General features: G+C 47.1%; 50 protein-coding genes and 1 pseudogene (2 of these 51 running past the window's edge). 12 read left to right on the plus strand and 39 right to left on the minus strand.

The features are described 5' to 3' along the window. A protein-coding gene (locus ACQ76X_RS07305) for a nitrate reductase subunit alpha (protein WP_438492622.1) crosses the window boundary here: on the minus strand, positions 1–2,476 show its 5' portion. Its footprint begins 1,199 nt before the window's first position; the window shows 2,476 of its 3,675 coding nt (coding positions 1–2,476); the start codon lies at positions 2,474–2,476; the stop codon falls past the left edge of the window. A 317-nt stretch (positions 2,477–2,793) separates the two neighbouring features. On the opposite strand from ACQ76X_RS07305, the gene ACQ76X_RS07310 reads away from it, so the two are divergent. After that, positions 2,794–3,213: a hypothetical protein gene (locus ACQ76X_RS07310; RefSeq protein ID WP_438492624.1), complete on the plus strand. Its 420-nt coding sequence runs from the start codon at positions 2,794–2,796 to the stop codon at positions 3,211–3,213. Between the two features lie 16 nt (positions 3,214–3,229). Here the strand turns inward: ACQ76X_RS07310 and ACQ76X_RS07315 are convergent. Then, positions 3,230–3,655: pseudogene (locus tag ACQ76X_RS07315) on the minus strand (RrF2 family transcriptional regulator); the annotation flags it as partial. A gap of 151 nt (positions 3,656–3,806) precedes the next feature. On the opposite strand from ACQ76X_RS07315, the gene hmpA reads away from it, so the two are divergent. Together hmpA and ACQ76X_RS07325 are read left to right on the plus strand one after the other, a co-directional pair. Next, positions 3,807–4,988 (plus strand): NO-inducible flavohemoprotein, encoded by a 1,182-nt coding sequence (gene hmpA, locus ACQ76X_RS07320; RefSeq protein ID WP_438492864.1) that lies wholly within the window; start codon positions 3,807–3,809, stop codon positions 4,986–4,988. Positions 4,989–5,085: 97 nt separating this feature from the next. After that, on the plus strand, positions 5,086–5,625 hold the full coding sequence (locus ACQ76X_RS07325; RefSeq protein WP_438492626.1) for a flavin reductase family protein: 540 nt from the start codon (positions 5,086–5,088) through the stop codon (positions 5,623–5,625). A gap of 87 nt (positions 5,626–5,712) precedes the next feature. On the opposite strand, the gene ACQ76X_RS07330 is transcribed toward ACQ76X_RS07325, so the two are convergent. Beyond that, on the minus strand, positions 5,713–6,093 hold the full coding sequence (locus ACQ76X_RS07330) for a DUF488 domain-containing protein (RefSeq protein ID WP_438492627.1): 381 nt from the start codon (positions 6,091–6,093) through the stop codon (positions 5,713–5,715). 495 nt (positions 6,094–6,588) lie between these two features. Between ACQ76X_RS07330 and fabV the strand changes: the two genes are divergently transcribed. Then, positions 6,589–7,782: an enoyl-ACP reductase FabV gene (fabV, locus tag ACQ76X_RS07335; protein WP_438492629.1), complete on the plus strand. Its 1,194-nt coding sequence runs from the start codon at positions 6,589–6,591 to the stop codon at positions 7,780–7,782. 263 nt (positions 7,783–8,045) lie between these two features. Here the strand turns inward: fabV and ACQ76X_RS07340 are convergent, their stop codons facing one another. Beyond that, positions 8,046–8,531 (minus strand): GNAT family N-acetyltransferase, encoded by a 486-nt coding sequence (locus ACQ76X_RS07340; protein WP_438492630.1) that lies wholly within the window; start codon positions 8,529–8,531, stop codon positions 8,046–8,048. 302 nt (positions 8,532–8,833) lie between these two features. Between ACQ76X_RS07340 and ACQ76X_RS07345 the strand changes: the two genes are divergently transcribed. Together ACQ76X_RS07345 and ACQ76X_RS07350 are read left to right on the plus strand one after the other, a co-directional pair. After that, positions 8,834–9,277 carry a MarR family winged helix-turn-helix transcriptional regulator gene (locus ACQ76X_RS07345; RefSeq protein WP_438492632.1) on the plus strand — a complete coding sequence of 148 codons (444 nt, stop codon included), beginning with the start codon at positions 8,834–8,836 and terminating at the stop codon, positions 9,275–9,277. 92 nt (positions 9,278–9,369) lie between these two features. After that, complete coding sequence (locus ACQ76X_RS07350; RefSeq protein ID WP_438492634.1) at positions 9,370–10,593, plus strand: epoxide hydrolase family protein; 1,224 nt, start codon at positions 9,370–9,372, stop codon at positions 10,591–10,593. On the opposite strand, the gene ACQ76X_RS07355 is transcribed toward ACQ76X_RS07350, so the two are convergent. The 10 genes from ACQ76X_RS07355 to ACQ76X_RS07400 are packed head-to-tail and all read right to left on the minus strand — an operon-like array spanning position 10,590 to position 18,732. Further along, positions 10,590–11,549: an NAD(P)H-dependent flavin oxidoreductase gene (locus ACQ76X_RS07355; protein ID WP_438492636.1), complete on the minus strand. Its 960-nt coding sequence runs from the start codon at positions 11,547–11,549 to the stop codon at positions 10,590–10,592. The two genes, ACQ76X_RS07350 and ACQ76X_RS07355, sit on opposite strands and share 4 nt — an antisense overlap. A 22-nt stretch (positions 11,550–11,571) precedes the next feature. Beyond that, positions 11,572–12,375 (minus strand): energy-coupling factor transporter transmembrane component T family protein, encoded by an 804-nt coding sequence (locus ACQ76X_RS07360; protein WP_438492637.1) that lies wholly within the window; start codon positions 12,373–12,375, stop codon positions 11,572–11,574. Further along, on the minus strand, positions 12,376–13,224 hold the full coding sequence (locus ACQ76X_RS07365; RefSeq protein WP_438492639.1) for an ATP-binding cassette domain-containing protein: 849 nt from the start codon (positions 13,222–13,224) through the stop codon (positions 12,376–12,378). Then, positions 13,209–14,009, minus strand: coding sequence for an energy-coupling factor transporter ATPase (locus ACQ76X_RS07370; RefSeq protein ID WP_438492640.1), 801 nt, complete (start codon positions 14,007–14,009; stop codon positions 13,209–13,211). The genes ACQ76X_RS07365 and ACQ76X_RS07370 overlap by 16 nt, the downstream gene beginning before the upstream one ends. Continuing rightward, positions 14,010–14,831, minus strand: coding sequence for an SDR family NAD(P)-dependent oxidoreductase (locus tag ACQ76X_RS07375; RefSeq protein ID WP_438492642.1), 822 nt, complete (start codon positions 14,829–14,831; stop codon positions 14,010–14,012). Next, positions 14,828–15,181, minus strand: coding sequence for a MaoC family dehydratase (locus ACQ76X_RS07380; RefSeq protein ID WP_438492644.1), 354 nt, complete (start codon positions 15,179–15,181; stop codon positions 14,828–14,830). The genes ACQ76X_RS07375 and ACQ76X_RS07380 overlap by 4 nt, the downstream gene beginning before the upstream one ends. Further along, positions 15,174–15,548: an FAS1-like dehydratase domain-containing protein gene (locus ACQ76X_RS07385; RefSeq protein ID WP_438492646.1), complete on the minus strand. Its 375-nt coding sequence runs from the start codon at positions 15,546–15,548 to the stop codon at positions 15,174–15,176. Before ACQ76X_RS07385 ends, ACQ76X_RS07380 begins: the two co-directional genes overlap by 8 nt. Then, positions 15,545–16,696: a thiolase family protein gene (locus tag ACQ76X_RS07390; RefSeq protein WP_438492648.1), complete on the minus strand. Its 1,152-nt coding sequence runs from the start codon at positions 16,694–16,696 to the stop codon at positions 15,545–15,547. The genes ACQ76X_RS07385 and ACQ76X_RS07390 overlap by 4 nt, the downstream gene beginning before the upstream one ends. After that, complete coding sequence (locus tag ACQ76X_RS07395) at positions 16,693–18,183, minus strand: AMP-binding protein (protein WP_438492649.1); 1,491 nt, start codon at positions 18,181–18,183, stop codon at positions 16,693–16,695. Before ACQ76X_RS07395 ends, ACQ76X_RS07390 begins: the two co-directional genes overlap by 4 nt. A gap of 6 nt (positions 18,184–18,189) precedes the next feature. Continuing rightward, positions 18,190–18,732 carry a biotin transporter BioY gene (locus tag ACQ76X_RS07400; protein WP_438492651.1) on the minus strand — a complete coding sequence of 181 codons (543 nt, stop codon included), beginning with the start codon at positions 18,730–18,732 and terminating at the stop codon, positions 18,190–18,192. A gap of 273 nt (positions 18,733–19,005) precedes the next feature. Here ACQ76X_RS07400 and ACQ76X_RS07405 point away from each other — a divergent pair, with 273 nt between their 5' ends. Both ACQ76X_RS07405 and ACQ76X_RS07410 read left to right on the plus strand, forming a co-directional pair. Beyond that, complete coding sequence (locus ACQ76X_RS07405; RefSeq protein WP_438492653.1) at positions 19,006–19,398, plus strand: MerR family transcriptional regulator; 393 nt, start codon at positions 19,006–19,008, stop codon at positions 19,396–19,398. Positions 19,399–19,481: 83 nt separating this feature from the next. Further along, on the plus strand, positions 19,482–20,420 hold the full coding sequence (locus ACQ76X_RS07410; protein WP_438492654.1) for an aldo/keto reductase: 939 nt from the start codon (positions 19,482–19,484) through the stop codon (positions 20,418–20,420). Between the two features lie 231 nt (positions 20,421–20,651). Here the strand turns inward: ACQ76X_RS07410 and ACQ76X_RS07415 are convergent, their stop codons facing one another. The 12 genes from ACQ76X_RS07415 to ACQ76X_RS07470 all read right to left on the minus strand — a co-directional run bounded on the left by ACQ76X_RS07415 (position 20,652) and on the right by ACQ76X_RS07470 (position 35,428). Beyond that, positions 20,652–20,747 (minus strand): ATP-binding cassette domain-containing protein, encoded by a 96-nt coding sequence (locus ACQ76X_RS07415; protein WP_438492656.1) that lies wholly within the window; start codon positions 20,745–20,747, stop codon positions 20,652–20,654. Between the two features lie 61 nt (positions 20,748–20,808). Beyond that, positions 20,809–23,190: a polyprenyl synthetase family protein gene (locus tag ACQ76X_RS07420; protein WP_438492658.1), complete on the minus strand. Its 2,382-nt coding sequence runs from the start codon at positions 23,188–23,190 to the stop codon at positions 20,809–20,811. A gap of 177 nt (positions 23,191–23,367) precedes the next feature. Beyond that, positions 23,368–24,846 carry an Lsa family ABC-F type ribosomal protection protein gene (locus tag ACQ76X_RS07425; RefSeq protein WP_438492659.1) on the minus strand — a complete coding sequence of 493 codons (1,479 nt, stop codon included), beginning with the start codon at positions 24,844–24,846 and terminating at the stop codon, positions 23,368–23,370. A 313-nt stretch (positions 24,847–25,159) separates the two neighbouring features. Further along, positions 25,160–26,497, minus strand: a complete 1,338-nt coding sequence (locus ACQ76X_RS07430) for a voltage-gated chloride channel family protein (protein WP_438492866.1) — start codon at positions 26,495–26,497, stop codon at positions 25,160–25,162. A 39-nt stretch (positions 26,498–26,536) separates the two neighbouring features. Beyond that, positions 26,537–27,403, minus strand: coding sequence for a DegV family protein (locus ACQ76X_RS07435; protein ID WP_438492661.1), 867 nt, complete (start codon positions 27,401–27,403; stop codon positions 26,537–26,539). 26 nt (positions 27,404–27,429) lie between these two features. Continuing rightward, positions 27,430–28,008, minus strand: a complete 579-nt coding sequence (locus ACQ76X_RS07440) for a TetR/AcrR family transcriptional regulator (protein WP_438492663.1) — start codon at positions 28,006–28,008, stop codon at positions 27,430–27,432. A 146-nt stretch (positions 28,009–28,154) separates the two neighbouring features. Then, complete coding sequence (locus tag ACQ76X_RS07445; protein ID WP_438492665.1) at positions 28,155–30,461, minus strand: histidine kinase; 2,307 nt, start codon at positions 30,459–30,461, stop codon at positions 28,155–28,157. Positions 30,462–30,531: 70 nt separating this feature from the next. Continuing rightward, positions 30,532–31,152, minus strand: coding sequence for a potassium-transporting ATPase subunit KdpC (gene kdpC, locus ACQ76X_RS07450; RefSeq protein WP_438492666.1), 621 nt, complete (start codon positions 31,150–31,152; stop codon positions 30,532–30,534). 38 nt (positions 31,153–31,190) lie between these two features. After that, complete coding sequence (kdpB, locus tag ACQ76X_RS07455) at positions 31,191–33,224, minus strand: potassium-transporting ATPase subunit KdpB (RefSeq protein ID WP_438492668.1); 2,034 nt, start codon at positions 33,222–33,224, stop codon at positions 31,191–31,193. Positions 33,225–33,243: 19 nt separating this feature from the next. After that, positions 33,244–34,920: a potassium-transporting ATPase subunit KdpA gene (gene kdpA / locus ACQ76X_RS07460; protein ID WP_438492670.1), complete on the minus strand. Its 1,677-nt coding sequence runs from the start codon at positions 34,918–34,920 to the stop codon at positions 33,244–33,246. Between the two features lie 71 nt (positions 34,921–34,991). Then, positions 34,992–35,069: a K(+)-transporting ATPase subunit F gene (gene kdpF, locus ACQ76X_RS07465; protein ID WP_081966187.1), complete on the minus strand. Its 78-nt coding sequence runs from the start codon at positions 35,067–35,069 to the stop codon at positions 34,992–34,994. Positions 35,070–35,299: 230 nt separating this feature from the next. Then, positions 35,300–35,428, minus strand: a complete 129-nt coding sequence (locus ACQ76X_RS07470) for a hypothetical protein (protein ID WP_269322560.1) — start codon at positions 35,426–35,428, stop codon at positions 35,300–35,302. 443 nt (positions 35,429–35,871) lie between these two features. Between ACQ76X_RS07470 and ACQ76X_RS07475 the strand changes: the two genes are divergently transcribed. Then, complete coding sequence (locus tag ACQ76X_RS07475; RefSeq protein ID WP_438492672.1) at positions 35,872–36,639, plus strand: hypothetical protein; 768 nt, start codon at positions 35,872–35,874, stop codon at positions 36,637–36,639. 729 nt (positions 36,640–37,368) lie between these two features. Here the strand turns inward: ACQ76X_RS07475 and ACQ76X_RS07480 are convergent. From ACQ76X_RS07480 to ACQ76X_RS07510, 7 genes are all read right to left on the minus strand, one after another. After that, positions 37,369–37,992 (minus strand): hypothetical protein, encoded by a 624-nt coding sequence (locus tag ACQ76X_RS07480; protein WP_438492674.1) that lies wholly within the window; start codon positions 37,990–37,992, stop codon positions 37,369–37,371. 754 nt (positions 37,993–38,746) lie between these two features. Beyond that, entirely contained in the window at positions 38,747–39,457 is a 711-nt protein-coding gene (locus ACQ76X_RS07485; RefSeq protein ID WP_438492676.1) for a response regulator, read from the minus strand. Continuing rightward, complete coding sequence (locus ACQ76X_RS07490; protein WP_438492678.1) at positions 39,450–42,149, minus strand: DUF4118 domain-containing protein; 2,700 nt, start codon at positions 42,147–42,149, stop codon at positions 39,450–39,452. Before ACQ76X_RS07490 ends, ACQ76X_RS07485 begins: the two co-directional genes overlap by 8 nt. 98 nt (positions 42,150–42,247) lie before the next feature. Further along, positions 42,248–42,820, minus strand: a complete 573-nt coding sequence (locus tag ACQ76X_RS07495) for a 5' nucleotidase, NT5C type (RefSeq protein WP_438492680.1) — start codon at positions 42,818–42,820, stop codon at positions 42,248–42,250. Positions 42,821–42,999: 179 nt separating this feature from the next. Then, the gene (locus tag ACQ76X_RS07500; RefSeq protein ID WP_438492681.1) at positions 43,000–43,992 is read right to left on the minus strand and encodes an alpha/beta fold hydrolase; all 993 of its coding nucleotides are present in this window, start codon (positions 43,990–43,992) and stop codon (positions 43,000–43,002) included. A gap of 151 nt (positions 43,993–44,143) precedes the next feature. Then, positions 44,144–45,586 (minus strand): hypothetical protein, encoded by a 1,443-nt coding sequence (locus ACQ76X_RS07505; RefSeq protein ID WP_438492683.1) that lies wholly within the window; start codon positions 45,584–45,586, stop codon positions 44,144–44,146. Positions 45,587–45,607: 21 nt separating this feature from the next. Further along, the gene (locus tag ACQ76X_RS07510) at positions 45,608–46,117 is read right to left on the minus strand and encodes a sigma-70 family RNA polymerase sigma factor (RefSeq protein ID WP_256718035.1); all 510 of its coding nucleotides are present in this window, start codon (positions 46,115–46,117) and stop codon (positions 45,608–45,610) included. A gap of 223 nt (positions 46,118–46,340) precedes the next feature. Here ACQ76X_RS07510 and ACQ76X_RS07515 point away from each other — a divergent pair, with 223 nt between their 5' ends. Next, on the plus strand, positions 46,341–46,526 hold the full coding sequence (locus ACQ76X_RS07515) for a hypothetical protein (RefSeq protein WP_076109391.1): 186 nt from the start codon (positions 46,341–46,343) through the stop codon (positions 46,524–46,526). A gap of 49 nt (positions 46,527–46,575) precedes the next feature. Here ACQ76X_RS07515 and ACQ76X_RS07520 read toward each other — a convergent pair whose 3' ends face one another. After that, entirely contained in the window at positions 46,576–47,166 is a 591-nt protein-coding gene (locus ACQ76X_RS07520) for a TetR/AcrR family transcriptional regulator (RefSeq protein ID WP_438492685.1), read from the minus strand. A gap of 206 nt (positions 47,167–47,372) precedes the next feature. On the opposite strand from ACQ76X_RS07520, the gene ACQ76X_RS07525 reads away from it, so the two are divergent. Beyond that, a complete protein-coding gene (locus ACQ76X_RS07525; protein WP_438492687.1) occupies positions 47,373–48,578 on the plus strand; it encodes an MFS transporter in 1,206 nt (401 codons plus the stop codon). Between the two features lie 196 nt (positions 48,579–48,774). After that, positions 48,775–49,578, plus strand: a complete 804-nt coding sequence (locus ACQ76X_RS07530) for a polysaccharide deacetylase family protein (RefSeq protein ID WP_438492689.1) — start codon at positions 48,775–48,777, stop codon at positions 49,576–49,578. Positions 49,579–49,635: 57 nt separating this feature from the next. On the opposite strand, the gene ACQ76X_RS07535 is transcribed toward ACQ76X_RS07530, so the two are convergent. The 5 genes from ACQ76X_RS07535 to ACQ76X_RS07555 all read right to left on the minus strand — a co-directional run. Continuing rightward, on the minus strand, positions 49,636–50,229 hold the full coding sequence (locus ACQ76X_RS07535) for a TetR/AcrR family transcriptional regulator (protein WP_438492691.1): 594 nt from the start codon (positions 50,227–50,229) through the stop codon (positions 49,636–49,638). 43 nt (positions 50,230–50,272) lie between these two features. Further along, the gene (locus ACQ76X_RS07540; RefSeq protein WP_438492693.1) at positions 50,273–51,043 is read right to left on the minus strand and encodes a flavodoxin family protein; all 771 of its coding nucleotides are present in this window, start codon (positions 51,041–51,043) and stop codon (positions 50,273–50,275) included. Between the two features lie 185 nt (positions 51,044–51,228). Beyond that, a complete protein-coding gene (locus tag ACQ76X_RS07545; protein WP_438492695.1) occupies positions 51,229–54,681 on the minus strand; it encodes a discoidin domain-containing protein in 3,453 nt (1,150 codons plus the stop codon). Positions 54,682–54,846: 165 nt separating this feature from the next. Next, complete coding sequence (locus tag ACQ76X_RS07550; RefSeq protein WP_438492697.1) at positions 54,847–55,524, minus strand: DUF6273 domain-containing protein; 678 nt, start codon at positions 55,522–55,524, stop codon at positions 54,847–54,849. A 278-nt stretch (positions 55,525–55,802) separates the two neighbouring features. Next, positions 55,803–57,671, minus strand: partial view of a family 78 glycoside hydrolase catalytic domain gene (locus ACQ76X_RS07555; RefSeq protein WP_438492698.1) — the 3' portion only. 804 nt of this gene lie beyond the right edge of the window; only the last 1,869 of its 2,673 coding nucleotides appear in the window; the start codon falls outside the window, past its right edge — the gene reads right to left on this strand; it ends in the stop codon at positions 55,803–55,805.

The raw sequence follows: 57,671 nt of genomic DNA on the forward strand, positions 1-57,671 counted from the left end.
GTGATTTCGCCATTTCGGAGAAAACCTCCGCAAGCTGGCGGTAAATATCCCAGTCCGAACGCGATTCCCAGAGCGGGTTCACAGCCGGATTGAACGGGTGAACAAAGGGATGCATGTCTGTTGATGACAGATCTGTTTTCTCATACCAGGTGGCCGCAGGCAAAACAATGTCCGCATACAGCGGCGTTGTGGTCATCCGGAAATCCAGGGCAACCATCAGATCCAGCTTGCCTTCCACATCTTCCCGCCAGATGATTTCCTCCGGCTTCTGCTCTTCATTCGGCTCGGCGAGCAGCCCGTCGGAAGCTCCCAGCAAATGCTTCATGAAATACTCCTGCCCCTTCGCAGAGCTTGAGATCAGGTTCGAGCGCCAGATAAACAGTGAACGCGGGAAGTTCTCGGGAGCGCCCGGATCCTCCACCGCAAAACGCGTTTTACGCGATTTGATCTCTTCCAGAGTGTGGCTAATGATTTCGGCATTGGACTTCTTGCCTTGCTGCGCAGCTTCTTCCGCGAACAGTAGGCTGTTCTTATTGAACTGCGGAAAGGATGGCAGCCAGCCGAGACGTGCAGCCAGCACGTTATAGTCAGCCGGATGCTGATAGGCTACCTCTCCGCCAGTCGGCGACTTCAGCGAATCCGTGCCGCTCTCCTCATAACGCCATTGCTCTGTTGCAAAGTAGAAAAACGATGTGGCATTTTGCTGACGGGACGCACCCTGCCAGTCTTTGGCAAAGGCAATAGTTGACCATCCTTCAATCGGACGGCATTTCTCTTGACCGACATAATGCGCCCAGCCCCCGCCATTGACACCTTGTGAAGCGGTGAGCATCACCAGATTCAAGATGGAACGGTAGATGGTGTCACTGTTGAACCAGTGATTGATCCCAGCCCCCATGATAATCATCGAACGTCCGCCCGTATCAATCGCGTTCTGGGCAAATTCACGGGCGATTTGAACGACAACACTTGATTTCACACTCGTGATTTTCTCCTGCCAGGCAGGCGTGTAAAGAGAGGATTCATCATTGTAGTCCTTGGCGTTCAACAGGCTGGCTGTACGAGCGATGCCGTACTGGCTCATCATCAAATCATAAACAGTGGCAACAACCCGTTCTGTACCGTCTGCCATCTGTATTGTTTTGACCGGGATCATCCGTCTGAACGTACCGTTACCGGCATTATCGAAGTAAGGGAATACAATTTCTGCCCACTGTTCTCCATGACCTTCAATACTCAGCGCCGGCTCCACTTTGCTTCCATCTTCACGTTCAAGAATCAGGTTCCATTGCTTGCCTTCTTCCCAGCGCTGGCCCATGGTCCCATTGGGAACGATGAACTCACTGGCCGACTCGTCAAAGATGACTGGTTTCCAGTCTGAATGCTGCGATGTCTCACCGAGGTCGCTCGCCCGGAGGAACCGTCCGCCTTTCAAGGCATCTTCATGTGTGTCCAGCAAAATCAGAAAAGGCATGTCTGTGTATTGCTTGGCATAATTCAGGAACATCGGTTCCTGGCGCTCATTGTAGAACTCATTCAGAATTACATGCGTCATAGCCTGGGCGAGCGCGGCATCCGTCCCGGGATTTGGAGCCAGCCAGTTGTCGGCAAATTTGACGTTTTCCGCTAGGTCCGGCGCCACCGATACTACCTTGGTTCCCTTATACCGCACTTCCGTCATGAAGTGTGCATCCGGTGTCCGGGTAAGCGGCACATTGGAACCCCACATCATTAAATAGCCAGCGTTGTACCAGTCGGAGGATTCCGGCACATCCGTCTGTTCGCCCCAAATTTGCGGAGATGCCGGAGGAAGATCGGCGTACCAGTCATAGAAGCTCAGCATTTGACCGCCCAGGAGCGAGATGAAGCGCGCACCCGAAGCGTAGCTGACCATCGACATGGCCGGAATAGGTGTGAAGCCGGCAATCCGGTCGGGACCGTATTTTCTAATGGTATAAATCAGTTGTGCCGAAATGAGGTGCAGTACATCGTTCCATCCCACTCGGATATGGCCGCCTTTGCCACGGGCCTTCTTGTAAAGTTCAGCCTTTGCGGGATCTTCTACAATGCTGGCCCATGCGTCGACGTAATTGTCATGCTCGGACAGCGCCGTCTGCCATAGACGCCACAGCTTCCCTCTAACATAGGGATACTTCACGCGCAGAGGACTGTATTCGTACCACGAAAATGTAGCTCCACGGGGACAGCCACGCGGTTCGAATTCCGGCATATCCGGCCCGCAGGAAGGATAATCAATCTGCTGGTTCTCCCAGGTAATAATTCCGTTCTTCACAAATACCTTCCAGCTGCAGGAACCTGTACAATTGACTCCGTGAGTGGTGCGGACTACTTTATCATGAGACCAGCGCTGGCGGTACATATTCTCCCAATCCCGGTTTTTCTCCTCAAGAATGGACCAGTTCCCGGAATAGCTTTCAATTGGCTTGAAAAAGTTGAGACCATATTTTTTCTTCATCGATTACGAACACTCCTTTGCAGAATGAAGGACAGGGTTGCGTAAAAATATACATTCATTCAATTAATCTCATTATGGATCCCCCTGGCGATACTTCCCATTAGGGAATCGCCTATTGAGCCGCGGGAATTCCCTTGATCTGAATAAAAAGCAAAAAAAGCCTTCCTCGCTGAGAGAAAAGCTGTGCGGTGTACTAGATAATAAAGGATATTGGCTCCTATTAGGGAGTTCCCTGTTTGTGATCCGGGGAATTCCTTAGCGGGAATTTCACTGCTTTCTGGTGTGCTATACTGAAAAAAAACGAGAGGATGAGCCACATGACAGGTCCTTCATTGCGCCAGTTGCACGCCCATCATGCCATTCATCAAGGCGGGCTGTCCGGTGCTATAGCTAAAACTGAAGAAGTGGAAGAGCTTCTGGAAGCAAAAGAATTCGAGGTGGCGCGCCAAGCGGCCGATCATTTGATTGAGTACTGGGAGACGCGAATCATTAGCCACGCCGATGCGGAGGAAGACGGATTCTATCAGGAAGTAGCCGACAAGAATCCTCACTTGCAAGACGCAGTTAAGCAGCTGATACGTGATCATGAACTGCTGCGAATCATAGTAAAAGATGTGAAAGCAATGCTTGCTGAAGACGGACTCACTCCTGAGGTGATTCATCGGTTCCATGCCTTGTTGGTTGTGAACTCCATTCATAGCCGGGATGAGGAACGGCTGTTGTTAGCGGAGGCGTGACCTTCTCCTGCTGTTGAAGAATAGCACGCAAGTCATCTTTGTTGATTAATAAATCCTGCAGCGTATATTCATTTAGCACCTGCAGATAGGCTTGAAGTGCTCTGGCAAGCGCTCCTTTAAGTCCACAAACCGGGGAGATCGGACAGCTGCCGCCTGAAGGATTGAAGCAATCGACAAGATAGAAGTCGTCTTCCATCCGGCGTACGACCTCCCCAATGTTTATCTCTTCAGGTGTCCGGGCAAGCCGTATACCTCCCCCCCGCCCTCTTACAGTTTCAATATATCCCGCCTTTCCTAATTCGTGTGAGACCTTCATCAAATGATTTTTGGAGATATGATAAGCGTTCGATATATCTTGTATGGTTGAAAGCTCACTTCGCTGCTTTGATCCAAGATAGAGGAGGATTCGCAAAGAATAATCTGTGTACAAAGTAAGTCTCATATTTCCCTCCATTTGTAGGTATAGTAAGTGATATTTATTACAAATAATATCATATATATTGTCCATTTTGTTAAAGTGGTATTTTAAATATATCTTTTAACTTAAAATGAGTATATATTAAATTTGTAACAATTGAGAGGAGCTGATCGTTATCTTATCACAGGAAACCCGGGATATTGTCAAATCCACAGCACCCGTATTGGCCGAACATGGCACAACCATTACATCAGTGTTTTACCGGAATTTGTTCGAAGCCCATCCAGAACTTCTTAATGTATTTAACCATGCCAACCAGGCGCAAGGCCGCCAGCAGGCTGCACTCGCCAATGCGGTATACGCAGCAGCCGTCCACATTGACAACCTTGAGAATATTCTGCCTGCGGTTGTCCAGATTGCACACAAGCATGTCAGTCTTGGCATTAAACCGGAGCATTACCCGATTGTCGGCGAATTTTTACTGAAAGCCATCAAGGAAGTGCTGGGTGATGCCGCCACCGATGAAATTCTCAAAGCATGGGAAGAAGCATACGGCGTCATCGCAGGTGCTTTTATCGGCGTTGAAGACAGCATGTATAAAGAAGCGCGTGAACAGGAAAATGGCTGGAATTTCTTCAAACCGTTCACTGTAGTGCGTAAAGTACAAGAAAGCACCAACATTACATCGTTCTATCTTAAACCGGCAGACGGTTCCAATGTACCGGATTATAAGCCAGGACAGTATATCTCTGTGCGTGTCTTAATACCTGGCGAGAAGTATACCATGATCCGCCAGTACAGCCTTTCGCAAGCGCCAAAAGCGGATGAATTCCGCATTTCCGTGAAACGCGAAGCCGATAATGATCCGAATGGCGTCGTCTCGCTTTATCTTCATGAGCAGGTTGCAGAAGGAGATACCGTCGAAGTAAGCGCCCCGGCGGGTGAGTTTTTGCTGGATGCCACCAAAACAACGCCTGTGGCCTTTATCTCTGGTGGTGTGGGCATCACGCCGATGATAAGCATGTTCGAAACCGTTGCGGCAGCAACGCCGGACCGGCCGACTGTATTCCTGCATTCTGCGCGGAATGAAGCATTGGCCGCTTTCCGTAAAGATGTCGAGAAACATGCATCTGCTATGAGCAATGTTAAGACCAAAACCTTCTATTCCGGTGGTCCGGACGGAGTAATTACAGGCGAAGTCCTAAAGACATATGTAGACATTACAGGTGATGCCTATGTTTGCGGTCCGGTACCTTTTATGGAAGCGATGATTCGTGAACTGCATGCGCTCGGAATGAAAGAAGAACAAATTCATTATGAATTTTTCGGCCCCGCCCTGCAATTGGACAACAACTAGGCATGTGAGTGAGATCACTCAGGCTCTTTCCCCTCTGCGATATGCTTTCTGTAATGGAACTGCCACTTAGTGGTAAGTTTGAATTCAGGAGGATTGCATGATGGATAAAGTAGCTGTCAATTATGAGAAAATGTATTACGGATTTCCGGTCATTCTAGTGAGCTTCTACGATGTCAACGGACTTCCAAACGTGACCACGATTTCTTCCTCGTACACACTGAAGGATATGGTGGTCCTTGGTTTTAGCAGTAAGGGATATGCCATCAATCAAATCAAAGAAGTCCATGATTTTGTAATTAATGTGCCGGATCGTTCTATGATGGACGCAATCAGCTATTGCGGAGCGAATTCTGGCCATGAGCTGAGCAAATTTGACAACTTAAATTTAACGCATGTTAAATCGCAATCCGTCAATGCTCCTATGATCCGGGAATGCCCTATCGCCATTGAATGCACGTTGACAGATGTAATCGAACGAGACCAGTTCAAGGGCATTATCAATATACTGGCTCAGATCAAGGGCAGATACGTTGCACAGGAATACCTGAACGATGATGGAGGTTTACAATCCTCAGAATTTGATAATGTTGTCTATATCGGGGACGGCCGGAAAAAGAGCTTCAGATATTTGCAGTAGGCCGCTCCATTGTTCATGTACAATAGAAATGAATACACATAGGCCGCCTCCCGGATCTTAGTCGATCCGGGGGCGGCCTGTACTCTTTTATCGGGAAATAAGCCATTCAAGCAGGACGTTCGCATGATTGTGAACGGGATCTTTTGCTCCATAGACCAAAGTAACCTCATGTCCCAGCACCAGTTCATCAATCTTCGCAGCAAGTCTGCCACGCTCCGGGTCTTCCTCCAGCTCCTTGATATAGCTGCTTGTGAATCCCGCAAACCGCCCTGGCTCATGGCCGAACCATTTTCGCAGCTCCGGGCTGGGGGCAATCTCCTTCATCCATTCGTCAATTGCGGCTTCTTGTTTGGAAATGCCACGGGGCCACAGCCTGTCTACCAGTATCCGGTACCCATCCTCTGGCTTAGCTTCTTCATAAATCCGCTTTAGCCTGAGATGAATATTTTGTTTTTTATACAGCAGCATGATTAACGCGCCTCCTTTCTTATGCACATAGCTGTTGCTTCTTAAGTCTTTGTTTTGTCAGTTAGTATATGATCTAATACTGTCTCTCGAATCAATTGAATCCGCTCCTTACTGGTTGTTACAGGCTGATTTGATATAATGTCTAATTCGCGGACTCTGTAAAATATCCTCTATACAAATTGAACTTATAATTCTTCTATTTTGGGATTGGCTGTGACTACAGAGAATGTTTGGACTTCCGGCCGCTGTTGTCTGCAGATTTCTCAAGATCAATCTAGATAATGAATAAAAGTATAAAACGGCCTCTCTGGTGAAGTAGCTTCAACTGGAGTGGTGAAGCATGTGGACAATGTGGAGGAAATTAAGTCTTCAGATCCTCATCATCTGTAGAATCCGCTCATTCTCCTCCTCCCTGTTCACCCGATGCAATTTCATAGTAGGATATAGTAGTATTATCTTTCCCTGTACATCTGAACAAAGTGAGGAGCATATACCATGATAATCAAACCAAGAACACGCGGCTTCATATGCACAACTGCACATCCAGAGGGATGCGCCAGCCAAGTTCAGCAGCAAATACAAGCGATAACAAAACGGCCGAAGATCCAGGGCCCCCGTAATGTTCTGGTAATTGGAGCCTCAACCGGATATGGTCTTGCTTCCCGAATTACTTCTGCTTTCGGTGCGGGCGCAAGCACAGTGGGCGTGTATCGGCAGAGCAGTCCAAATGGAAAACGAACAGCATCCGCTGGCTGGTATAATTCAGCGGCGTTTGAACGGCTTGCCGAAGAAGCAGGCCTGCAGTCATACAGTGTCGCCGGTGACGCTTTCTCGCAAGAAACCAAAGAGCGAACTATTGAGCTGATTCGCCAGAAGCTGGGACAGGTCGATCTTGTGGTCTACAGTGTTTCTACAGGACGACGGAGTGATCCGCAGACCGGTGAGGTGTATCAATCTGCGCTGAAGCCTATCGGGCGCACCTACACTAATAAAACGGTGGACTTCCATACAGGTGAAGTAAGCACCGTATCTATTGAGCCTGCCACAGAAGAGGAAATCCGCGGCACAGTCAAAGTGATGGGCGGTGAAGATTGGCTGCTGTGGATTAATGCTCTCCGGGAAGCGGGTGTGCTGGCAGACAATGCGACAACGATAGCCTACTCCTATATCGGGCCGGAGCTTACGGATGCGGTCTACCGCTCCGGAACCATTGGCCGGGCTAAAGATCATCTGGAAGCCACCGCCAGAGAGCTTAACGGGCAGATGAAGGTTCATGGCGGTCGCGCATTCGTCGTGGTTAGTAAAGGGCTGGTGACCCAATCGAGTTCCGCCTTGCCGGTCGTTCCTTTATACATCTCAGTCCTGTACAAAGTCATGAAGGAATTGGAACTGCACGAAGGCTGTATTGAACAGACGAACCGCCTGTTTGCAGATCGTCTGTATACTCGTGGAGAAGTTCCACTGGATGAGGAAGGACGCATTCGTATTGATGACTGGGAAATGTCGCCTGCCGTTCAAGCTGAGGTAACCCGCATCTGGAACCTTTTGTCCACAGAGCATATGAATGAACTTACCGACCTGCAAGGCTACCGCAGAGAGTTCTTCCAGTTGTTTGGCTTTGAGAACGCAGACATCAACTACGAAGCGGACACAAACCCGGAAGTTGCTATACCAAACTTGTATCAATAAGTCTGAGATGCATCACATAGAAGTGCTGTTACCGGCCAGGAGCTTCCATAATAGGCGACGGAGGCCTGCACGAGATCCTCGTTGCACTAGGCTGACTATAGCGTAATATCAGGGTGTCCCAATACCGTTGCCTTTAAGGCTGGGACACTCTTTTCTTATCCCTTTTCAAGGCTGCATAAAAGAACCCGGCTTTTGCCAGACTTTCTTTCGATCATATAGCTGGATTACTTGCTGATCCGACCGTGGTCCATTCTCAGCTCAACTCATCTATTATATTTACATAATGAAAGCACCTCACAGGGCAAGCCTGATAGAGTTGTTGAACTTATGCAGATATAGCCGTGTTCAACATAAAACCTCCTTAAATTTTGATAGCTGGCAACTAAAGAAATATGTATTTCTGTACAATCGTTGTTAAATAATTCATTTTCTGAATGCTCTAATAATAACCTTCCGTAATTTTCACCTCTGTAGGATGGGAGGATAGCCAATCTATCAATAATTCCAATCTCTCCTTCCTGCCGGGTGCCTATGGTCCCTATTGGTTCATTATTCACAAATAAAATCTTAACCGTTGAATTGTTAATTCTGGTTATTGCCATCCTTTCCGTTTCGAACGCAACATGATTGGGATATTCTGTTTCTGATACCTGAAGTAATTCGGTTCGTCTTTTAAATGATTCAGTAATAATCTTTGATACGGTTATGCCATCTTTGACGGTGGCTTTTCTTATCTCTGGTTGCTTCATGGATCTTCACCTCAATAGTGGATATTAGGAAGCTATATAGATTGAATTTAAGATTTTCCCATTTTGGCTAGGACGTAACTACGGTGAATATTTGGACTTCCGGCCGCTGTTGTCCCCAGATTTCTTGATTTAGCCCGCTGTATGCGGTGGAAATCCGGTGACAAAGGCGGTCGCTATCGCTCCTACAGTTCCAAAATCCCCCTCCGCTACTTTTGCCTTTTTGTGTAGTTATTAAGTTCATTCTATATAAATCATTCATATTTACATTAGTAACTTATATTAATTAGTGATATAATTTCATCATGAAACCTAAAAACCATCTTACTGATCTTAATGTCGCCGATTTAACCCTGGTGCTCGAAAATTTGACGAGGATACTGATTCGGTTGCCGTCCATTGAAAAGCTAAGCTTCACAACATTATCTGTCCTGCACACCTTGTCGCGCAAAAGCCCCATGCGGCTGACTGAGCTGACAGCCTCTGAGCAGGTTACGCAGTCGGCAATCACACAGCTCGTAACCCGGCTTGAACGGGACGGACTCGTTGAGCGCCGCCCGGATCCGAATGATGGCCGGGTCGTTCAAGTGTACATAACCGAACTTGGCGCAAATGTGATCGATTCGCGTCGCTTGGACCGCATGGCACAGCTCTCAAAGTTCATCCAAGGACTCAGCCTGGAGGAACAACAGGCCATTGCATCCGCAATACCCGCTTTGCAGCATCTGGCCGAACTGGGGAACGATTAGCAGTCTCCACAGAGGGATATTTCCTTTCTTCGAATTTGGAACAGCATGCAGCAGTTAGTTAATATATCTCTTACGTACAGGGAGGAATTGTAATGACAAAGGCTCCATTTTCGCTTGAACCGACACCGATCCACGTTTCGGATGAATTGCTTGCTGATCTTCAAACTCGTCTGAAGTCTACGAGATGGCCTTTAGACGCCGGTAATGATGACTGGTTTTACGGGGTAAACCGGAACTATCTTGAGGGAATCGTTGATTACTGGATTCACGAGTTTGACTGGCGCAAAGCCGAGAAAGCGATCAACGTCTATGAACATTATAAAGTAGACATTGAGGGAGTTTCTGTGCATTTTATGCGTAAACCAGGCGTAGGACCAAACCCTACACCCTTAATTTTGTCCCATGGCTGGCCCTGGACATTCTGGCACTGGTCCAAGGTCATTGATCAGCTTGCGGATCCTGGCGCCTTCGGAGGCGATCCAGCCGAAGCCTTTGACGTAATCGTCCCCTCACTTCCCGGTTTCGGATTTTCGGCGCCACTGCCGGACAACCCGGATATGAACTTTTGGAAAATTGCCGATCTCTGGCATACACTCATGACAGATATCCTCGGCTATACTAAATACGCTGCAGGAGGATGCGATGTAGGCGCTCTCGTGACAGGTCAACTGGGACATAAATATCCAGATGAGCTCTATGCGATACACATTGGGTCAGCGTTGAAACTTAACTTCTTCAACGGGGAGCGCGCTTGGGATTTCGCAGGAGGCCGCCCTATACCCGGCAATATCCCTGAAGACATCAGGAAGGGGATTCTAAATCTGGATCGCCGTTTCGCATCGCATCTCGCCGTACATGTCCTTGACCCAGCCACCCTCGCCTTTGGACTAAGCGATTCGCCCGCAGGCATGCTCGCATGGATCTTGGAACGCTGGGCAAGATGGAGTGATAATAAAGGCAACGTTGAGAATGTTTTTTCCAAGGATGACATCCTTACACACGCAACAATCTACTGGGTTAACAACGCCATCGAAACCTCAATACGCGTCTACGCCAACGCCAACCGCTATCCGTGGACGCCTGCTCATGATCGCTGGCCTGTCATTGAGGCACCAACCGGTATTAGCTTCGTGGGCTACGAAAATCCGCCAGGGATCACAACCGAAAACCGCGTACAGAACTTCCTGGACAGCGATCGCGCTCCCTGGTATAACCATGTCAATATCACAGCCCATGCAGAAGGTGGACATTTTATCCCCTGGGAAATCCCGGACAAATGGACCGAGGACTTGCGCCGGACTTTCCGTGGACGCTAGCTTCCCCATTTTCCGCGAACCTTCTCCGCCTCTTGGACCATTCTATTGATCAATTCGGCGACGGTTGGGATATCTTGGATCATGCCAGTCACTTGACCTGCCCAACCGAACCCCTCTTCTTCACAATCCTCATAAATCCAGCGTTTGTTGGCTTCACCGCTAATATATTCTTTTAATGCTTCATAGGTGGGGGTTACGCGCTCGATTTCGAGAATTTTCTCAGTGTAGGCACTTCGCAGTACCCTGGCCGGTGAATGGATGGAACGTTTGATCACTGTTGTATCCGCCTCAGAACTCTCAATCAAGGCTTTTTTGTAAGAGGCGGAGGCGTCCACACATTCCAGAGTGGCGATAAAGCGTGTCCCCATTTCAATACCTTCAGCACCAAGTGCATGGGCAGCCATCCAGCCCCGGCCATCCCCAATTCCACCTGAGGCAACGACGGGAATTTGAACAGCATCGACCACTTGCGGGACAAGCACCAGGGTTCCAACATCATCACGCCCTAAGTGCCCGCCGCCTTCCTGCCCGACAACAATCACCGCAGATGCGCCTAGCTGTTCCGCTTTTTGAGCTTGTCTTCGTGAGGAAACGAGCACCAGTGTTTTTATAGCCGTGGGCTGCATCATCTCTAATATCGCCGTAGGATCTCCACCAGTAATCGTCACAGCGTGGACCTGCTCATCAATAGCGGTCTGGACCCGATCCCTATAATTAATATTATGGTTGCCAATAGCAAAATTGACACCAAAGGGCTGGTTCGTCAGGGTGCGCGCACGCTCAATTTCCGAGCGCAAGGCATCTGCATCCGGGAGGCTCATAGCGGTAATTTGGCCTAATCCTCCTGCATTTGAAACCGCAGCCGCAAGATCTGCATAGGCTAAATACGCAAGTCCCCCTTGAATAATAGGATACTTTATTTGTAATAATTCAGTTACCCGTGTAGCCCATTTCATCGATATCTCTCCTTCTATCCACTTAAAATCCCCAAATTTTCAACAGCAGCAGGATCACCGTCATTAGAACAACTGCTCCCCCTGCTTGATAATCGACACGCTGGAATGTCAATTGCTTATAGGAAGTTCTCCCTTTCCCATTCCCATAAGCACGCGCATCAATGGCGTGAGTCAATTGTTCGGCACGTTGAATCACCGTTAGAAGCAAAGGCACGAGAATCGGAATATAGGCAAATATACGTTTTGGCAGCTTTAAGGTGGTAATATCATAATCTCTGGCCTTCTGGGCCAGGAGAATCCGATCAAGCTCTTGCATAATCGTTGGGATAAACCGGATCGCAATCACAATCATTAGTGAAAACTGCTCCACCGGCACATTGAGTTTGGATAAAGGGGCCAGTAATTTCTCCAGCCCATGGGTTAAGGTCAGCGGTTTTGTAGTTAACGTTAAAATAGAAGCCAGCAAGATGATTAAGACAATACGCCAAACGAAACGCAACCCGTTCAGCAGACCCTCTTCTGTCACCTCAATAACGGACCAGGACCAAATGATATTTCCTTTCGTGGATAAGGCATTATAGAGAAAAGTAAACATCAAAATAAACAAGACCGGCTTCAAGCCTCTCCAAAAGACCTGCAACGGAATTTTGGATAACCACAAAATGCCGGCCAAGAAAAGGGTTGCGACAACGTAGCTGACGAACGTGTCCAGCATTAGGAAGCTCAGCATGATGATAATCATGCTTACAAGCTTTGTCCGCGGGTCCAGACGGTGAAATATGGAATGCGTCTCCAAATATTGTCCCATTAACAGGGTATTAGACATTTAGAGTCTCCTTGCCTGCCAGATGGGCAACACTTTTGCGAAAATATCCTGCTCTCTGCAGCTTGCCACTTCAATTATCTCACCGGACATTTCCTCAACTATCTTTAACAGTTGTACAGGTTCCGGTAGGGATAAACCGAGTTGCTCCAGCAATTCTGCTTGTTCCAGAAATAAAGTGCCCGTCTCATAATGCCCCATGAGTTGCCCCTCGTGAAATACCATGACTTCATCCGAGTATTCGGCAACATCGTTCATTTGATGGGATACGAAGAGAACGGTGCGATTACCTTGCTGCTGCCATTTACTCAGCAGCTGAAGCAAAGCGGCATGGCTTACTGGATCGAGACCTGCTGTCGGTTCATCCAGAATAAGCAGCTTCGGATCCATCATCAATACGGAAGCGATCGCCACACGGCGCTTTTGCCCCCCGCTTAGCTGAAACGGAACCAATGGCAGGATATCTTCTGTCAGACCTAATTGCGAAAGAACGGTTTCTATCGACTTCTTTATCTGCTGAGGCGTATCCCCACGCAGCTTAGGAGCAAAAGCAAGCTCCTTGTACACCGTCGATTCAAATAATTGATGCTCGGGATATTGAAACACGTAGCCTATATCAGGTAGGGCCTTTAGTTGTCCTTTACGGTCTTTGGGAATGGGATGATCATTAATCAAATACTCTCTGGCAACGCCCGGAACCAGCCCCTTCAGCACTTTGACAAAGGTAGACTTACCGGCGCCTGTATGGCCAATGACTGAGATCCACTTGCCCTCTTGAATCGTGCAGCTGACATTTTGCAGAGCTGTCCGATCGGCATAACTCACGCTTAGATTGTTTAGCTGGTAGACCATTGTGAGCGGATCATCTCCTTCCAATCTACCGTTAGCGGCATGTCCGGATGCAGCATTCGATATACTCGAACCGCAAAAGGAAGTTCTAATTGGTAGTCTTCAACGGGCACCGTTTCAAAAAAGGAAACCGGATCTCCATCAAATACAAGCCGTCCCTTATCCATGAGTAAAATACGCCGCGCAGCCAGCACTTCCTCCATATGATGGGTGATGTGGATAATGGTCATGCCTTGGCGGTGCAGCTCCTGCATGATCGAAAGCACTTGCTCCCTCCCCTGCGGATCAAGCATGGAAGTAGCTTCGTCAAAAATAATAATCCGGGGCCGCATGGCCAGGATGGCGGCGATAGCTACCCGTTGCTTTTGACCGCCTGAGAGCTGATGGGGCATCGATTCCAAATAATCCTCCATTTGCACAGCCTGTAGGGCTTGATCCAAACGGCTGCGTATTTCTTCTCTCGGCACACGAATATTTTCCAATCCAAATATCACTTCATCCATAACCGTTGTAGTAATGAATTGGTCCTCCGGATTCTGGAATACAAACCCTATTTGCACATGGATCATCCTAAGGTCTGCGGGCCTGGAGGTGTTTAGATCCTGAAAGGTTACATCCCCTTGTTTTGGAAGCAGCAATCCATCCATTAGCTTGGCAATTGTAGACTTGCCGCAGCCATTCGCCCCGACAATTGCCACGAACTCCCCCGTCTCAATCGTAAAGCTTAAATCCTCTATGACGGGCTGCCCTTTTTTATAATAAAAATGAACGTGATCGAATGTCAGCATTTAATGACTACCCTTCTGTTGCCGCCATGTTGTGAAAAATGCCTCTATGCTGGTTTCGGTAAAGGCAGGCTCCGGCTTTTGCCACTTCGTTACCTTCGAACCATTCACACCAAAGATTTCACCTGTTAACTCAACATCCGGCTGTGCCAGCAATGCGGCTGTGAAGCGGGCAATATCGTCTGCTTCCCCCACCTGCCAGAACTCCGGGAACGGCTCATTGCGGCTGGCGTACTTTTCCTTCATATGCTGGATGACAGGCCGGGTCATATCCGTTAAGGCAGCAGGTGCAATGGCATTTACTCTAATACCGTTGCGCTTTAGTTCGGCTGCGAGCGTCCACATCATACCAAGCATCCCAGCTTTGGCCGCACTGTAATTCACCTGCTTGATCGAACCTGTTAATCCGGCAGTGGAGGTCATCAGAAGAATGTCTCCGCCATGATTTTGCATATGAGGCAGTGCCCGGCGAATGCTATAAAAAGCTCCATTCAGATGCACATCCAGCACTGAGTTCCATTCTTCATCCGTCATATGCAGACATTGCTGGTCATGCAAATTGCCGGCGTTATGTATCAATACATTTAAACGGCCATACTCAGCGATGACAGCATCCACCATCGCAGTGACCTCAAGCGGATCTGCGACATTGGCACAAATCCCCAGCGCCTCGCCGCCTGTTCGGTGAATCTCCTGCACAACCTCGTCGATTAGCGCCTGCTTTGTCCCGTTGACAATCACTTGATAACCGGATTGGCCAAGCTGTAAGGCGATGCTGCGCCCAATCCCTCTTGTTGCACCTGTAATTACGGCTACTTTATTCATCCCTTCATCTCTTTCACTGAAAAGGTACCTGAAGCAATCACTTCTCCAGATTCTAAAGTGACTTTCACTTCGATATGACCGTCGCGAGGTTCAAAATGAAATACCACATCCGTATCTACTACAAGCGGCTTTTGAAATTTCATGCTATACGTTGTAATCCACTGTGCTGGATGATCGGTTAAATATAACGATTGTGCCAGCCCCATGATATACATACCATGCGCTATAGGCCGCTTATAGCCAGCCTTAACAGCAGCTTCGGCATTCAGATGGATGGCAGCCGTATCTTTAGAGACAGCCGCATATTGCCGGACAGCCTCGGCAATTATACGCTTCTTTATCTTAATCACCTGCCCGGATTAATATGGTATCTGCCGTCCCTATGAGATTACCTTCACAAGTGTATACAAGAGTGTGAAAATAGAAGGTCATCCATTCCTGTCTAACTACTTTCTTATCCATCTTCGTTAAGGATAATTCACAATCCAGGATCATCCCTGCGGTAATTGGTTCCTGGTAAGTGAAATGCTGCGTGCCGTGAATTAAGGGGGCATCCGTCTTCAACCAGGGAATATCGAAGAACTGCCAGAAAATAATCGGCATTGTGGCAGGTGCGATCAGATCACCTTTTATCATTTGCAAGGGAGCTCCGATACTTTGTGCATAGTCAGAAATCCACTCCGCAGTGATATGAACCTGATGCCGGACTTTATTCATTTGACCGCCTCCACCAGCGTGGCCAGACCTATCCCGCCACCAATGCCTAGTGTGGCCAGCCCCCGTTTATAAGGTTTAAATAACATCTCCGAGCATAACCGTGTGATTAAGATACCACCTGAAGCACCATAGGGATGGCCAATGGCCAGTGCTCCGCCTCCACGATTCACCTTTTCCTGCGGAATCTGAAGCTCCTTTAGTGAGGCTAATACTTGTGAGGCAAAAGCTTCGTTAAACTCCACAATATCCAAATCGGCAACACTCAGGTGCTGGCGGTTAAGCACCTTTTGAACAGCTGGAACAGGCCCCATGCCTAAATAATTGGGATCAACACCTGCCGCTTGGGCATCGACGACGCGCAAAATAGGCTTTAGTTGAAGCTCCCGGCATTTCTCGCGGGACATCATCAGAACCAGAGCCGCTCCATCATTCAGAGGACATGCATTGCCAGCCGTTACCGTACCCTGTTCCAGAAAGATTGGCGGCAGCTGCTGCAGCTTTTCCAGGCTAGTATTGGCTCTGGGACATTCATCTAGCGTAACCCATCCGCCATTCGCTTGTACAGGAACGATCTCTTGCAGAAATCGGCCGGTTTGCTGCGAATGAATGGCTTTTTGATGGCTTTTCAAAGCATAACGGTCCTGTTCTTCCCGGGAAATCGCGTATTTGCGGGCGACATTCTCGGCTGCAATGCCCATATCCGGGTCGCCGTAGGCGCTTGGAGTGAAACGGGCCCGTGTATATAGCTGCGGTGCACCCGTTAGTGTTTGCGGTTTGGCCATTTTCCATGGGGCACGGCTCGTACTCTCAACTCCACCAGCCAAATAAATCTCACCAGCACCACTTTGAATCAGCCTTGCCGCAAGATTGACTGCCTCCAGACCAGAACCACATTGCCGGTCAACCGTGACACCCGGGACCGTCACTGGCAGTCCTGCTTCCAGAGCAGAAAGCCGTGCGATGTTGCCGCCTGGACCTACTACATTGCCAATGATGACATCATCAATTAATTCCTTCGGCACATTCGTTTCTGCGACAATATGCTGAATAAGCGGTGCTAATAATGCTTCCGGCTCAAGAGCACTTAACACTCCGCCGATCCTGCCAATGGGCGTCCGTTTAGCGATCACAATTACAGCCTCTATCATATCATCCATCTTTTCGCGTAGTCTTTCATTGCCTGCCGGGCAATTTTTCCACTACTTGTATAAATGAACTGCTCTACCGTGATGAGCTGTTTTGGGGCCTTGTAGTTCGCAATTTGCCGGCAGCAGTAATCCTTGATTTGTTCTACAGATAAACGCGTTTGTCCGCTCCACTTCACAAGTGCTGTCACCTGTTCACCCCAATAGGCATCCTGTACTCCCAGTACCATCACTTCTTGAATTTCCGGAATCTGCTGCATAACAGACTCTACTTCCTCAGGAAAAATATTAAGACCACCGGAGACCATCATGTTTTTTGAGCGGCCAGCCAAATACAAATATCCATCCTGATCCATATACATAAAGTCTCCGATGATCAGCCATCCGTCACGAAAAACCGCTGAAGTCTCTTCCAGCAAATGATAATACCCTGTAAACATCATATCACTCCGAATGTAAAGCTGCCCGATGCTCCCTCGGGATACCTCCTGGAGATGTTCATCACGAATTGATATCTGTACACCGGAAAAGGGTTTACCTACTGAATCCGGCTTGTTGTCGGCATGAACATCCAGGTAACTGATATAACTAGCTTCAGATGAGCCATAGAATTCATATAGCTTCGCTGCGCCGAATATCTCCCTGCACCTATTCTTAGACATCTCTGACCATTTCCCGCCTGAGCTGATTAATGCCTGAATTTGCGTCTGACCAAATTTATCCTTCTGCTGGAGGAGTGCTTCAATCATCGTCGGCACGACGAACAAAATAACATCGGGATTCTGTTTACACAACTGTAGAACCTTGCCGGCATCGAACTCTTTTACGATATGAAAGGTTGCACCGCTATATAGACTCTGCATTACCGCGAATAAAGACAAGGAATGAACAAAGGGGCCCGGAGCTAACATATGCTCTATGCGGTTTAGCTGGAAAGCCTCTTTGGTCGCCTCGAAGCTCTGAATCCACGACAAGTGAGTGCGCATATAACCCTTAGGTGTTCCTGTTGTGCCTGAAGTAAAGCCGATAAACAATAATTCATTCGATTCATCCATTTCAGCTTCCGGCTTGAGAGTGAGCAACCAGCTGTCATAAGAACCTGAACCCATGTCCTGATCAGAAAAAGTTAGAAGTTGAATTTCCGGGTCCTGCAAGTCTAGAATCTTTGCCAAATAGGTCTCTGCAAAAATCATTTTCGGCTGACATTGCTGTAGAACAGCGTTCACTTGATTTATACTCCATTTGGGATCCAAAGGGATGGGAACACACCCGGCATAAATAGCTCCTAAAAACACCTCTACAAATTCAATGCGGTTCGCAGATAAAATGGCAATCTTATCATGGTGAAGGCCATTTTGCCGTATACCCTGTGCAATTGTAGTCATACGCTGTACCAATGACCAATAAGTACGGCTCTCTTCGCCATCGGTTAAGGCGATATGGTCGGGCTGCTGGACTGCATAACGCAGTAAGGGTTCAATCAGATTCATCGTTCATCACTTCTCTTCGATTGGACTGACGGCTTTTAATTGTAGCGCTATAATAGCAGCTATGACCGCTTTAATACAATCCCCCGGCAAAAAGGCGGTTGCTCCCACAAGTCCGGCCCAAATAGAGGTATGTGTAATCAAAGCCATAACCGGCGCACCGATCAAACTAACAAGCATCACACCAAAAACTAAGTTGATGACGATAATTTTCCATGTTTTTACATTGGACCAGATTTTTTCTGTCGCATATCCGATACAAAATGCAGCTACGGGCCAGCTTAGAATGTAACCGGCTGACGGCCCGACTAATGCAGAGAAACCTCCACGGCCGCCGGATAATAAAGGTAAACCCAGAGCGACTAACACGATAAATAAAATCAGGCTAAGACTTCCCGTCTTCTTACCTAAAAAACTTCCCGCCAGCATCACACCAAGTGTTTGTGCGGTAATGGGCACTGGGATAAACCCTAGTGGAATCGGTGGAATCATACCTAATACCCCTATTAGTGCAGCAAATAATGCGGCAAATACCATCTCTTTTGTTTTCAACTTGCGACCTCCGTTAGTGTGATGGAAATATTAATTCCTATGAGATTTGTCATCTATATTTAAGCTAAATCATAGTTTGATATGTTAGGATTGTAAACCTTATTCATATAATTTTTGGCTGGTATTTGAATCGAATAATACAATAACAACGGATTATCCGCATTATTCTCCTCATTTTCTCCGTCATTATTTCTTGACCTGGTGTTAACACCAGGTATTATAATAGCCTCATGGATGGATATATATTTCAGTCCTGTACGGAGGTGTTGAATAATGGCAGAAAATTATAAAATGAAGGAAATCATGGAACATTTTGAGGTCAGTGAAGACACCTTGCGTTATTATGAGAAAATAGGTCTCTTACCTCCCGTGGGCCGTAAAAACAATGGTCACCGGATATACAACAGCTCGCATATGGAGACACTTCGAATGATCCTGTGCTTAAAAAAAACCGGAATGTCACTTCAAGAAATAAAACCTATCCTTCAGCTTCAATTGGAAGACAGCAGCACATCAACTATCGAGTGGCAGGATAGACTTTGCGATTATCAAAAAAAGATCGAACAGCAGCAGCAAGAGCTCCAGCAAATTTGGGATATGATTGAAATGAAACTGCAGACTGGACGAAAATTCGGTGACTTCTCTAATGCTGACGGCTCCGCTTGACCTGGTGTTTAGACCAGGTTGTAAGATGTGATGCAGAGTCCTCCCATGGATTCCCACATCAAACAAAAGAGGAGCAAATAAACATGAATCAGACCGTTGAGATAGGCAGAACCGGACTGGCAGCTTTTAAAATCGGGTTTGGAGCGGGTGTAGTCGGCAATTCTATGATGTATCCGAAGATGGACGATGATTTAAGCCGGCAATTAATTCAGGCTGCCCTGCAAAAAGGCATCAATTTCATTGATACCGCCTTTTTGTACGGATTGGGCCATTCCGAGGAGATCATCGGTGAAGCGATCCGCGAGTATGGAGGGCGTGAACAGCTTGTCATTTCTACGAAGGCCTCTCCGAGCCCGGAGTTCACGCCAACCGGTCTGCAAGTAGACAACAGTTCAGCTGCATTGCGTAAGGCTGTGGATGACAGCTTGACAAGATTACAGACAGACTATATTGATATTTTCTTTTTACATTTCCCTGATACCCGCACCCCACTGTCTGAAGCTGCTGACACACTGGCGGAGTTGAAAAAATCCGGAAAAATCAAGGCTGTTGGGGCTTCGAATTTAAGCTATAGTCAACTTCAGGAATTTAATGCAGAGGGGCATCTGGATGTACTCCAAGCTGAATATTCACTGCTGGTCCGTCAACCAGAAGAAAAGGTGATTCCTTATTGTCTGAAGCATGGAATTTCTCTGATTCCTTTTTTCCCGCTGGCATCCGGTCTGTTGGCCGTTAAATATACGAAGGATGATGTCTTCAACGATACCTCGCGAATGAACAACCCTTTATTTCATCAAGAGGCATTTCAAGCTAATGTGGAACGGGTCGAGCGATTCAAAGCCTTCGCACAGAACAAAGGGGCTGACCCTGCGCAAATCGCCCTTGCCTGGTTATTGACCCGTCCGGCTGTGGATTTGATCATTCCCGGTGCAACGAGGCCTGAACAGATAGAGTCCAATCTCCAGACGCTGAATATTCAGCTAACCGAAGACGATCTCAAGCAGCTGGAGACTATTTTCTAAGAGGTTGAAAATGAGCTTCAACTTATAAGTTATGCAGCCTAAAAAAGAACATCCGTAGGGCTAATGGCCTTACAGATGTTCCTGCTTTGACAAATGCGGAGAAAGGCGCTCCAGATTTGTGCCTGTGTAATAGCGTCCAGCATCGTAGTCATCTCATCGGCAATAATATATTTTGTGGCAGGATTCAGGGAACGGACGATGCAAAAACGCTGCTTCTCCCCCCCTGAGAGTTCAACCGGCCAATATTCGGGACATTGTAGTTTTTCCGCATCCGCTGTAACCTGATAACCCTAGAACCTCGCCCGGGGCTACTGACAGGTATTTCATGGATTTTGGGACACCCAATGCTTGATCCTATTTGCCCGTTCCGGGCAGCTTCAGCCGCAGTTCAGCGGTTCCTGTTAACCATATAATTCAATAAATGCTTCAGAAAAGCAATATTCCGGGGCAGCTCGCTCAATGCTTCCGAGGCCAGACAGTAGTGTTCCCACAGCTCTTTCCGGGCGTTCTCCAGCCCAAGAATGGATACGAAAGTCGAAGTGTTATTTCCGGCATCCTGGCCAACGGGTTTGCCGAGCAATAGCCGGTCACCCTCCTGGTCGAGTAAATCATCTTTAATCTGGAAGGCGATCCCCGCATGATAAGCGAATTTCTTCAGCGCCGCAATTTCCGCCTCCTTCACCTGAGCCAGCATAGCTGGCATGACCAGCGCCGCCTCGAAGGCAATCCCGGTCTTGTAAAAGCAGATCTCATTCAGTTGCTCCAGAGTTAAATCTTCTCCTTTGGAATGCAGATCCATCGCCTGCCCCATGCACATATCCCCCGTCTTTTGTGCTGAATACTGCATCAGGGCAAGCACGGTTTTCGGATCGAAATGACGGAGAGATGCTTGTTCCTCCGTGGCCTTCTGGATCAGGAACAGGCCGGTTAATTCGGCAGTCGCAGCATCATGCACCTGATGCAGGGTTTCACGCCCTCTGCGGGTTGACGCATTATCCTGGGATGGCAGATCATCGAAGATCAAGGAAGCGGTATGCATATATTCCAAGGATCTCAGCAGCGGCACAATCTCCGCTGGCTCCAGCCCATATTCTTTTACGCCCATAACCCACGTTAAGACTGGACGTATTCGTTTCCCATCTCCTTCGAGACTGTAATTAGCAGCATCTATAAGAAGTTCCTTCATCGGTGGCATTCCCTCAGGCTTGGGGATTAGGAGCTGGCTATTGATCACTCCGCGTACCGTTTTGATCGTATCGTGAAACTCTTCCTTTTCCTTCCGGTTGTTACGCAGTGTATTAAGCAGCTGGTCCCGAAGCAGTTTGTCGAAGAAATCTACATCCTCTGCTTTGTGAACCATCCGGTCTACCAGGCGTTTGAACTCCGGACTGCCAGCCGCAAATATCTCCATGATTTCGTTGTATTTTTCTCTGCCTAAACGTTCTCTAGAGCGTTTCAGACCGTTAATTACCCGGTCCAGAATTACCTCGCAAGTTTTGGGATCAGAATGAAACACATTATGGAGCAGATGGGAAATGACAGTCCAGTACATTTCAAAGGGATTGATCAAATCGTTACGCCGCTGGCGATATTTTAAATAATAGGTATACGGGGTAACCGCGCCTTCCAGCATATCGTCGGACATATCGGCAAAATCATCCGCCAGCTGATTGTATAAGCCATAATAGAAAGTTCGATGATCAAAACCGTCATCTAGCGGCGCACTGATTACAGAGCGGACAATCAAACGGGAGGAAGATGATTTTAGGATTACAGGAATATAAAGTTCCTCATTGGTATAACCATCATGGGACAGATTCTTTGCCCGGTCTATTTCCTGAGAGTGAAAAAACACATAGGAACGCTCAAAAAACGATTTCTGCGTCTCCGTCCGCTGATGGTTCTTAATGTACTCAAAGGCTTCCCGCAGCTCCGAATGCACGTACTCCATCAGCGGAATCTTTTCCCCGTCCCACTCACCCAGCTCCGGGACAACTCCGCTGAGAAGTGCTTGACGGATCAACCGGGAATACTGTTCCTTCTCAGGAGTGGTTAAGACCGCAGAGTCTAAAAGATCATCAATGAAAGGATAGGTAAGTCCATAGGAATACCCCAGCCGTATGGCTTCATCAAGTCTTAAGGCACGTTCTGCAGGGGCAAGGTTTTCTTCCATCTCTTCCATCACATGTATGACAACCCCGATAATAATCTTAATCAGCTTACGCTGGGCTTGCTCGGGATTCATTTCCTCCGGCAGATTGGCGGAGACGGTTTTGAGTTTAGTAATGACCCAGATCGTGGCTGTTTCTACCCCTTCTTTCTGGGCCCAGCGGTACAGCTTTGCCAAATTCAGCATGTCCGGCTGTGCTTCCCCGCCTGCTGCGGCTGAGGGTATCAACTGATCTTTGATATCGGCAACCATCCGTTGAATCCTGGTTTGAGTGTCCGGAGAATCCAGCGCTTTGCCCAGATCCCTCATATAGATATAGGAAATGCTTCGGTCGAGATAATCATTTAATTTCCCTGTATAATTCAGCCATTGAATATACCGGTGATAATCCGCAGAGCCGGGGTTCCTTTGGTTTCGTGAAAAAAAAGACAGCCATGAATGATGATGAATATGGCTCTTCTTCCACAAATGGAAGTCTGCAGTTAAGGCAGGCACATAACTTCTATTCTTGACCTGTGTAAAAAGTGATGCAAAATATTGAGCAGCTTTCTGCTCAGCCAGCTTATACGCTGTATCGGCATGCAGTGTAAATTCATTCATAAGATGGATTACCTCAACTTCTTTTAGTTTGGACCTTTAACATTCAATCCCTGCAGCTTCGTCGGATCATAGTTATATCATATACGCGAAAGAACTCATTGGGTTACGAGTAACGAGTTATTTCGGGTGAACCGAGAAAGTCTGCAGTGACCAGTCCTGAGAAATTCAGGTAATGGATTACAAAGGAATGATTTTTGTAGCGATATTGTTGCAAAATTCACTGTCATGCTCGACAAAAAGAATAGTTGGTGTGTATTCCAGCAGCAGCTCTTCAATCTGCATCCGGGAAATAATATCAATAAAATTAAGCGGCTCATCCCAAATATGCAAATGGACCTTCTCACTTAGGCTTTTCGCAATAAGGACTTTCTTCTTTTGCCCGCCGCTAAACGCAGATATATCCTTTTCAAACTGTACTCTGGAGAAATCAAGTTTTCTTAAAATCGATTTAAACAGGCTTTCATCAATCCCATTGCTTCTGGCGTAGTCCGTTAAATTGCCCTGTAAATGTGAGGTGTCCTGTGATACGTAAGATATCGTAAGCTGGCTGTCCTTTCTGAGTGTGCCTGTGTAATCAAGTTCCTCGCCGCAAATCAGCTTGATAATGCTCGATTTACCGGAGCCGTTTATACCGGAAAGCGCAATTCGCTCTCCCTGCTCAATCGAAAAGCTGATATCTGCGCAGACGATCTTCTCCCCGTATTGAATCGAGACATGTTCAAGCTCAACCAGCTCGTTTTTATGATAATCAAGCTGTGAAATCTCCAGGCTGTCGGAATTTTCAATATTTTTCAGCAGTTTAGACTTTTCGGCAATGGCAGATTGCTGTCTTTGCTCAATGGCTTTAGAGCGTTTCATCATTTTAGCAGCCTTGTGGCCAACATAACCTTTATCCAACTTGGAACCGGAATTCCGTGTTCCATTTTTGGTTTTCTCCACCTCATGCGACCAGTTGCCCGTTCGTTTAGAAGAATCTGACAAGCGCTTGATGTCTCTTCTTAGTTTTTCATTCTCTGCCAGTTCAAAATGATCTTGCCGCCTTTTATTTTCCCACCAAGCGGAGAAATTTCCCTTTTGAATTTCTATGTTGGTTTTATTGATTGACAGGATGTGGTCTACACAATTATCCAGAAAGGATCTGTCGTGGGAGACCAGGATAAAGCCGCTCTTGGTATTCAGATAAGCACTGACCAGTTTTCTTGCATTTAGATCCAAATGATTGGTAGGCTCATCAATGAGCAAAAAGCTGTTTTCCTTAATAAATAATGCAGCTAGCAGCACCTTCGTCTGCTCACCGTTAGACAAGGAGTCAAATGGCCGGTACAGAACATCCTCGGATACCTTTAGCAAGGAAAGCTCCCGCATCAGCTTCCAGTGAATATAATCCGGGTAGATGTCGCTGATTACGTCAAGGGTATTATTTTCCTTATTCTCGACAGGGAACGGGAAATAGTCAAAATCGACCTTAGCCGAAATCGTTCCGCTATATTCATATTTACCAAGCAACAAGCTTAAGAAGGTTGTTTTCCCTCTCCCGTTTCTTCCCGTAAACCCTAATTTCCAATCGGTATCAATTTGAAAACTTACGTTCTCAAATATATTATCGTAGCTGCCTTCATAGGCAAACGTCAGGTTCGCAACATTGATTAATGACATAAATAATCCTCCTGTATATAAAAAAATAAGAGCTACAAGAAAGTTACTTTCTTGTAGCTCAAATAAATACAGCAAATCCAGCCCCAAAGCGGAGTTAGACAAGGATATTCGTCTGAGTGAAAAGAAATGCGTAACTTTCTTGCGTATAAAGAATAAAACACATGCGAAATAAAATCGCAGTTGTCGTTTTATTGTTTAAAAGATTCGCAAGAAAATTTCTACATTATCCTTTTCAACTCCAGTCATTAAAGTAACAGAATTTTACCATACCATTTTTTTAATTTCAACCCAAGCATGGTTTTGATCAGCAAATCTACTGATTGGTATGATTTTCTCCGCTGGCTTTTGTTTTTCGTTTGCGCAGACCCTTGACGGAGGCTAGGGTGGTTCCTTCAGGAATAGAGATCAAAGAACTTTTCGATACGCCGATCTGCTGGGATGTATAAATTCCGGTATGTCCTGAGAATAAAAAACTGACTACACAAGCGATAAACATATAAACCGCCCCGGTGGAACCAAATAGTTCAATCCCCATAATGAAACAGGCAATTGGTGTATTGGTGGCTCCGCAGAATACCGCAATAAAACCCAGTGAGGCCAGGAAAGGAGCATATAAATGAAGTACACCAGCCAGGCTGTTTCCGAGTGTCGCCCCTATAGCGAATAAAGGAGTAACTTCACCGCCCTGGTAGCCTGTACCTAAAGTAAGTGCAGTGAAAATGAGCTTCCACAGGAACGCAAAAGGCGGCATTTCTGTCTCAAAGGACCCGCTGATGAGTGGAATACCAAGTCCCAAGTAATCCCTGGAACCTATGACATAAACTAAGGCAATAATAATGAGCCCGCCTACCGCACTCTTTAGCATCGGGTTTTTAAAGATGTAGGTGAACGTTCGCTTTAAAAAATGGGTCAGCTCGCTGAACAACATACTGACTAAACCAAACACTATCGCAGCAGCGATCACTTTTAACAGGACGACAAGATCCAGAGCCGGAACAACATCCACCTGATAATGAGTATGATGCACCTTCCATAAGCGGGTAGTCACCAGATCGCCCACAAAACTGGCTGTGAAACAGGGCAGAAGCGCTTTATGGCTGATGAGTCCAATCGCAATCACCTCTAACCCAAAAATGGTGCCGGCCAAAGGTGTCCCGAAAATAGAGGCGAAACCACCACTTATCCCGCACATCAGCAATATTTTCCGGTCCAGCGCATTGATCTTAATAAGTCTCCCGAATGCTTCGGCCAAGCTGCCCCCCATTTGTACTGCAGTTCCTTCCCGCCCGGCTGAACCACCGAAGAGATGAGTGATAAGCGTGCCAAACAGCACCAAAGGAGCCATCCGCAACGGAATCGTTTCATTTCCCTCCCGGATTTGCTCCAAAATCAGATTATTTCCCTTGGCACTGTTTTTGCCGTAGCGCATGTATAGAAAGCTTACCAGCGCGCCTCCCGCCGGAAGCAGAAAGAGCAGCCATCCATGATTCAGCCGAACCTCAGTAACATAATCCAGACTCTTGAGGAAAAAAGCCGAGGCCGTTCCGGACAATACGCCTACTATGCCGCCCAGGACAATCCATTTCAGAAAAGTGCTCCACAGCGCCAGATGGCTGCTTCTTTCCGTAATCGTCGCCCATTTCGCATACATGTTCTTCATTTGCTGTATTCCCCGCTTTTCCGTAATGTATCAGTCCTGATCAGCTCTGCGGTAGTAGCTTACACCCAAACTTCGTGGTGAGGTGCGGGAGAGAAATCCGCTGATGCTCGAAGTCACAAGCACTTCGTCGCATCCCACTTTTTTAATCAATGCTTCCCTTAAATATTCAGCAGGCTGCTCTGCCATCGTCTGTGAGATAAGCACAAGTTTCTGGTCAATCTCGTCTTTGTTGTCAAATGCATTGTGCAGCATCTTATCCAGCGCTTTTGTGGCGCCGCCTTGTGGCTCATTCATGGAGAAATGCATGCGCCCCGACCTGACCGTTGCCGGACTTTTTAAATTCAAAGGACTTTTTATCCGATTATGTAAACCGTAAACATTTCCACCCTGATTTATAAAGTTAAGCTTATCAAGCAGCATTTCTTCCTCCAGGTTTGTCCGGGAGTGATGCAGCTCTTTGGTTATAGTTGCGGGATGCCTTCTCTTCCTCGCCGCTGCGACTGCCCGCAGGACCATCATTGCCGTCCCTGAGGAAATGCTTGAGGAATCAATGACAGTGACTCTTCCTTCTGGAAATTGTTGGGCGGCTGCCACTGCATTCTTGTAGGTTGGGGATAACCCCGAGGCCATGCTGATGAATAACACATTGTCTCCGGCAGCAATACAAGGAGCAAAGAGAGTACTTAAATCATGAGATGTTGGAGCAGCTATACCGGGAATCGTCCCCTTCTCTCTTACGTAGGTGTAGATTTCCTCAGTAGTAATATCGACCGTATGCCGAAATATCAGCTCATTACTAAAAACAACATATACAGGAGCTATGCCAATCTCATATTGTTCAATTACGGTGGGCGGCAGATCTGAAAGACTATCTGTAAATATCTTTACTTTTGTCATTTGGCAGTCTCCTTAAAACACTAGAATCATAGGATTCTAATGGCATTCCAACAGCTTTCTTCGACCCCTTCCAGCAGATCGGTGGTTTCGGTTAACACTCCAGACTTAATCAGCTTGAACAGCAGCACGAACGAACCATATACAATGGCAATCAGCGCATCTGTATTGAACTCTTTGATGACCCCAACTTTTTTACCATTCTCCAAAACTTGGCGAAACGTTCCGAGCAGCTCATCAAAAACCTTTTTGCTTCGGTCATCCAGATAATAAGCGCTATTATGGGATTCGATAAAGAGCAGCGCATTCACATTATTATCGGCAAACTTCACTAAACGCTGAAAAATATAATGAAATTGCTCCCGAATATCCGGCGTGGAATGAATGCCCTCATATTTTAACGTGTCCGAGAACACTTGCACGCAATGCTGAAACAATCCGTTAACAAGCGATTCTTTATTGGCAAAATAGCGATATATCGTACCTGCTCCTACCTTCGCACTTTCAGCAATCATCGGAACGGTTGTGCCGTCATATCCTCTCTCGGCAAACAGCACCAAGGCCGCTTTCATGATATCTTCGCGTTTGTTAGTAGCCAGTGTAATCACCCTTACCTTAGACTGGAATGGTTCCGGATTAAACCGGTATAGATTAGAGCGGAATGAATATTCATTCTCCTATTATAAGACTTTAAAAGAAGAATGTAAAAGGAACCGATCCACAGGATCGGTTCCTTCTGTGTTCCTCACTCTTCTCATTGATCAGCCACCACCAGCATATCCATATGCCGGGCATGACGGAGCAGATAGTGGACGAAGCTTTTTTTGATGAGCGTCCGCCAGAGCGGCTTCCGCACCTGCCCGATGATCAGCTGTGTCGTCTTCACTTCATTGATCCTGATTAATAAATGCTCGTGCAGGTTCTTACGGCTTTCTGCCATAGTCACCTCTAAATTCCCTCCAAGCTGTTCTGTTAGGCGACGCAGCGTCTCCAGCCGTTTCTGCTCCTCGGGTGTTTCTTTCGAACTGCAGTGCACATAATGAACATACCACTCGGCTTTCAAGCGATGCGCGATGCGGAATCCGCGGCGAATCAGCCGCTCTGCCCTTGGTCCCAGATCCACACAGACGAAGATCACCTCTTTCCTGCTCCATGGGCCCCGCAAGGAATTGTCCCGGTCCCAGGCCTCCAGCCTCTCATCTACATCATCCGCAATTTCGCGGAGGGCCAGTTCACGCAGTGCAATGAGATTGCCGATCTTGAAAAATGATTCCAGCGCCTGGTTTACTTTCTCTGAGGCGTATATCTTCCCTTCCCGCATCCGCTCCTGCAGCATTTGTGGCGTTACATCGATCAGTTCGACCTCACTGGCCATTTTGAGAATCGCATCCGGCACGGTCTCCCTGACGCGTACGCCGGTTAATTGGGCTACCGCGTCGTTCAAGCTTTCCAGATGCTGCACATTTACAGTTGTAATGACAGAAATGCCGTTTTCGAGCAGACGGATCACATCTTCATACCGCTTTCTGGTTATACTGCCGGGCACGTTGGTATGTGCCAGTTCATCCACCAGGACGACCTCCGGGCGGCGGGCAATAATTGCGTCCGTGTCCATTTCTTCCAAATGCGTACTTTGATATAGAATTTTGGCCCGGGGTACCGTCATTAATTCGCCTATCTGCTCCTGGGTTTCCTTCCTGCCATGGGTTTCCAGCAGCCCGATGACAACATCGATGCCTCTGCTTTGAAGTATATTCCCCTCCTGAAGCATCTTGTAAGTTTTGCCGACTCCGGGAGCCGCACCGATATATACCTTAAAGGTTCCACGGCGGATCACTTCAATCTTCTTCTCCATCTCTTGACTGGTCAACCGGTGGAAAGGCTCCTTCTTCCCTTGCGGATTACGTTTGATCGGCAGAATCCGTTCTCCTTCCTGCTCAGCCCGGTCGGCCATCAGAAACACATCAATATTGCGGGTCTGCCGCAGCACACGGTCAGCGATCGAGCCTTGCCACCGCTCCTGCCAACGGCTTTTTTGAGAGTGGCCCATGACGATCCGGGTCACGTTGTTTTGAATGGCATAACGCACCAGTTCGGAAGGAAGCTGGCGTTGTAGGGTGAGAGGAAGCTCTTCAAACCTGGCGCCCACCCGCTCTACCAGCTTTACAATCGAACGCTTAAAGGTCTGCTGGTCCTTCGTCAGCGGCCGGTTGGGAATAGCAAATGTCACCACAATCAGATCACCGCCCAACCGCTTGGCGATTTGCTGGCCTCTTCTCACATAAAGCGAGCCGTTCCAATGGTACTGCGCGGATACCAGTATCCGCTCCATCGCGCCGGAAGGACCAATGAGCCCATGTTCTTCGCGATGTTTCTCAAGCGAATCATTGACGCCTTCAGCCACCAGACGCAGAGACAGCTCACGAAGCACGCCGAGATTGCCGGGTCGGGACAGTGCAGGATGTGTCTCATGGCCCAAAACACCCTCCTCGATCCGCTTCAGAATGGTTTCGGGTGAGACATCGATCAAGCGGACCTCATCTGCAAGCTCCAGGGTATGCAGCGGTACGGTTTCATCTGCACGGATTCCCGTCATTTGAAAGATGGTCTCCCCCACTCCGGCCAATTCATACACATTGATGGTCGTAATCACGCTGATGCCGTTGTCCATTAAATAACGGATATCTTCCAGCCGCGTCTGAAAACGGGCTTCTTTGCGGTTGCGGTGCGCCAAGCCATCTACAAGCAGTACCTCGGGATTGCGCTCCAGCAGAGTCTCCAAAGGAAGATCCTTCTGCTCCTTGCCGTCTTTCGACCAATGAATGCTGGGGACACGCTCCAGATCGGCAAGCTGCTGCATGGTTTCCGCTCTCTGCATCGTCGATACGGCACTGATTACAACATCAATGCCCTGCTTTTTCAATAACTTGCCTTCCTCCAGCATATGATAGGTTTTGCCTGATCCGCTGACAGAGCCGATGATAATCTTCAGCCTGCCCCGGTGCAAACGGTAAATGGAATACAGAATTTCTTCCGGAGTTTTTCGTTTGTATGGTGCCACTCGTTAACCTCCAATCCTTAAGCGGAAACTACCCCTGTCCGCTGAAAGCGCAGGCAGGGGTGAGCCGGTTCTAATTCGCCGGTGTTTCCATTAAAGCGAGATTCAGCTTCAGCACATTGACACGTTCCTCACCAAACACCCCAAGATCGCGGCCTTCAGTATATTTTGCCACCAATGCTTCTAGCTTATCTGCTGAAATACCGGTCAGATTGCTGATTCTGGGGATCTGTACCGTAGCCGCAGCGGGAGATATATGCGGATCCAGGCCGGAACCGGAGTTCGTGACCAAATCTATAGGCAGCTCACTAACCGGAACGTCAGGGTTATTCGCTTTCCACTCAGCTATAGAATCGCTGGTGCGCTTTAGCATATCCGGATTGGACGGTCCATAGTTGTTCGATCCCGAGGCTTCAGCCTTGTATTCAATACTGGATACACGGCCCTGGAATAACGCCGGATTCTTAAAGTTCTGGCCAATTAGCTCAGAGCCAATCACCTGCCCTTCTCCATTCTTCAGCAGGCTACCGTTCGCCTGGGAAGGCATGAGCACCTGGGCAAGCGCGGTAGAAGCCAGCGGATAGATGATCCCGCATAATACAACGAACACTAGGCTAAGTCTTATCACACTAAATATATATGAACCTTTAGATACAGGCTTTTGCTCTATTGCGCCTGAATTGACGATTTGCATGGTTTGTTCATCCTTTCTTCTAGCCGAGTGCAGTGATCTTAAATCCAAATGCTTACCACCAGGTCGATCAGTTTAATGCCGAGGAAGGGAACCAGGATCCCGCCAAGCCCATAGATAAATATATTCCGGCTCAGCAGCTTGGTGGAGCTCATCGGCTTATACGATACGCCTCTCATCGCCAGAGGGATAAGCAATGGAATGATAATTGCATTAAAGATCAGTGCCGAGATAATCGCGGAGCTTGGAGAACCTAGTCCCATTACGTTCAGCACTTCCATCTCTGGAATGGCCAGCGTAAACATGGCGGGAATAATCGCAAAATACTTGGCGATATCATTCGCGATACTGAAGGTTGTCAATGCTCCGCGTGTCATCAGCAACTGCTTGCCGATCGCCACAACCTCAATGATCTTGGACGGGTCGGAGTCCAGATCAACCATATTGGCCGCTTCCTTCGCCGCTGTGGTTCCGCTGTTCATCGCAAGTCCCACGTCCGCCTGTGCCAATGCAGGCGCATCATTCGTGCCGTCCCCAGTCATTGCCACCAGCTTGCCTTCACTTTGCTCCCGGCGGATGACCTCGATCTTATTCTCCGGTGTACTTTCGGCAATGAATCCGTCGACTCCGGCCTCGAAGGCGATAGTAGCGGCAGTCAGCGGATTGTCCCCTGTACACATAATCGTCTTGATACCCATTTTGCGCAGTTCATCAAATCGTTCCTTCATCCCTGGCTTAACCGTGTCTTTCAGATAGATAAGTCCGTATATCCGGTTATCCACTGCAACAGCCAGCGGTGTTCCTCCTTTACCGGCAATGGCATTCGTTTGCTGATCCAATTGATCTGGAATCTGTCCTCCTTGGGAGGACACCCAGCGCTTAATGGAATCCACAGCCCCTTTGCGAACCATCCGGCCGTCCTGCAGATCCATTCCGCTCATCCGCGTTTCGGCGCGGAATTCTATAAACTCGCCTCCAGCCATAAGGCTGCTGTCGTAACTGTATCCTTGTTTCTTGGCCAGCTCAATGACGGAGCGCCCTTCCGGCGTCTCATCTTTCAGCGAGCTGACAGCTGCCCATCCGGCCAGATCCCCTACTGTCTCATTGCCCACAGGAACAAATTCACTGGCCATGCGGTTGCCAAAGGTAATCGTGCCGGTCTTATCAAGAATCATCGTGTTGATGTCTCCGGCAGCTTCGACTGCTTTACCGGACATGGCGAGCACATTGAACTGTGTAACCCGATCCATGCCCGCAATTCCGATTGCCGACAATAACCCCCCAATGGTAGTGGGGATCAGACAGACCAGCAGCGCAATCAAGACCGGAATTTCCAGGTTGACCTCCAGATAAGCGGCAATAGGCTGCAGGGTGACTACCACGATCAGGAAGATAATCGTCAAGCTGATCAATAGCGTGTTCAGCGCAATTTCATTCGGTGTTTTCTGCCGTTTGGCTCCTTCCACCAGTGAGATCATCCGGTCAAGGAAAGACTCGCCGGGTTCACTTGTAATCTGTACCTTGATCTGATCACTTACGACTCTCGTACCGCCTGTCACGGAGCCAAAATCTCCGCCGGCTTCTTTAATAACGGGAGCCGATTCACCTGTTATAGCCGATTCATCCACGGATGCCAGCCCTTCAATGACTTCGCCGTCGCCCGGAATAAGTTCTCCTTGACTGACAACAACGACATCGCCTTTACGCAGTTCGGAGGAAGGAACTATCTTAATGACGCCTCCCACCAGTCTATTCGCGGAAATATCCTGCTTGGTCTTCTTCAATGTATCCGCCTGTGCTTTCCCGCGGCCTTCCGCCAGAGCTTCCGCAAAATTGGCAAACAATACGGTAACCAGCAGTATGAAGAAGACCGCTATATTGAAGCCTCTAGCCTCCTCAGCGTCGAAATAACCAGGGGCGAGAATCATTAGCAGAACAATAATTGTTCCAATTTCAACCACAAACATGACCGGATTCTTCATTAGTGTCATCGGATTCAGCTTGATAAAGCTGTCCTTGACTGCACTTCGTATAATAGGCCCACTCAGCAGCTTCTTTTTTTGTACAGTACTCATCTCTATTTCTCCCTCTTTCCTACCGTAGAGTCAAATGTTCAGCAATCGGCCCCAGGACCACGACCGGCAGAAATGTCAGCGCACCAATGATCAGCACCGTACCGATCAAGATGCCGGTGAACAGACCGTTGTCTGTACGGAATGTGCCGATTGTCTCCGGTACGGGTTGCTTGCGGATCAGGGAACCTGCAACGGCGAGCATTGCAATGATTGAGATATAGCGTCCTAGCAGCATTACAATACCAGTCATCACATTCCAGAATGTGCTGTTGTCCGCAAGTCCTTCGAAACCTGAACCGTTGTTGGCAGCAGAGGAAGTGTATTCGTATAACACTTGCGTCAGACCATGGTACCCGCTATTACTGATAGCGCCTTGCCCCAGATCTGTCAGGAATGAGGCTGCTGTCGGTGCCAAAATGATCAGCGGATGAATCAGTATCGCCACCGCGATCAGCTTCATCTCCCTCGCTTCAATCTTTCGACCGAGGAATTCCGGCGTCCTCCCCACCATCAGCCCGCACAGGAAGACCGCAAGCACGGCGTACATCAGCATATTGATAAGGCCCACGCCTTTGCCACCGAAGACGTTATTCAGCATCATTAACGCAAGCGGCGTGATACTTCCCAGCGGGGTTTGGGTATCATGCATATTATTGACGCTACCTGTCGTCGCAGCGGTTGTTACTGCCGTAAACAAGGCGGATTGTGGTACACCGAAGCGGACTTCTTTTCCCTCCATGCTGCCTTGAGAAGTCTCAATCCCCAGGTCTGCCATTGCCGGATTTCCTTTGATCTCCGCAGCATAATTGAGCGACAACAGCAATACGAACAAAGTCATCATGGCCGCAAAGATGCCCCAGCCCTGCCGTTTATTCTTAGCGAACAGTCCGTACATATAAGGCAAGGATGCGGGCAGCATCCACATGGACAGGATTTCAATGACATTGGTAAGCGGTGACGGATTCTCAAATGGATGTGCGGAATTCGCCCCGAAGAATCCTCCGCCATTCGTTCCCAGATGCTTGATGGATTCCAGTGAGGCAACCGGCCCGATCGCAATCTGTTGAGCAGCACCCTCCAGCGTAGTTACCTCCAGTGTAGGTTTCAAGGTCTGCGGAACATGAAGTGCTACTAAAGCCATTGTTACAAGCAGTGCAAGCGGCAGGAACACCCGAATAATCGCCTTGACGAAGTCTTCGAAGAAATTCCCCAGTGAATTTTTACCGGTAATTCCTCTCACAAAAGCTGCTGCTACGGAAAAACCGCTGGCTGCCGATGTGAACATCATCATGGTGATAACCGCCATCTGCGAGAAATAGGAAAGACCGGTCTCCCCGCTGTAATGCTGCAGATTAGTGTTGGTCATGAAGCTGATTACCGTGTTAAACGTAAGGGTCTGTTCCAGCTCGGTAATTCCATTCGGATTTACAGGCAGTCCGCCCTGCAGGCGGAGAACCAGATAACCGAACACAACCAGCACAATGTTGGTAGAAAGAAAGCTGAGTGCATAGGTCTTCCAGGACATCCCTTCACGGTTTTTCAGGCCGCTTACCTTGTATATGCCTCGCTCGAATCCCCCAAAGATCCGGTCCAACCGGTTTGGTTCATTTGAGAACACATGATATAAATAAGTTCCTACCGGTTTAACCAGTAGTAGCAGTATGGCAATGACTACGACGATTTGTATAATACCCACGAATGCCCCTCCTTCATATAATGAGCTTCAGCTCAATGCTCTATATGTCTTGCTGTTTTTTACCGCACTGCCTAAAATTTCTCCGGATGAATCAGGGCGTAGACCAAATAGAGAAACAACAGCATCGTTGCGATCAGGACCACTGTCATTGCTCTTTCCCCCCTTTATCGTCGATGACGTTCCCACACCACTGTGCAAACGCATAGAACATACCGAAAAACACAGCGAGTGCCACCACCATATACATGTCCATCATACCCTTCGCACTCCTCTCCAACATTCTCTCATATCTGCTTTTAACTACTGATTCAGCGTAACATCTATGCCATTAGTTCAGGGTTAGGGTTTGCATGAGAGAATAAAGATTGCATTAAGATTGTCAGAATTCATCATCTTCATAGTCGCCTGCCCTCTTTAAATCAATGTAGTCATAAATCTTCTTAATGGTATAAAGCACCACGATCATGATTGCGATCAACCCGGCATTTTTCAAAAATTCATCCATCATAAAGATCCCTTCCTGAATGTCATATTTAGCTACCGGTTTAGAATAGCACTCACGGCATTAATTCAGGGTCAGGGTTTGTATGAGCGGATAAAGATTGCATTAAGTTGATCGTATAGACGGCGAGTCCTTCCTTTTCTGAAACCAAAAAAAACCGCCTTCACCCAAGACGGTTAATTCCGTACTACAGTATCCAGTTAGTCTGTACATTCTTCCATGTGCGAAAGTTACCTTACTTAATATATAAAATATGTTACTAATTTACTATTTACATCAAGCCCAATTAAGATTATTGTATTAACAGGAAATGATTTCCTTTCCGTAAGTTGCAATTTGGTTTCAAAGTGTTAAGGGAGGGATGAAAGAACCATAACGCGTACAAATGTATGTCTTCCTTGTCGGCTCAGACTCAGGTGTAAAAATTTTAAATTAGAGGAGCGAGAACTGTGAAAGCAATAAAAAAACTTTTTGCTGGATTAATGATGTTTACTCTGATTTTTGGTGTATCCTTTGCCGGATCGGCATTTGCCAGCGGTAATGAGGTCAAGCTTATTGACTCGGATGTCGGCGTTATTTATAAACCTGGATATGTCGGATTCAGCGGCAATATTGAAGTTGCTAATCTGGGACCCGTGAAGAATGTGACTGTCCACTACACGACAGATAACACAAATTGGTATGATACGAGTGCATCTTATGTTGGGGCGGCGGATGTAAACCGTGAGAAATGGCATTTTGGCATTTCCAGAACTGATTCTTCAACAGATCATTTGGAGTTGAAGAATCTGGACTTCATAAAATTCGCAATCAAATACGAAGTGAATAACCAGACCTATTGGGATAACAACGGGGGAGCGAATTATTACAATCAAGTGAATCATACAGTTCCCCTAAGTTCTGTGATTTTGGGATCACCAAATGTGCTTAACGCCAAGAGTACTCTGAGCAATGGTGAATTTAGCGGAAATATCTATGTGAAAAACCTGAATCCGGCAAAAACAGTAAAAATACTGTACACAACGGACGACTGGGCAACAACTCATGAGGGCTACGCCACTTTTAATGGCTCCGTGAATAATTTCAATAGTGTTGAAAGATGGAGCTACAGTTTCAATGTTCCGGGTGCTACAAATGTTAAATATTCGATTGAATATACAACTGGCGGGCAAACGTATTGGGATAATAACTATGGCCATAATTACGAGGTATTCTAATTCATTTTACATTTAATAGCAGGATCACAGGCGGCTTATTATCGCTCTGTGATCCTTTTCTCTGTGGAGACCAAGTATCTTCACTATTTATAACGCTGCTTTAGATTGAACTTAAGGTTTTAGAGTACAGGATCAGTCGCAACTACGGTGAATATTTGGACTTCCGGCCGCTGTTGTCTACAGATTTCTTGATCAATACCGCTCTTAGCGGTAGAAATCCGAAGACAAAGGCGGACGCTACCGCTCCTCCAGTTCCAAAATCCCCCTCCGTTCCTCCCTTTCCTTATCTCAAGTTTTTAAGTTCAATCTATATAATGCATAATTATAGTCATTTACATCTTGCCATCCGTTAAGTGTAAGGATTTTAGTGTTTCCAGTAATTCGATTTATTTTAACAGGTAAGTTTTGATCTAATTCATCAAACTTATATAGATGGGATAGATTACGAGACCGAAAACAATAATACTAATTGGAATAATAGAATACTTCATTACATCTTTGATCAATTCTTTTTCATATAGCTACACACCATGTTTACCACATCGGCTGCGGAAATTGCTGAATAAATACCAACAAGAAGAACCAATACCTAGCCTGTTTTCCCCAGAATGATATTTCATCGCAATTCTGTAAAGTGTATTGATCATTATTTTCCAATAAAAACTTTCACAAAGTGAATTAAAAAAATGCCCATCAGCCGAAGCCGTTGGGCAGATATATAACATTTTATTAGTGAAAAACTGTAAGCGATCCATCTATTGGGCTATCCATATCATTCAAAATACCAAAGTAATATGTCTTATTTTGATTGAGATTATAGAACATCGCATTTGCAGTTATGCCAACAGTCCCCTTATAGGTTGCAGCAACATTTCCAGTTGTAAGTTCATAAACAACAATTCTATATTTTCCAGTTGCCCCATGATTCACTGGGGTAGTAGTAACATTGATATATATTATTTTCTCACCATTAACAGGGAAATAATAATTCGTAAATACATAGTCCTCTACATAAGAGAAGGAGCCTGCATAAGAGTTATTTGCCAAGTTCCAAAAGTTAGTTGGAGCATTACTTCCTCTTGCAGCAACGTTTTTCTCTGTCAGAACTTGCACAGGCTCTGTGGATAGAGGGACAGTGATATTAGGGACATCAGTAACTTGAACAGTAGAATTAGTCTCAATCTGTGTTGTATTTAAATTATCTACGAAATTGCTACTTGGAACAACCTGAGCAATACTGGCAGGTGCATCCGAAGCATTTGGTGTAGAACTTGCCGCCGATATAGAAACAGAGATGGAAGTTAACAAAAATGCTGTAGCTAAAACTGTAAACACTTTTTTATTTTTCACCATTCAACCTTCTTTTTAAATTTTTAGACACTAAAATTCTTGCCTACCCCCTCCTATATTATTCAAACATTACCATTTTAACACATGATTATAATTACAAAACAATAGATACACCATATTAGTGTATTTTTACTGGATTTTTCCTTTTTATTTTTTACCATCCAATCAATTCTTTTATTAGAGCATCTCTTCAAACTGGAAGAGCTCTGGGGAAGCAGGGATTTTAGTATTGAAAGTAGGGACCCTAAAAGCCCGCAGCGGGTTCATTTACTCGTAAAGGACTCAGGAGACGCTATGGAGAGTAAAACCCCTGTTTAATCTCTTTTGCGGACCCAGACGACCTTATCAGCTCTATATTCTATCAAAAAGCGGCCATCAGGGAGAAATAACTGCGCTGGAGTCCGTTGTCCTCCTGTAACAGGCTAAAAGCTCCAAATAACTGCAACTCGGTCCGTTCATGCTCCGAGCCAGGAATACACTTTCCGGACGCACACACACCTTCGGAAGAAGAGCGAAGTCTCTGAAACACCGAGACGTAAACCTCTACCGAAAAAACTACCTAGTGGCGAAACGCCTTTCTCCGCGTGTGATCAGAAAATGCTACTGTACCTATCATTCCTTAGGGCATACAGCAGCAGGTTTTGGCGGGTGAAGCGGTTTGAAGACACGCCCTAGTAGAATGGGTGCTTTGAAATTTCTCGTTAAATTCTTCCAGGTTTACGCTGACATTTTCATGAATTCTAAGCGTTAACTCAGGTCACTTTGTATCGTCGCCAACCTGCAGCATACGGTAACCAACTCCGATATGGGTTTGAATGTACTTTGGCTGAGAAGGCAGCTTCTCTATTTTCTTTCTCAGAGTCGCCATAAATACGCGCAAGGCAGGGATGTCATAGGTATGACTGCCCCAGATTTCATGCAGGATATAATTATGGGTCAATACTTTCCCCACATTTTTGGCCAGCAGGCAGATTAGCTTGTATTCAATGGGAGTGAGGTGGATTTCTTCATCGTCCAACAATACAATGCCTGCCGAATAATCAATTCTGAGACTTCCGTTAGCAAAAATAGATGCATCCTTCAGCAGCTTGTCACTATCGTACCGGATGCGCCGCAGGCTGACCCGGAGCCTAGCCAGCAGTTCTTCCACGCTGAAGGGTTTGGTCAGATAATCGTCTGCGCCTGCATCCAGCGCGTCGATTTTGTCCCGGTCTTCACTGCGGGCGCTGACTACAATAATCGGGATATTCGACCACGCCCGAACTTTCTTAATAATATCTACACCATCCATATCGGGAAGTCCGAGGTCCAGTATCATAATATCCGGCTGCTTGGAGACCGCCTCCAGAATCGAGGCCTGGCCTGTTTCAGCTGTATGGTACTTATAGCCCTGCGTTTCCAGTGTTGTAGTAATCAATTTACGGATGGGCTTGTCATCCTCGACGACAAGAATTAAAGGCTTATTCATGAACAACCACCTCCACGGCCTGCAGGGTAAAGCGGAATACAGTACCTTGCGGAACATTATCTTTCACACTTATTGTGCCTCCATGAGCAGTGACAATAGATTTACACAATGAAAGCCCGAGTCCCAACCCGCGGCGGCCATCTCCGCGGATATTATCCGCCGTATAGAACATGTCAAACAGCTTGGTCTTCGCTTCCTCCGGGATACCGGGACCGTCATCGGAAATCTCTACACTGACCATTTCTTTATCGCGTCTCGCCGAGACTGTAATATGTGACCCGGTCCCGGTATATTTAATTGCGTTGTCGACTATATTGATCAGGACCTGAATAATCAGCCGGGAATCCATTTTAGCCATAAGCAGCTCTTCATCTAGTACGGTGCTGATAATATGATCTACGCTACTCCGATGAATATGAAGCAAAGCTTCCGCAATTACTTCCTCCAGAAGCTCTCCCTGCATATTCAGATTTAATGAGCCATTATCAATCCTGGTGATGGACAGCAGGTTCTCCACCAGATTAATAAGCCACATGGAATCATCATAAATATCGGTGTACAGCCCCTTCTTCTGTTCCTCGCTCAGCACCTTGGAGTTCCCGATGAGGATTCCCGCATTGCCGGATATACTGGTCAGGGGGGTACGCAAATCATGGGAGATTCCGCGCAGCAGGTTCGCCCGCAGCTGCTCCTGCTGGATTTGGATCGAGATTTCTTTTTGTTTTTCGTTTAGCATTTCTTTCTCCAGCGCCAGCGCACATTCTCCCAGCATGGCAATCATCAGACTTTTCTCAAAAACCTCCAGAGGGTCTTCCTTATCCATGGCGATGGCTGCCACTGCAAATACGCAATCGCCTCCCCGCACCGCATGATACAAGCAACTGGCGGCCGAGAAGGTATCTGTGGTAGCCCCGGCCCGTTTGTTATTCTTATAGACCCAGTCCGCAACCGCTTGTTCATTTCCGCCCGTAAACTCCAGAGGATCCATATCCGACTCTTCCTTTGAAAAAACCAGCGGCTCAGATAAGCTGTCTTGCTGCACCGGATAAAAAATAATCGTTCTGTCCAGCAGCTTCACCATTTGCTGTGCCGTCTCATGAATGATTGCCGTGGTGTCTTTGGCCTGCTGCAGTTTACGGCTTGTCTCCAGAAGCACCTCTGTCCGATAAGCCTTTTGCGCGGATTGCCGGGCCTGCTCCTTTACCCGCATAGTCAGAGTGCTCGTGATAAAGGAAGCCGACAGCATCACCAGGAAGGTAACCGGATAACCCGAACCATACGCCTGTAAAGAAAAATAAGGTTTGGTAAAAAAGTAATTAAACACAAGCACACTGACAACCGAAGACACAGCGCTGTACAGCCGGCCTCCGGTAACCATCGCATTGAGCAGCACACCCAGAATATAGACCGTGATAATATTGGCTTCCCTGAAACCGAGATAATTAAACCACAGTCCGATTAAGGTGCAGACAACCAGAATTCCAGTCGTCTTGGCTGTATCAGCCAGCGACAGCTCGGGATAGCTCACATATTGCGGAAATCTTTTATAGAACGTAGGCTGGGTGTCCGGAATAATATAAATGTCGATATTGGGTGCAGATGCGGTCAGCTTATCAGCCAAATTCGCTTTTGCAAACCACTTCTTTTTGTTATGGGAGCGCCCCACCACGATCTTCGAAACCCGGCTTGCTTTGGCATACTCCGCAATCTGTCCAGGAATATCTTCTCCGTAGACTGTGGCAATTTGTGCGCCAAGCTGCTCTGCGAGCCGAAAGTTTGCCCTAAGTTCCGCCTTGTTTTTTTGGGTTAGCTTTTGCGTCTTCGGTGTCTCCACGAACAATGCGGTGAATTCCCCGTGAAAAGCCTCCGCCATTCTCGCCGCCGTGCGGATTACCTTTTTATTGGTAGCCGCCGAAGAAAGGCAGACCAGGACATGGTCTTTGGCATAATATTCGTTGGTTTTTACCTGAGTACCGATGTGTGAAGCGATTCTGTTCAATTGATTTGCCGTGTACCGCAGTGCAATCTCACGCAAGGCAGTCAGTTTTTCTTTGTTATACAAATGGGCATTTGCCCTTTGTGCTTCTTCATCCGGATAGATGTTTCCCTTGTTCAGGCGGTCGATCAAATCATCGGGTTCAATATCAACCAGTTCAACCTGATCGGCACTATCGAATACACTATCAGGAATGCGCTCATCTACAGAAATACCGGTTATTGAAGCAACTACATCCTGCAGGCTTTCAATATGCTGCACATTAATGGTCGTATAGACATGGATTCCTGCGCGTAGCAGCTCGCCTATATCCTGATATCTTTTCTTATGCCTTCTGCCAGCCGCATTGATATGGGCCAGATCATCCAACAGGATAAGATCAGGTCTTCTCCGGATCGCACGGTCCAGATCAAACTCCTTTGTAAGCGTTCCGTTATGGGTGACTTCCAGTGGCGGCATAAGCTCCAGACCCTTGAGCAGAATCAGTGTCTCCGGCCTGTGATGAGACTCAATATAGCCTGCAGCAACATCAATTCCGGCTTTTTGTTCCTCATGGGCGGCACTCAGCATGGCACAAGTCTTGCCGACACCTGCCGCGTAACCGAAGAATATTTTCAGTCTTCCAAGTCTTTTCTCTTCCGGCATATCAGGAATTTGTTCAAATACGGAAGCTGAGCCGGTGCGGTTTGTTGCCATTTGGCTACCCCTTTTACAATATCTGCGCTTTTAGCGCTAGTATATCATGAGCAAAATCTGCATAGTGTTACAACTTTGGCTGTGGTATTAAGATTGTATTAAGATGAAATGGGCTGACCCCCGAGGATTAGATCAACCTGCTCTTTGGCACCTTTCCAGGTGGTAAGCAGCGGAAACGCATATTGCTCCCGGGCCTTCAGGTTCCAAGGATGTGGAATGCAGAGTACTTTCCTTCCCTCCTGTAGTGCTGGCACCAAATTATGTACCCCGTCATCAATGAGCAGATCGTAGTTAATCAGCGACTTCCGCTTACAAGGAAAGAAGTTCTCGATTGGAATAAAGGGCATATGCTTCTGAAGCCAGTTCCACTTCTCGATGACTGTCTTCGGCTGTGCAGCCGTAACGATAATTACATCATAGACGTTATGCAGCTTCTCCATTTCCCCGACGACATGTTCGTCGAACAGCTCCAGCTCCTCATACAGCCCGGGTCGCCCGTAGAAAATTTCCTGAGTGCAATCCGGATGACGCAGATGATCGGTATCCCAATCAAGCATATCTTCATACCGCAGCAAATGCGTAGGAAAATCATTGTTGTTATGGTAAATCGCCCGCTTGACCAGATGACAGATCGTATCATCCATATCTACGGCAATAATTGGCTTTCTCATATATGTACCCCCATAGGTTGTTTCTAGTATTTAGTATTGCTTTATTTATATTCGCTTATATTGCCGTTTTAGTCGAGGGCAACTTTATCACAAGAAAAAATTCAAGACAGGAATTGCAAAAGCCAAGCCCCTCTCGTAAGAGGAGCTTGACTTATTTGGAGCAGCTCATTTGTAAACTATTAGTTCCCTGAATATGCAGCGAGGAATTCATTTACTTCCTCTGAAATCTTCTTGGAATGGGTCCAATGCAGATAATGATGCCCTTCCAATACGACGAGCTTGTTAGAAGCTACATTCTTCAGCTGGTTTTCGTAAAAGGTAATGTTGGATTTGCCTTCTTCATTCACTTTGTCCGGTTTTGTAGTAAAAATCATTACAGGTAAGCTTGAAGGGAATGACAGGTTCTTTGTTTTTTTGATATTGTTGTTAATTTCGCTCGCTTCATTTACTACATTCTTATTATAGGCATTCCATGCAGTGAGGATCTTGGTCAGCTTTAAATTCTCATCAGAATAAGTTCCATCAGCAGATATCGGCAGAACATTCTTAGGGCTGACGTAGGTTGCCAATCTTGCAAGTCCGGTTGGTGCCGCCATGCTCAAATATTTTGGCATCGCGGGCACAGACTCTTTGAAATACTCCATCGCCTGCGGCAAGGTTGGATCAATGCCTATTACTGCTTTTACCTCAGACGGATATTTATTGGCATAATACATGCTATAAATTCCGGATATAGAGTGGGGCATTAGGATATAAGGGCCTTTTACATTTGCCTTTTGCAAAGCGGTCCGCCATTCCTCGACGATGTTTTCCACCGTTCGTTGTTTTGAGGTCTGCTCACTCCAGCCAGATCCGAAAGGCTCCACGACGACCACTTTGTTGTTTTGAGCCAACTCATTCATCAAAGGTTCGAAATCCAAGACAGGCGCTGCTGTCCCCAGCCCGCTTAAAAGAACAATGGTGTTTCCCGTCTCGCCTTTGGTGTACACATGCATTTTCTTGCCGGAGACTTCCACGAGTTGGCCCCATGCAGGGTATTTCTTTTGTTCGTATTTGGTCACCAACATATTGCCCACCACGCCGAGAGTCAAAACTACTATTAATAGCAATGCAATACTTCTGGCAATTCTCCAAAATTTAAACTTCTTTTTCTTTTTCTCTTTTTCTTCCATCGATTTCACTGCTCCCTGTAACAAGTCTTTGAACGTAAACAGATAACTGTCGCTCCCCTACTTTTCTATTGTAAAAGACTTAGTTTAAAAGCAGGGTTGGCGAAAGGTTAAATTCCGTTTAAATAAAAACTCCATTTACAGGAAACAGTACCTATTTTTGCGATGAGAACTCAACAGTTTGCGTGTCCATAATCGGATTCCAATACCGCTCAATAGTTAAGGTTAGCGGTTGCGGGTATTCAGCGGCTTCCTCTCCAAAATTGTAGAGGTATTGATCTACGGCCGTACTCTCCTTGTTCGAAGTAGTTCTACCGAAGTGGATGTTCTCGCCCGCCGTTTTGTGGGATTGACCATTGGCATCGGTAAAGGTATCGGACAGCCGCATACTAATGATACTATTCAAAGGGACTTTCTTAAACGTTTGCCAGAACAGGATCTTTCCAGCTTCCGCTCCCTCTTCAGACTTAATAATAGAAAGGTCTGTGCCCGGAGCTTCAATCATCTGCTTTTTGCTTAGATCGACTTTAATTTTCATTTGATCTTTATCAAGAGCGGCAATTCCGAAGGTCTTCAATGTGGCAGCGTCCGGCTGGCCATCCTGGGTGTTCTTGAAGTAAAGCGTGGACTTGGAGCGGTCCGAATAGACCTCGGAATTATCGGCTGTGATGATGCCGGGGTAGTACGATTTCACCGTCTTTTCTCCACTTTTAACAATCAGCACAGGCTCAATCAGGCTGAAGACTTGTTTATCATTATTCTTATCAAATTCCAAATCCACATAGGTGTTCAGCGGAGTATAGAGCACCTGGTTCACTTTAATGGTCTGACCGTCAACGATCAGATTGCTTTCGGGATGTAGCGTTCGCGTCTGTTCCTTGAACATATCCGGATCAAGCTCGAAAGGAATTGACAGGTTAGTCTGGAGTTGCTTGCCTGAAGTTTGGTACAGCATCACATTCCATGTCACTTCTTTGGGATAGTCAACCGTGGGTGACAGGTTATTCGTATAGATGAAATAGGAGGTTTGGCCTGCGTTGATTTCACTACTAGTAGCGGTCATCTCTAAACTCGCCCCGATAGACGCTGCCTCAAAAGCTCCGAAATCCAATGAGAAATCAGCATGAGATACCGTTTGGTCCGTATTGTTGTGTACACTGTACAGAATAAACAACTTCCGTGTGTCCGCAACGGCGCCCATCACTTCGACCCGCAGGCCGTTTTTCTCCACGCTCTGGTAGACAGGCTTTATAAGATTCCGGTCTAGTATGCTTTGAAAAGACCTATCTTTCATGGAGGCTCCGCTAAACTTTGCGGAATCGGTCCATGATTTAGTGGTAGCCGTGTAGCTCGCCGGAGATTGTTCAGCAACTTCCGTTCCTGGAGCATCATTGATATTAAAAAGAAACAGTGCCGCTGCAGCGGCTGCGATTACTACACCCATTCCGTAGAAATAGCTGCGCCGCTTTTCGCGTTTTTTTCCCTGCATGATTCCACCTCGCATTGCATTATAGAGTTTCATTTCCTCAAGGGATTCAGCATTATGCTTTACTTCATCCACATTCTGGCGTAGAACGCGTTCTTCTTTGTCAATCATGTTCTTTCACCTCCCGTATCTCTACAGATAATCCCGCAGCTGCTTAAGTCCCTCGCGAAGCCAGGTTTTAACCGTACCCTCCGGTTTCTGCAGCACATTGGCAATTTGGGCAGTTGTCATGTCCTGGTAGTATTTTAGAATCACCGCATGCCGGTATTTCGGCTTCAACCGGTCCATCGCCCGTTCCAGGTCAATCCGTTCATTGCTTTTCATTTCCTGCGCCGCTTCTTCTATCAGCGTCTCCGCCGGAAACACACGTTTTTTGCGCCGGAGTTCATCCATGCAGCAGTTGATGGTAATTCGTATCACCCAGGGTGTAAAGGCTTGCTCATCTTTGAGCTTCTTGCGCTTGATCCATGCCCGGCAAGACGCTTCCTGCACCACTTCCAGCGCGTCAGCTTCGCTTCTCAGGTAGCTGAATGCAATCGAGTACAACTTGCGGTGCTCCACATACAGCCGCTGAAAAAAAGCTTCTTCATCCATCTCGGCAACATCCACCATTCTGACCTCATTCATCGTATTTTCTACCATCGCCACTCCCCCTCTCTTTCTTTAGTGTTGGCATGTAGAAGAGGCCCTCTGAAAGAGTTCATGTAAGTAAGACGCCTTTCAACGGGAAAACGATTGATTTATTTTTATAAGATGCAGCATACACACAACAAACCGCGCTCACATGTTATACCGCAGATCAACCTTCCTTTAATGTTCTCAAAAGGTTATAATTAACTAATAATGAAGCAAGGAGCTGATTTATATGTTTGATGGCAATAACTCTCCTCCGCCCCGTACAACGGACCATGTAGGCCATAAAGCCAACTTTGATGTAAACGAGCAGAAGCTTCACTCCCGGGGCGTTCCCAGTCTGTGGGATGAAATATCCAGCTGGCTGATCATCGCCGGAATCATTGCTGTAATATATCTGCTTTTCAAAATATTTTAGATCAATAAAATGACCGTATCCTGGCAAATCACCTGGACACGGCCATTTTTCATTTATGCGTTGCAATGGGAGCAACTCCCTGAAAACCAAGCTTTACCAGTTTCTCAATATAGGCATCGTCAAGTGTTTCACCGGTCAATAATAATCTGTAGAAAATAGGTCCGTAAATGAGATCCGTACATATCCCGATATCGAGTTCTGCATTTAGCTCCCCCCGCTTGACGCCTTGCTCCAATAGTTGTCTGGCCTCCAGCCTGCGCGGCTGAAAATACCGTGTCCGGTACGCCTCTGCCAGACCCTCATCGAGTTGTCCTTCACCGATAATCTCGGTAATCATTTTCCCTTCCCGGCTGATCAGGAAACGGGCCAGATTCGTGGCGTGGATAAGGATGTCCTCGTACACCGAACCTGTATCCGGCAACGGCAGCCTTTCTGTAGTCGCTGAAAGGAAGCCGTCCATTACAACTGCCGCTTTATTGGGCCACCACTTATAGATCGTAGCTTTGCTAACCCCGGCACGCTCTGCAATTTTCTCTACGGTTACTGCCGCAAAACCATGCTCAAGAAGCAGTTCATAGGACGAGTTCAAAATCGAACTCTGAGTCTCCATGTTGCGTGGACGCCCTCGTTTGGTATTCACACTATCAGTCCCCTTCGCAAAATAACTTCACAATCCCACATTTATAAATACTATACGTTCATTATACTTAATTGCCCACAAAAAAGAAAACAAAATTGCCTATTTACAAAACGATACGTTCAGTATATTATTTGATTATGAATTAGTGAACTGAACGTTCAGTATATTATTTAAACCATACTTTTAATGAAATGAGGAGGATTACAATGCAAAATGAACAAGAAGTGAAGGGCCAGCCTATTCCGGGATGGATTACCTTTCTACTCGCGGCCTCTTGCGGTATCATCGTTGCCAATCTTTATTACGCACAAACGTTAGTGGGTCCGATCAGTGCTGCAACAGGGCTGTCCTCAGCAGCAGCAGGATTAATAGTTACTATTACTCAAATCGGTTATGTTCTGGGTCTGCTGTTCATTGTACCGCTTAGTGATATTATCGAAAACCGGCGTCTTGCTGTAGTCTCGCTGATCGTCGTTGTAATTGCTCTGGTGGCCGCAACTTTCGTCCATCACGCTGCACTGTTCCTGACGGCTTCCTTTTTTATTGGATTAGGTTCCGTAGTCGCTCAAATTCTGGTCCCTTATGCTACTTATCTGGCTTCTGAAGAACAACGCGGACGTGTGGTGGGAAATGTGATGAGCGGACTTCTGCTCGGCATTATGTTCTCCCGTCCATTAGCCAGCTTTACTGCAAGCTTCTGGGGATGGCGGTCTGTATTTGCAATCTCCGCGGTTCTGATTGCTGTACTGTCGATCTTGCTGTCACGGATTCTTCCGAAACGTATGCCCTCGCGGGCAATGAACTATGGAGAGTTAACCCTGTCGCTGGTTACTTTATTCAAGCAAACGCCGGTATTGCGGCGCCGCGCCTTTTATCAAGCTTCTCTTTTTGGAGCCTTCAGCCTTTTCTGGACTGCAGTCCCTTTACACCTGGCAGATGAGTTCGGATTGTCCCAGCAAGGGATTGCATGGTTTGCTTTAGCCGGTGTGGGAGGAGCCGTAGCGGCTCCAATCGCCGGACGTCTGGCGGACAAAGGCTGGACCCGCCGTTTAACCGGACTGGCGATGGTTTTGGCTACACTCTCCTTTCTCTTGGCTTTCCTGCTTCAAGGCCATTCCAGAGCAGTTCTTCTCCTGCTTGTACTCGCCGCTATTACCCTGGATATGGCTGTGTCGGGAAATCTCGTGCTTGGACAGCGTGCAATTTATTCACTCGGGAATGAGGCCAGAGGCCGGCTGAATGGTCTGTTCATGTCCATATTCTTTATGGGCGGGGCTATTGGATCCTCCTTGGGGGGCTGGTCCTATGCTCATGGCGGCTGGAGCTTCACCTCACTGATCGGAACGGTCTTACCGCTGCTCGCGTTGCTTTACTTTTTTTCGGAGAAAAAAAGCGGAGTGAACAACGTTTAACCTTTTGGTGAGACGCGGAGGATATTTAGTGATTTTTCTGAAACGGTCCATATAGGTAAAAAAAGGCGTCCCATCTGCAGAAACTCAGCTGAAGGGGCGCCTTAGGTGTAAAAAACCTCCCAATTTTTCGGGGAGTTACACTATAATAAAGCTTAACAGGCTTGTTTACATAAATGAACATTAATGGAGTGTGGTAATGATGAAGCTGAAATTTAATTTATTTCCTGGCGGGATGTCCAAAGCACTCACCATGAGCTATGATGACGGGCAAAAACACGATATTCGTCTGGCCGGAATATTTGATCAATACGGGATCAGAGGAACCTTTCATCTCAACAGCGCAATGCTGAACGCTCCCGGATTTCTTACGACTGATGATGTACGGGCCATAGCCCGCAATCATGAAATATCGGCGCATTCTGTAACACACCCGCATTTGGACCGACTGCCATTACCCATGGTAGTGGAGGAGCTATTGGAAGACCGCAGACGGCTGGAGCAGCTAGTAGACTATCCGATTCGGGGAATGTCTTATCCCTATGGTTCGTATTCGGCAGCTATCATCCCTCCGCTTCAAGCAGCAGGTATTGAATACAGCCGTACTGTTGTTTCCACCAGGCAGTTTGATGTCCCTCTTGATTTTATGGAATGGCACCCTACTTGTCATCACAAGGATGAGCTTGAGGGGATTTGGGAGCGCTTTACTACCGAAGGACCTTCGCAGAAGTTCAGGCTCTGCTATGTTTGGGGGCACAGCTTTGAGTTCGAGCGCCAGAACAACTGGGAACTGATCGAAGCCTTTTGCCGGAAAGCCGGCGGTCACTCCGATGTATGGTATGCAACAAATGTCGAAATCATGGATTATATTCAAGCTGTCCGTTCCTTGAAGTTTAGTGTCGACCGCAAGATCATCCGCAATCTTTCCTCCGTGGACATTTGGCTATCCATTAATGACGAGCCCGTTTGCATTAAAGGCGGCGGTGCCTATATCTCAAAGTAATCCAGTGAACAAGCTGCCGGTTCTCCCAGCAGCTTGTTGCGGCTGCTTAACTTCAATCTACATAGGTTTTGCCTGCGGATGATCAGTCAGCCCCTTCATTACAAACTCCGCCATGTAATCCATAATCTGCGGAAAATGGTGAATCCCGATTTCATCTTTATGGGTGTCTATAATAATAATTCCTGTGAAAAAAGCCATGATCAGCTCAACATCCAAGTCATTTCTTATCTTACCTTCAGCTTGCCAGCGTCTAAACAGTTCTGCAAAACTGTCATATAAGAAATCAACCTGTTCGACGCCGTTCTCTTCACGGTATTGTTGCTCAATCTTGACGAAAACATCTTTGTTAAACCATTCTTTAAGGATCGGGTTTGAATTCATTCCATTAATGTTTAATGCTATTAATTTTTTGATCAGCGGCAGAGGTTCCTCCTTTAAGTCGATGGATTTCATAATGCTCTTTTTCAGCTTCACATTTTCTTCCAGGAAGATCTCCAGAAATAGCTTCTCCTTAGAAGAGAAGTAATTATAAAATGTGCCTACTGCAATCCCTGCCGCTTTTGTAATGTCGGAGACATTGGTTTGTTTAAAACCTTTCGTACTGAAGATTGCTTTACCATTGTTAAAAATCTCTGTTTTCTTATCCTCCACTCTATTGCCCTCCGATAGATAGATATATAGTTACTGTAATTTGCTATGAGCGTTTAGCCATTCTTTTTCCCATTCCATCGAAAATGCGACCAGCCATTTTTTTGACAAGCCCTAAGGAAACCGGGTAATAGTACCCCGATTCAAACCAGCCGTTTTCCTTGTAATACCGGTAATCCTTAGACTTATCGTCGAGCATTAGCTGAATGCTGGTACGGGACATACGGAACGTCATCAGCCTAAAAAAAGAAGGAACTGGTGGTGCTGGACGCATAAGGTCCTTGTAAAATCTCGCAGAGGCTTTTTTGATTTCCCGGGTTATTTTATTCTGCGCAGCTTCACTTCGGGGCTCAAGCGTCGTCAGGACACAGCCTTTGGAGACCCGAAATCCGAAGTTCCCCCCCATACTGCTAAGATACTTGACGATAGCGTTGCCTCCAAAGATTCCCTGATTAACAATAGCCGTAAAGGTCTTCCCGAAAAAACGCGGTCTATGGAATGTAAAAGCAAGCCGGTCCAGCAGGTTCTTCATTGGTGCGGATACATGAAATGCGTAATTGGGAGTGGCAAAAATAACTCCGTCTGATTGGATCATCTTTTCCATCAGAATGTCACGATCATCATGCAAAGGGCAATATTCCTCCCCTTTATCAAAACATACCTTACAACCCCGGCAATATTCAAGCTGATAATCTTTCAGAAATACGATTTCGAACTCAATATTACCATAAGCTTCGAGATTACGCTCAAATTCACATACTGCCTTGTAAGTCGAATGCTTCTGATGATTCCCGATAAATGCAGTCACTTTTTTCATTGAAGCCCCTCCAGTATCTTCTGTGTTTAAGTCAAGTTTAGTGATGAATGAATTATTTATTATTCATTCATATCATAACATGGATATTCGGCTCTGTCAGGATTGATATCCAGGTTTATACAAAAAGGCCCTGCCCGAGATATCCCTTAATGGAATCCTTCTCAGGCAGGAGCCTTTAGTTAATCTTATTGAATGGTCAACTTAAACCCATTTTGGATGAAGTATAACGCTGGATAAGCGATATTACTTGTCGTCAGGTTCTTGAACGTTGCGGAACCATTGCCGGTATAAGTGTAGATCGCCGTACCCAGATGAGGCCCCGCGAACCGTGAGGTGGTAATCCCGTCAAGTCCAGTACCGTTAATATTGATGTTGTTAAACACAATATTCTCGAATCCGCTTCCGTAGCCGAACTGAACTGCATCCCGCTGAGTGTTGATGATATCAATATTGGTGAATGTTACGTTCTTAATCGGATCATTGGAAGCCTCCAGATCTATCGCTCCGCGTTCCCCATCGTACAAGTCTTTACTGGTTCCGCTGTTGATTATGGTTGTATCCGAGAATACAATGCCGGTGTTGTTCTGGAAATGATATCCCGGGAACACCGTGTTCATTCGGATTCCGGAACCTCCAACCGTGTCAACGATGTAGTTGTGGTCAGCTTTATGCCCGCTTCCGCCAAAGAAGGCAATAGCCGCTGCACGCCAGTTATTCTCGATCGTATTATAGGAGAAGCTATTATTTACACCCGCAGGTGCACCATTGGTATTGCTGGTCCACACCGCAAGACCGTCATCTCCGTTATTCCGCACGCTGCTGTTACGTACGGTGGAGTTGCTTGTTCCTTGGGCGAAGTTGATTCCGTCGGCAAGGTTGTTGCGGATGCGGCTGTTCTCGACCACCAACCCGCTGGCATAGATTGCCGGCGTATGCCCATAGTCCCCTACCCACATGCCGCATTCAAAATGCTCTACCCAGACGTCATGGATGATGGAATTGGTTCCGTAATTGTCCATGAAACCCTTGTAAATCGCATTTTGCCCATATCTAGAACGCAGATTCGAATTAAGATACACATTGCTAAAATCAAGCTTGCCTGTTATTCGGAGCGAAATGCCTCCACTCGCCGCATTTGGATTGGTGAACTGGAGATTTGTATGCCAGTAACCCGCTCCAGTAATTGTTATGTTGCTGATCATATTACTGATCGAACCAATCTGCCACATGCTGCTGAGGTTGAAGGTTCCTGCCGGAATGTAAAGTGTTTTCCCGCCTGCGACTGCTGCAGTAACGGCAGAATTGAAAGCAGCAAGATCATCCTTATTGTCATTCGCCACTGCGCCGTAATCCGTTACAGAGACTGCACCTGCCGGACGTGAGACAGCCACCGGAACGGGCTCAATTTCTATGAAATCCACACCATATTCCAGGCTGTCCCCGTTATTCTTCTGAATGCGTATCGTATCTCCCGGTTGCAGCGCTGTATCCATTTTCCAATGCACTTCATCAAAACGGAACAGCGGGCGTCCTGCACTAGGTGCATCTCCCGGCATATCGCCAGAGAAATACTGCCAGCTGTAATAGGAGGTCAGCGGAATAGTCTTGGCCTTGACTCCATTTACATATACATCCAGCGAACCGTTAAGTCCCATACCGTCTGCCGAATCTGGCATAGTGAATCTCATGGTTACACCCGCACCGCCCTCACCCGGTCTTACTGTCCACTGCGCATAAGAACCATTCGAGGGCAGTGCCACATAACTCTGGCCGGAAGCTTCCGAAGCAATCAATGCCTGATTGAACGTTGGTGCACTCTTCAGGGCTGCAGCTCCACCTCGGGCAGCGTCATCGGTGTCGTACCGTGTGTAGGGTACACTTGCCCCACGAAGAGAATATACAACCAGATTTGTTGTATTTACATTGTTAGCCTGCTTTGCCGTCACTTCGTTGGCGTCTGCGGCAACGGTAGTAGTTACGGTATAGTTGCCATTAAGCGCTGCCCAAGTCCCCGGAATAGCAACATGAACAGATGCTCCGGCAGCGAGGGTACCACTGTAGGAGCCGTTAAAGGTTTGAATGGTTGAACCGGCAGAATTCTTAAGAACTACAGTGACTCCATGAGCACCATTTGCTGAATCCATGGTTCCCTGATTTTTAAGATTCACAGTAAAGTTGACAGCGTTATTGGCAACCGGGTTGCTTGGTGTCCACGTTACTGTACCCACCAGATCTGAGCTAGTCACAGGAGCGACAACGAGCGATGCTGCGTTCGTATAGCTGTTGTTGGTATCGTTCTGCTCGATAATAAGGTTGCTCTCATCAACTTTGGCGGTTAAGGCGTAGGATGCAGCGGCTTTTGTTCCGATATTCAGCGAAACGCTCGCCGACCCACCTGCCGCTAATGCACCTACCGGGGATGTTCCGGCAAGTTCACTGTTCAGGTAAAAATTCACCGTAGAGGCTGCGGAACTTGCATTGCCGTTGTTCTTAACAGTTGCATTCAACGTGATCACACTGCTCTCAACAGGAGCGGCAGGTGTCCAAGATATGCCGCTAATCAGGAGATCCGGGTTCGGTGCAGGTGTGCCGAATACTTGAAATTCAGCAATTTGTCCGGCGGGTGCACCGGAATTTGCTGTGATGTTAAGCTGTATACGTTTGACCGTTGCGGTAACAGGAATAGTGACCGTATTGCCGGTGGCCGGATTAAACGTATACGATTGTGCGGATACCAGACTGCCGAAAGTCGTCGTGTCCTGGTTATGGCCGAGGACTTGAATGGTTTGTGTGCGCGTACTCCATTCAGTGGACGGATTAAGCTTGAGCACGACCGATGTAACGTTGTAATTTGCGCCGAGATCAAGCGTTAATGTACTTGGATTGCCGCTGCCTTCCCAGTATGTGCTCGTATTATTATCGTTTGCATTAGCAGCCACGAACGATTGAGTACTTGAGGATGCGTTGATTGGTTTGCCGGTGGCAATGTTGCTGCCCGGAGAAGTCGTTGGAGTTGCTGTCGGGTTGACTGTTGGTGTCGGTGTAACCGTTGGTGAAGCTGTTGGTGTAATTGTTGCTGTAGGAGTAGGAGCCGCTGTTGGTGTTGGTGTTGGCGTAATACTGCCGGTACCATAAATTTCGAATTCAGAGAGCTGTGCGGCTGGCCAGCCGGTATTGGCTGTTACGTTCAGACGGACGTAACGTGTACTGACAGCGGTGAAATGAATGGTAACTGAATTGCCAGCCACCGCCGGATTAAATACGTACTCCTTGGAACCGACAATATCTGTAAACGTTGTGCCGTTCGTACTGCCTTGGATGGCCAGCGTTTGCGTACGGGTTTCCCAGCCTGCAGGAACTTTGAGCACAATTTGATCCATGCTCGTACTTGCTCCAAGATCGACACTAATCCATTGGGGGAATGCACTGTTTGTGCTTTCCCAGTAGGTTTCCTGATTGCTGTCTTTGATGTAGTCCGGGCTGTACGTTTGAGATTGTCCACTCGAAGTTACGTTCTTTCCCAGCGTCAGGTTCGTTCCGCCAGCCGCAGATACGGGTGCGAAAGGCCCAACGGCCAGGAACCAGCTTGAGATCAGCAGAATGACTACAAGTGAGCCTGCAAGATACTTGCTGCGCATTATACTCCTCCTCCAAAATGTGTAGGTGCTTGATCGTAGCTGTAGCCGATGCTCCTCCTTTCTATGCAATACACCTTCATTATAGAGATTACGCAGCATAACCTATGAGAGGTACTTCTACGGAAAAGATGGCCGATTCCATGAATAATCCAGCGCCGATCGTTATCATTGAAAATGTATTACTAAAGCGGGACGCACACCGTAACAAGCTAAGTTGACACGTCCATAACTGCGAATACTGCTGCGAGGGCCAATAAAAAACGCGCGTGAAGAACTGCCATGCTGAGTTCTCAGCCACCACCAGGAGCAGCCCAATTCTTCACCCTCCTCGGTGATATAGTCATTTTTTACTTTTTTATTATACACGTACAAGTGGCATCCATCGTTCTTTTTTATTCTGGCAAATTCTGTTGCTATTGCCCGACGTTTCGCACTTAAAGAGACTTCATCAAGTTTATAGGTCAATTCTTTCACCTCCGAAACACTGGGCAAAAAAACCTTGTCCTCCGTGTCTGCACTACCCTCTCCATTGTCAGCGCAATGTGTAGTCTTGATGAACCTCTTCTCGGAGTCATTGAACGCGGCATTATAAAACTCATCGTTCAGCCACCTTCGCAAATCAGAGTCACGCCATGTAATATCAGCATACTCCCCATGATATCGCCTGCAATCCAAAATGTACTCGCTCAAAATGAATAGCTCACTACCCGAATTTTGCAGCACCCGCCACTTAATCGGTGTTCTGTCCTCGCCGCCAACCGTCTGCGGATAAGTGCCGAAAGTAAAGATTTCGCCGGGCTTTGCGCTCAAGTGCAGCGTGAAAGCAAAATCATCTTTTTCCAAGTAAGATCTCCTCCTTACATTTCTAATTTAATCGTACAACATTTATGCAAGTGCTAAGCTAAATCCGGCATACTCTTGATTAGCCGCAATATCAATTTAAAAAAGTTTAGCGTCGTACTTTAATGTTTTCCTCTAAGTTTTGTCTGCAGTTAAGACGTTTGCCAGAGCGTAAGTGCAAAGATCATAAAGAATAATTAAGCGAAAAAAAACAGCGGCAGGCTCTCACTGTGGAGTAAGAACCTGACGCTGCCGAGTCTGAACAGCAGCAATTACGGCATTTACGAAGGATAACCATAAGTAAATTGGTAGCTGCCCGATCCCATTTCTATTTGCACACCAGTTTCTGCAGGCAATGTGCTGTAGATGCCTTCAGCCTGCTCCACCGGAACGCGGCTCTCAAGCAATCCCTGCAGCGCTGCTCCCGGAAGTATAACTACCGCACTTGTATTTGCGGGGACCGTAAACTGAACTTCCATACCGCCATCCTCCAGCCGCCGCCATGACGAAGCCACTGTGCCATACATGGTTTCTAGACTGGCTTTAGCGAAATCCATGCCTTGGCCCGGTCTCGGACGGATATGAACCTTCTTAAATCCCGGCTCAACTTCGTCCGGCCCCATTCCGGCAACATAACGGTACAGCCATTCTCCGATTGCTCCGTATGCGTAGTGATTAAAGGAGTTCATGTCTGCACTCCAGAAGCTGCCGTCCTCCTTGATCCCGTCCCAATGCTCCCAGATCGTAGTTGCCCCTTTAGTCACTTGATAGAGCCAGGATGGATAATCCTTCTGAAAGAGCAGTTTGTAGGCAAGATCGTTGAGCCCGCTATCACTAAGCACAGGATTCAGATAAGGTGTGCCGACAAAACCTGTCGTCAGATGATCTCCAGCTTCGTCGAGCAGTTCTGCCAGTTTCAGGATTGCCTGCTCCTTTGCTGCCCCGTCTATAAGATCAAAGTGCAGCGCCAACACCTGAGCCGTTTGGGTAGGGACGGATAACTGCCCGTCTGGATTCACATATTCTCCGTGGAAGGCTTCAAGGATTCTACGATGTAATTCGCGGTAATCATCGGCATCCTTTGTATTTCCCAGCGCGGTAGCAGCTTTAATTGTCAGTGAAACCGAATAGGCATAAAATGCGGTAGCTACGTAATTGGGATCTGTGGCTCCAACATAGCTGTCCGGCTTTGAATCCAGCGCCAGCCAGTCCCCGAAATGAAATCCGGTATTCCACAAATAAGGATTGTCTCCCTGGGCGCGAATATATCCCACCCAGCTTTTCATACTCTCATACTGTTCTGCTAGAAGCCGCTTGTCGCCGTACATTTCATAGATCGTCCACGGACAGACTGCAGCTGCATCACCCCAAGCTGCCGACGAGTTGCTTGTCTTTCCCCAGCCGTCAGAGAAAGCATCCGTCAGGTTGGGAACATAAAACGGAATGCCTCCTTCAGGGGTCTGATCCGCCTTCAAATCCCGCAGCCATTTGGTGAAGAACGGCGCAGTGTTCATCAGATACGAAGCTGTACGGACAAACATCTGCGCATCACCGGTCCAGCCGAGCCGTTCATCCCGCTGCGGGCAGTCGGTTGGCACATCCAGAAAGTTCCCCTTCTGCCCCCAGAGAATATTATGATGCAGCTGGTTCACCAATGGATCCGAACACTGGAAGTCCCCGGTACGCTCCATATCTGAATGCACCACCACACCTGTGAAATCCTCAAGTTGAACGGTTTCCGGGAAGCCTGTAAGCTTCACATAACGAAACCCCTGGAAAGTGAAATGAGGCTCATAGCTCTCTATTTCATCACCCTTCAGCGCATAGCGGATGAGCTGCGTCGCACTACGGATATTTTCCCGGTAGAAATTGCCGTCCCGGTCCAATATTTCGGCATGCTGAAGTTCAACGGTCTCCCCGGCCTTCCCCTGTACCGAAAATTTGAGCCAACCGACCATGTTCTGCCCCATGTCCAGAACTTTATCGCCTTGGGGAGTTGTCAGCAGTGCAATAGGCTGCAGACTCTCATTCCGGGTTACAGGAACATTTTCCTGTGCCACAATAATATCTTTGGAATGCCCGATGACAGCAACGGGATGCCATCCTGCTTCGGATGTACTCATAAGATTACGCTCCAGCCGTGCATCGTA

Origin of the sequence: Paenibacillus sp. IHBB 3054 (assembly GCF_051594305.1) — a bacterium.
Classification (GTDB): domain Bacteria; phylum Bacillota; class Bacilli; order Paenibacillales; family Paenibacillaceae; genus Paenibacillus_AQ.

Bases quoted from the DNA above. Each gene is read 5' to 3' on its own strand.
- ACQ76X_RS07310 (WP_438492624.1), top strand. From the start codon at position 2,794: ATGACAGGTCCTTCATTGCGCCAGTTGCACGCCCATCATGCCATTCAT.
- ACQ76X_RS07325 (WP_438492626.1), top strand. From the start codon at position 5,086: ATGATGGATAAAGTAGCTGTCAATTATGAGAAAATGTATTACGGATTT.
- ACQ76X_RS07330 (WP_438492627.1), bottom strand. From the start codon at position 6,093: ATGCTGCTGTATAAAAAACAAAATATTCATCTCAGGCTAAAGCGGATT.
- fabV (WP_438492629.1), top strand. From the start codon at position 6,589: ATGATAATCAAACCAAGAACACGCGGCTTCATATGCACAACTGCACAT.
- ACQ76X_RS07340 (WP_438492630.1), bottom strand. From the start codon at position 8,531: ATGAAGCAACCAGAGATAAGAAAAGCCACCGTCAAAGATGGCATAACC.
- ACQ76X_RS07345 (WP_438492632.1), top strand. From the start codon at position 8,834: ATGAAACCTAAAAACCATCTTACTGATCTTAATGTCGCCGATTTAACC.
- ACQ76X_RS07350 (WP_438492634.1), top strand. From the start codon at position 9,370: ATGACAAAGGCTCCATTTTCGCTTGAACCGACACCGATCCACGTTTCG.
- ACQ76X_RS07355 (WP_438492636.1), bottom strand. From the start codon at position 11,549: ATGAAATGGGCTACACGGGTAACTGAATTATTACAAATAAAGTATCCT.
- ACQ76X_RS07360 (WP_438492637.1), bottom strand. From the start codon at position 12,375: ATGTCTAATACCCTGTTAATGGGACAATATTTGGAGACGCATTCCATA.
- ACQ76X_RS07365 (WP_438492639.1), bottom strand. From the start codon at position 13,224: ATGGTCTACCAGCTAAACAATCTAAGCGTGAGTTATGCCGATCGGACA.
- ACQ76X_RS07370 (WP_438492640.1), bottom strand. From the start codon at position 14,009: ATGCTGACATTCGATCACGTTCATTTTTATTATAAAAAAGGGCAGCCC.
- ACQ76X_RS07375 (WP_438492642.1), bottom strand. From the start codon at position 14,831: ATGAATAAAGTAGCCGTAATTACAGGTGCAACAAGAGGGATTGGGCGC.
- ACQ76X_RS07385 (WP_438492646.1), bottom strand. From the start codon at position 15,548: ATGAATAAAGTCCGGCATCAGGTTCATATCACTGCGGAGTGGATTTCT.
- ACQ76X_RS07390 (WP_438492648.1), bottom strand. From the start codon at position 16,696: ATGATAGAGGCTGTAATTGTGATCGCTAAACGGACGCCCATTGGCAGG.
- ACQ76X_RS07395 (WP_438492649.1), bottom strand. From the start codon at position 18,183: ATGAATCTGATTGAACCCTTACTGCGTTATGCAGTCCAGCAGCCCGAC.
- ACQ76X_RS07405 (WP_438492653.1), top strand. From the start codon at position 19,006: ATGGCAGAAAATTATAAAATGAAGGAAATCATGGAACATTTTGAGGTC.
- ACQ76X_RS07410 (WP_438492654.1), top strand. From the start codon at position 19,482: ATGAATCAGACCGTTGAGATAGGCAGAACCGGACTGGCAGCTTTTAAA.
- ACQ76X_RS07415 (WP_438492656.1), bottom strand. From the start codon at position 20,747: ATGAAATACCTGTCAGTAGCCCCGGGCGAGGTTCTAGGGTTATCAGGT.
- ACQ76X_RS07420 (WP_438492658.1), bottom strand. From the start codon at position 23,190: ATGAATGAATTTACACTGCATGCCGATACAGCGTATAAGCTGGCTGAG.
- ACQ76X_RS07425 (WP_438492659.1), bottom strand. From the start codon at position 24,846: ATGTCATTAATCAATGTTGCGAACCTGACGTTTGCCTATGAAGGCAGC.
- ACQ76X_RS07430 (WP_438492866.1), bottom strand. From the start codon at position 26,497: ATGTATGCGAAATGGGCGACGATTACGGAAAGAAGCAGCCATCTGGCG.
- ACQ76X_RS07435 (WP_438492661.1), bottom strand. From the start codon at position 27,403: ATGACAAAAGTAAAGATATTTACAGATAGTCTTTCAGATCTGCCGCCC.
- kdpC (WP_438492666.1), bottom strand. From the start codon at position 31,152: ATGCAAATCGTCAATTCAGGCGCAATAGAGCAAAAGCCTGTATCTAAA.
- kdpB (WP_438492668.1), bottom strand. From the start codon at position 33,224: ATGAGTACTGTACAAAAAAAGAAGCTGCTGAGTGGGCCTATTATACGA.
- kdpF (WP_081966187.1), bottom strand. From the start codon at position 35,069: ATGACAGTGGTCCTGATCGCAACGATGCTGTTGTTTCTCTATTTGGTC.
- ACQ76X_RS07470 (WP_269322560.1), bottom strand. From the start codon at position 35,428: ATGATGGATGAATTTTTGAAAAATGCCGGGTTGATCGCAATCATGATC.
- ACQ76X_RS07480 (WP_438492674.1), bottom strand. From the start codon at position 37,992: ATGGTGAAAAATAAAAAAGTGTTTACAGTTTTAGCTACAGCATTTTTG.
- ACQ76X_RS07485 (WP_438492676.1), bottom strand. From the start codon at position 39,457: ATGAATAAGCCTTTAATTCTTGTCGTCGAGGATGACAAGCCCATCCGT.
- ACQ76X_RS07490 (WP_438492678.1), bottom strand. From the start codon at position 42,149: ATGGCAACAAACCGCACCGGCTCAGCTTCCGTATTTGAACAAATTCCT.
- ACQ76X_RS07495 (WP_438492680.1), bottom strand. From the start codon at position 42,820: ATGAGAAAGCCAATTATTGCCGTAGATATGGATGATACGATCTGTCAT.
- ACQ76X_RS07500 (WP_438492681.1), bottom strand. From the start codon at position 43,992: ATGGAAGAAAAAGAGAAAAAGAAAAAGAAGTTTAAATTTTGGAGAATT.
- ACQ76X_RS07505 (WP_438492683.1), bottom strand. From the start codon at position 45,586: ATGATTGACAAAGAAGAACGCGTTCTACGCCAGAATGTGGATGAAGTA.
- ACQ76X_RS07510 (WP_256718035.1), bottom strand. From the start codon at position 46,117: ATGGTAGAAAATACGATGAATGAGGTCAGAATGGTGGATGTTGCCGAG.
- ACQ76X_RS07515 (WP_076109391.1), top strand. From the start codon at position 46,341: ATGTTTGATGGCAATAACTCTCCTCCGCCCCGTACAACGGACCATGTA.
- ACQ76X_RS07525 (WP_438492687.1), top strand. From the start codon at position 47,373: ATGCAAAATGAACAAGAAGTGAAGGGCCAGCCTATTCCGGGATGGATT.
- ACQ76X_RS07530 (WP_438492689.1), top strand. From the start codon at position 48,775: ATGATGAAGCTGAAATTTAATTTATTTCCTGGCGGGATGTCCAAAGCA.
- ACQ76X_RS07540 (WP_438492693.1), bottom strand. From the start codon at position 51,043: ATGAAAAAAGTGACTGCATTTATCGGGAATCATCAGAAGCATTCGACT.
- ACQ76X_RS07545 (WP_438492695.1), bottom strand. From the start codon at position 54,681: ATGCGCAGCAAGTATCTTGCAGGCTCACTTGTAGTCATTCTGCTGATC.